The sequence below is a fragment of the Cupriavidus sp. WS genome (genome assembly GCF_000395345.1).
In the GTDB taxonomy this organism is placed as follows: domain Bacteria; phylum Pseudomonadota; class Gammaproteobacteria; order Burkholderiales; family Burkholderiaceae; genus Cupriavidus; species Cupriavidus basilensis_B.
The window spans coordinates 57,672-105,766 of the sequence record NZ_AQPL01000071.1 but is presented as its reverse complement, the minus strand read 5'-3'; the positions used below and the strand labels follow the sequence as shown (position 1 = coordinate 105,766).

46 protein-coding genes (1 of these 46 only partly in view) are annotated in these 48,095 nt (G+C 69.1%); 21 read left to right on the top strand and 25 right to left on the bottom strand.

The annotated features are described in order from the left end of the window. A partial coding sequence (locus tag K206_RS0107275; protein ID WP_029043331.1) for an aminotransferase class IV occupies nucleotides 1-423 on the top strand: 423 nt, incomplete at its 5' end. 16 nt (nucleotides 424-439) lie between these two features. On the opposite strand, the gene panB is transcribed toward K206_RS0107275, so the two are convergent. The 6 genes from panB to hda all read right to left on the bottom strand — a co-directional run bounded on the left by panB (nucleotide 440) and on the right by hda (nucleotide 5,767). Beyond that, the gene (gene panB / locus K206_RS0107270; RefSeq protein WP_020201753.1) at nucleotides 440-1,261 is read right to left on the bottom strand and encodes a 3-methyl-2-oxobutanoate hydroxymethyltransferase; all 822 of its coding nucleotides are present in this window, start codon (nucleotides 1,259-1,261) and stop codon (nucleotides 440-442) included. A 140-nt stretch (nucleotides 1,262-1,401) separates the two neighbouring features. Next, complete coding sequence (locus tag K206_RS0107265; protein ID WP_020201752.1) at nucleotides 1,402-2,043, bottom strand: deoxynucleoside kinase; 642 nt, start codon at nucleotides 2,041-2,043, stop codon at nucleotides 1,402-1,404. A gap of 78 nt (nucleotides 2,044-2,121) precedes the next feature. After that, nucleotides 2,122-2,643 (bottom strand): 2-amino-4-hydroxy-6-hydroxymethyldihydropteridine diphosphokinase, encoded by a 522-nt coding sequence (folK, locus tag K206_RS0107260; RefSeq protein ID WP_020201751.1) that lies wholly within the window; start codon nucleotides 2,641-2,643, stop codon nucleotides 2,122-2,124. Continuing rightward, nucleotides 2,643-4,268, bottom strand: a complete 1,626-nt coding sequence (gene pcnB, locus K206_RS0107255; protein WP_020201750.1) for a polynucleotide adenylyltransferase PcnB — start codon at nucleotides 4,266-4,268, stop codon at nucleotides 2,643-2,645. The genes folK and pcnB overlap by 1 nt, the downstream gene beginning before the upstream one ends. Nucleotide 4,269: 1 nt before the next feature. Beyond that, the gene (locus tag K206_RS0107250; protein WP_029043330.1) at nucleotides 4,270-4,944 is read right to left on the bottom strand and encodes an HAD family phosphatase; all 675 of its coding nucleotides are present in this window, start codon (nucleotides 4,942-4,944) and stop codon (nucleotides 4,270-4,272) included. Between the two features lie 115 nt (nucleotides 4,945-5,059). Continuing rightward, nucleotides 5,060-5,767 carry a DnaA regulatory inactivator Hda gene (gene hda / locus K206_RS0107245; RefSeq protein WP_020201748.1) on the bottom strand — a complete coding sequence of 236 codons (708 nt, stop codon included), beginning with the start codon at nucleotides 5,765-5,767 and terminating at the stop codon, nucleotides 5,060-5,062. A gap of 278 nt (nucleotides 5,768-6,045) precedes the next feature. Here hda and purM point away from each other — a divergent pair, with 278 nt between their 5' ends. Beyond that, complete coding sequence (purM, locus tag K206_RS0107240) at nucleotides 6,046-7,098, top strand: phosphoribosylformylglycinamidine cyclo-ligase (protein WP_020201747.1); 1,053 nt, start codon at nucleotides 6,046-6,048, stop codon at nucleotides 7,096-7,098. Nucleotides 7,099-7,451: 353 nt separating this feature from the next. Here the strand turns inward: purM and K206_RS0107235 are convergent, their stop codons facing one another. From K206_RS0107235 to mutL, 3 genes are all read right to left on the bottom strand, one after another. Beyond that, nucleotides 7,452-7,961: a GNAT family N-acetyltransferase gene (locus tag K206_RS0107235; protein WP_020201746.1), complete on the bottom strand. Its 510-nt coding sequence runs from the start codon at nucleotides 7,959-7,961 to the stop codon at nucleotides 7,452-7,454. A 115-nt stretch (nucleotides 7,962-8,076) separates the two neighbouring features. Beyond that, a complete protein-coding gene (gene miaA / locus K206_RS0107230) occupies nucleotides 8,077-9,045 on the bottom strand; it encodes a tRNA (adenosine(37)-N6)-dimethylallyltransferase MiaA (protein ID WP_020201745.1) in 969 nt (322 codons plus the stop codon). A gap of 16 nt (nucleotides 9,046-9,061) precedes the next feature. Beyond that, nucleotides 9,062-11,080 (bottom strand): DNA mismatch repair endonuclease MutL, encoded by a 2,019-nt coding sequence (gene mutL, locus K206_RS0107225; protein WP_020201744.1) that lies wholly within the window; start codon nucleotides 11,078-11,080, stop codon nucleotides 9,062-9,064. A gap of 133 nt (nucleotides 11,081-11,213) precedes the next feature. On the opposite strand from mutL, the gene K206_RS0107220 reads away from it, so the two are divergent. Next, complete coding sequence (locus K206_RS0107220; protein WP_369796869.1) at nucleotides 11,214-11,840, top strand: VTT domain-containing protein; 627 nt, start codon at nucleotides 11,214-11,216, stop codon at nucleotides 11,838-11,840. A gap of 24 nt (nucleotides 11,841-11,864) precedes the next feature. Here K206_RS0107220 and K206_RS0107215 read toward each other — a convergent pair whose 3' ends face one another. Further along, nucleotides 11,865-12,713, bottom strand: a complete 849-nt coding sequence (locus tag K206_RS0107215; RefSeq protein ID WP_020201742.1) for a SirB1 family protein — start codon at nucleotides 12,711-12,713, stop codon at nucleotides 11,865-11,867. Nucleotides 12,714-12,901: 188 nt separating this feature from the next. Further along, nucleotides 12,902-14,455, bottom strand: a complete 1,554-nt coding sequence (gene murJ, locus K206_RS0107210; protein ID WP_020423702.1) for a murein biosynthesis integral membrane protein MurJ — start codon at nucleotides 14,453-14,455, stop codon at nucleotides 12,902-12,904. Between the two features lie 381 nt (nucleotides 14,456-14,836). On the opposite strand from murJ, the gene rpsT reads away from it, so the two are divergent. Continuing rightward, entirely contained in the window at nucleotides 14,837-15,103 is a 267-nt protein-coding gene (rpsT, locus tag K206_RS0107205) for a 30S ribosomal protein S20 (RefSeq protein WP_020201740.1), read from the top strand. A gap of 276 nt (nucleotides 15,104-15,379) precedes the next feature. Here the strand turns inward: rpsT and K206_RS0107200 are convergent, their stop codons facing one another. Continuing rightward, nucleotides 15,380-15,679: a DUF3579 domain-containing protein gene (locus K206_RS0107200; RefSeq protein WP_020201739.1), complete on the bottom strand. Its 300-nt coding sequence runs from the start codon at nucleotides 15,677-15,679 to the stop codon at nucleotides 15,380-15,382. A 402-nt stretch (nucleotides 15,680-16,081) separates the two neighbouring features. On the opposite strand from K206_RS0107200, the gene argF reads away from it, so the two are divergent. From argF to K206_RS0107185, 3 genes are all read left to right on the top strand, one after another. Beyond that, nucleotides 16,082-17,005: an ornithine carbamoyltransferase gene (gene argF / locus K206_RS0107195; RefSeq protein ID WP_020201738.1), complete on the top strand. Its 924-nt coding sequence runs from the start codon at nucleotides 16,082-16,084 to the stop codon at nucleotides 17,003-17,005. 197 nt (nucleotides 17,006-17,202) lie between these two features. Then, nucleotides 17,203-18,432: an argininosuccinate synthase gene (locus K206_RS0107190; RefSeq protein ID WP_029043329.1), complete on the top strand. Its 1,230-nt coding sequence runs from the start codon at nucleotides 17,203-17,205 to the stop codon at nucleotides 18,430-18,432. Nucleotides 18,433-18,589: 157 nt separating this feature from the next. Continuing rightward, nucleotides 18,590-18,901: a pyrimidine/purine nucleoside phosphorylase gene (locus tag K206_RS0107185; protein WP_020201736.1), complete on the top strand. Its 312-nt coding sequence runs from the start codon at nucleotides 18,590-18,592 to the stop codon at nucleotides 18,899-18,901. An 82-nt stretch (nucleotides 18,902-18,983) separates the two neighbouring features. On the opposite strand, the gene murB is transcribed toward K206_RS0107185, so the two are convergent. Next, complete coding sequence (murB, locus tag K206_RS0107180; RefSeq protein WP_029043328.1) at nucleotides 18,984-20,027, bottom strand: UDP-N-acetylmuramate dehydrogenase; 1,044 nt, start codon at nucleotides 20,025-20,027, stop codon at nucleotides 18,984-18,986. A 153-nt stretch (nucleotides 20,028-20,180) separates the two neighbouring features. Between murB and K206_RS0107175 the strand changes: the two genes are divergently transcribed. Then, on the top strand, nucleotides 20,181-20,666 hold the full coding sequence (locus K206_RS0107175; protein ID WP_020201734.1) for a YajQ family cyclic di-GMP-binding protein: 486 nt from the start codon (nucleotides 20,181-20,183) through the stop codon (nucleotides 20,664-20,666). A 42-nt stretch (nucleotides 20,667-20,708) separates the two neighbouring features. Here the strand turns inward: K206_RS0107175 and K206_RS0107170 are convergent, their stop codons facing one another. The 3 genes from K206_RS0107170 to K206_RS0107160 form a co-directional block, all read right to left on the bottom strand. Beyond that, on the bottom strand, nucleotides 20,709-21,161 hold the full coding sequence (locus K206_RS0107170) for a DUF192 domain-containing protein (RefSeq protein WP_020201733.1): 453 nt from the start codon (nucleotides 21,159-21,161) through the stop codon (nucleotides 20,709-20,711). A gap of 196 nt (nucleotides 21,162-21,357) precedes the next feature. Further along, nucleotides 21,358-21,576: a hypothetical protein gene (locus K206_RS0107165; RefSeq protein ID WP_020201732.1), complete on the bottom strand. Its 219-nt coding sequence runs from the start codon at nucleotides 21,574-21,576 to the stop codon at nucleotides 21,358-21,360. 118 nt (nucleotides 21,577-21,694) lie between these two features. Continuing rightward, complete coding sequence (locus K206_RS0107160; protein WP_020201731.1) at nucleotides 21,695-22,354, bottom strand: pseudouridine synthase; 660 nt, start codon at nucleotides 22,352-22,354, stop codon at nucleotides 21,695-21,697. A gap of 325 nt (nucleotides 22,355-22,679) precedes the next feature. On the opposite strand from K206_RS0107160, the gene icd reads away from it, so the two are divergent. After that, a complete protein-coding gene (gene icd / locus K206_RS0107155) occupies nucleotides 22,680-23,930 on the top strand; it encodes an NADP-dependent isocitrate dehydrogenase (RefSeq protein ID WP_020201730.1) in 1,251 nt (416 codons plus the stop codon). Nucleotides 23,931-24,112: 182 nt separating this feature from the next. Here the strand turns inward: icd and K206_RS0107150 are convergent, their stop codons facing one another. Beyond that, nucleotides 24,113-24,835 carry a hypothetical protein gene (locus K206_RS0107150; protein ID WP_020201729.1) on the bottom strand — a complete coding sequence of 241 codons (723 nt, stop codon included), beginning with the start codon at nucleotides 24,833-24,835 and terminating at the stop codon, nucleotides 24,113-24,115. A 489-nt stretch (nucleotides 24,836-25,324) separates the two neighbouring features. On the opposite strand from K206_RS0107150, the gene K206_RS0107145 reads away from it, so the two are divergent. Beyond that, nucleotides 25,325-25,954 carry a hypothetical protein gene (locus tag K206_RS0107145; protein WP_155887987.1) on the top strand — a complete coding sequence of 210 codons (630 nt, stop codon included), beginning with the start codon at nucleotides 25,325-25,327 and terminating at the stop codon, nucleotides 25,952-25,954. Nucleotides 25,955-25,956: 2 nt separating this feature from the next. Further along, on the top strand, nucleotides 25,957-26,544 hold the full coding sequence (locus K206_RS0107140; protein ID WP_020201727.1) for a hypothetical protein: 588 nt from the start codon (nucleotides 25,957-25,959) through the stop codon (nucleotides 26,542-26,544). A 252-nt stretch (nucleotides 26,545-26,796) separates the two neighbouring features. On the opposite strand, the gene K206_RS0107135 is transcribed toward K206_RS0107140, so the two are convergent. Beyond that, a complete protein-coding gene (locus tag K206_RS0107135) occupies nucleotides 26,797-27,006 on the bottom strand; it encodes a cold-shock protein (protein ID WP_020201726.1) in 210 nt (69 codons plus the stop codon). A 496-nt stretch (nucleotides 27,007-27,502) separates the two neighbouring features. Here K206_RS0107135 and clpS point away from each other — a divergent pair, with 496 nt between their 5' ends. The 4 genes from clpS (at nucleotide 27,503) to K206_RS0107115 (ending at nucleotide 32,203) form a co-directional block, all read left to right on the top strand. Then, nucleotides 27,503-27,829 carry an ATP-dependent Clp protease adapter ClpS gene (clpS, locus tag K206_RS0107130; RefSeq protein ID WP_006157525.1) on the top strand — a complete coding sequence of 109 codons (327 nt, stop codon included), beginning with the start codon at nucleotides 27,503-27,505 and terminating at the stop codon, nucleotides 27,827-27,829. Continuing rightward, nucleotides 27,826-30,129: an ATP-dependent Clp protease ATP-binding subunit ClpA gene (clpA, locus tag K206_RS0107125; RefSeq protein WP_020201725.1), complete on the top strand. Its 2,304-nt coding sequence runs from the start codon at nucleotides 27,826-27,828 to the stop codon at nucleotides 30,127-30,129. The genes clpS and clpA overlap by 4 nt, the downstream gene beginning before the upstream one ends. 159 nt (nucleotides 30,130-30,288) lie before the next feature. Beyond that, entirely contained in the window at nucleotides 30,289-31,302 is a 1,014-nt protein-coding gene (locus K206_RS0107120; protein WP_020201724.1) for a tripartite tricarboxylate transporter substrate binding protein, read from the top strand. A 58-nt stretch (nucleotides 31,303-31,360) separates the two neighbouring features. Further along, nucleotides 31,361-32,203 (top strand): VOC family protein, encoded by an 843-nt coding sequence (locus K206_RS0107115; protein ID WP_029043325.1) that lies wholly within the window; start codon nucleotides 31,361-31,363, stop codon nucleotides 32,201-32,203. A 52-nt stretch (nucleotides 32,204-32,255) separates the two neighbouring features. On the opposite strand, the gene dut is transcribed toward K206_RS0107115, so the two are convergent. From dut to coaBC, 3 genes are all read right to left on the bottom strand, one after another. Continuing rightward, nucleotides 32,256-32,756 carry a dUTP diphosphatase gene (gene dut / locus K206_RS0107110; RefSeq protein WP_020201722.1) on the bottom strand — a complete coding sequence of 167 codons (501 nt, stop codon included), beginning with the start codon at nucleotides 32,754-32,756 and terminating at the stop codon, nucleotides 32,256-32,258. Between the two features lie 75 nt (nucleotides 32,757-32,831). After that, nucleotides 32,832-33,854, bottom strand: a complete 1,023-nt coding sequence (locus tag K206_RS0107105) for an LLM class flavin-dependent oxidoreductase (RefSeq protein ID WP_020201721.1) — start codon at nucleotides 33,852-33,854, stop codon at nucleotides 32,832-32,834. A gap of 54 nt (nucleotides 33,855-33,908) precedes the next feature. Continuing rightward, entirely contained in the window at nucleotides 33,909-35,102 is a 1,194-nt protein-coding gene (gene coaBC / locus K206_RS0107100) for a bifunctional phosphopantothenoylcysteine decarboxylase/phosphopantothenate--cysteine ligase CoaBC (protein ID WP_020201720.1), read from the bottom strand. Between the two features lie 194 nt (nucleotides 35,103-35,296). On the opposite strand from coaBC, the gene K206_RS0107095 reads away from it, so the two are divergent. Then, the gene (locus K206_RS0107095) at nucleotides 35,297-35,890 is read left to right on the top strand and encodes a YdcF family protein (RefSeq protein WP_081651342.1); all 594 of its coding nucleotides are present in this window, start codon (nucleotides 35,297-35,299) and stop codon (nucleotides 35,888-35,890) included. A 23-nt stretch (nucleotides 35,891-35,913) separates the two neighbouring features. On the opposite strand, the gene lspA is transcribed toward K206_RS0107095, so the two are convergent. The 3 genes from lspA to K206_RS0107080 all read right to left on the bottom strand — a co-directional run bounded on the left by lspA (nucleotide 35,914) and on the right by K206_RS0107080 (nucleotide 40,470). Next, nucleotides 35,914-36,441, bottom strand: a complete 528-nt coding sequence (gene lspA, locus K206_RS0107090) for a signal peptidase II (protein WP_020201718.1) — start codon at nucleotides 36,439-36,441, stop codon at nucleotides 35,914-35,916. Beyond that, nucleotides 36,441-39,320 carry an isoleucine--tRNA ligase gene (gene ileS, locus K206_RS0107085; RefSeq protein WP_020201717.1) on the bottom strand — a complete coding sequence of 960 codons (2,880 nt, stop codon included), beginning with the start codon at nucleotides 39,318-39,320 and terminating at the stop codon, nucleotides 36,441-36,443. Before ileS ends, lspA begins: the two co-directional genes overlap by 1 nt. A 142-nt stretch (nucleotides 39,321-39,462) precedes the next feature. Continuing rightward, the gene (locus K206_RS0107080) at nucleotides 39,463-40,470 is read right to left on the bottom strand and encodes a bifunctional riboflavin kinase/FAD synthetase (RefSeq protein WP_020201716.1); all 1,008 of its coding nucleotides are present in this window, start codon (nucleotides 40,468-40,470) and stop codon (nucleotides 39,463-39,465) included. 148 nt (nucleotides 40,471-40,618) lie between these two features. On the opposite strand from K206_RS0107080, the gene K206_RS0107075 reads away from it, so the two are divergent. Continuing rightward, entirely contained in the window at nucleotides 40,619-42,448 is a 1,830-nt protein-coding gene (locus K206_RS0107075; RefSeq protein ID WP_052165802.1) for a hybrid sensor histidine kinase/response regulator, read from the top strand. A gap of 28 nt (nucleotides 42,449-42,476) precedes the next feature. Here K206_RS0107075 and K206_RS0107070 read toward each other — a convergent pair whose 3' ends face one another. Further along, nucleotides 42,477-43,136, bottom strand: a complete 660-nt coding sequence (locus K206_RS0107070) for a response regulator transcription factor (protein WP_020423701.1) — start codon at nucleotides 43,134-43,136, stop codon at nucleotides 42,477-42,479. Between the two features lie 241 nt (nucleotides 43,137-43,377). On the opposite strand from K206_RS0107070, the gene purN reads away from it, so the two are divergent. The 4 genes from purN to K206_RS37695 all read left to right on the top strand — a co-directional run. Then, complete coding sequence (gene purN, locus K206_RS0107065) at nucleotides 43,378-44,034, top strand: phosphoribosylglycinamide formyltransferase (RefSeq protein ID WP_029043323.1); 657 nt, start codon at nucleotides 43,378-43,380, stop codon at nucleotides 44,032-44,034. After that, nucleotides 44,031-45,440 carry an RsmB/NOP family class I SAM-dependent RNA methyltransferase gene (locus K206_RS0107060; protein ID WP_020201712.1) on the top strand — a complete coding sequence of 470 codons (1,410 nt, stop codon included), beginning with the start codon at nucleotides 44,031-44,033 and terminating at the stop codon, nucleotides 45,438-45,440. The genes purN and K206_RS0107060 overlap by 4 nt, the downstream gene beginning before the upstream one ends. Nucleotides 45,441-45,984: 544 nt before the next feature. Then, the gene (locus K206_RS0107055; RefSeq protein WP_020201711.1) at nucleotides 45,985-47,628 is read left to right on the top strand and encodes an amino acid adenylation domain-containing protein; all 1,644 of its coding nucleotides are present in this window, start codon (nucleotides 45,985-45,987) and stop codon (nucleotides 47,626-47,628) included. Between the two features lie 63 nt (nucleotides 47,629-47,691). Beyond that, on the top strand, nucleotides 47,692-48,095 hold the beginning of the coding sequence (locus K206_RS37695; RefSeq protein WP_196812850.1) for a serine aminopeptidase domain-containing protein. Its footprint extends 1,366 nt past the window's final position; 404 of the gene's 1,770 nt are visible here — the first part of the coding sequence; its start codon is at nucleotides 47,692-47,694; the stop codon falls past the right edge of the window.

Sequence of the window (48,095 nt, the reverse complement as noted above, 5' to 3'; positions counted from 1 at the left end):
GGCGCGCTGGCGCCGCTGGCCGCCGCGCCGGTCGCGGCGCTGCTGGCGCCGCAGCCGCTGCCGGACGCGGACCCGCTGCGCCGCCACAAGACCAGCGCGCGCGCCGTGTTCGACGCCGGCTGGCAGGCCGCCGAGCGCGCCGGCGCGTTCGACAGCCTGTTCTTCAACACGCGCGGCGAACTGCTCGAAGGCGGGCGCAGCTCAGTGTTCGTCAAGGTGGATGGCGAGTGGCTGACGCCGCCGCTGGCGGCGCACGTCCTGCCCGGCGTGATGCGCGCGGCGGTGCTGGCCGACGGCGCGCGCTACCTGGGCGGGCCGGCGCGCGAGGCCGTGGTCACGCGCGCCATGCTGGCGCGCCGCGAGGCGCTGGCGCTGGCCAACGCGCTGCGCGGCGTGCTGCCGGCGGTGCTGGCCGCCGGCTGAGGCAGGGTCAGGCGGATCAGGCGGAGAAGGTGTGCTCCGCCGCCGGGAAGCTGCTGTCCTTCACGGCCGCCACGTAGGCGCGCACGGCGGCCTCGATCGACGCGGCGCCTTCCATGAAGTTGCGCACGAACTTGGCCTTGCGGCCCGGGTAGACGTTGATCATGTCCTGCAGCACCAGCACCTGGCCCGAGCAGTCCACGCCCGCGCCGATGCCGATGGTGGGAATCGTCAGCAGGCCCGTGACCACGCCCGCCAGCGCCGCCGGCACCGCTTCCATCACGATCAGCTGCGCGCCCGCGGCCTGCAGCGCGAGGGCGTCGCGCTTGAGCTGCGCGGCGCTCTCGTCGGTCTTGCCCTGCACCTTGAAGCCGCCCAGCGCATGCACCGACTGCGGCGTCAGGCCGATGTGCGCGCACACCGGGACGCTGCGCTCGACCAGGAACTGCACGGTCGGCGCGAGCCAGTCGCCGCCTTCGAGCTTGACCATCTGCGCGCCCGCGCGCATCAGCGTGGCGGCGCTGGCGAAGGCGGTCTCGGGCGTGGGGTAGGTGCCGAACGGCAGGTCCGCCACCAGCAGCGCGCTCTGATTGCCGCGCGCCACGCATTCGGTGTGGTAGGCCATCTGTTCCAGCGTCACGGGCAGCGTGGTCTGCTGGCCCTGCATGACGTTGCCGAGGGAGTCGCCGACCAGCAGCACTTCGACGCCGCAGTAGTCGAGCAGCGCGGCGAAGCTGGAGTCGTAGGCGGTCAGCATGGCGATCTTTTCGCCGGCGGCGCGCATCGCCTGCAGCTTGGGAATGGTGACGGTCTTGCGGGAGGGATCGAGGAGGTAGCTCATGACGTTGGGCCGGTAGAGAGACGGGAGGCGGGCGGGCCGCTTCAGGCCATGCGGCGGGCCGTTGTCCCCTGCAATCCGCTTTGCCGCGGTGCGCGGCAGCGGCTGCTGTCGTTATGGTCGGGCTGGCAGGCGGGAACCTGTCAGGGCGCAGCGAGATTGAGAAAGGCCTTGCGGCCGCGCATGTCTTCGATGCGCGACAGTAGTGTACGGAAATCGCCGTCGTTGTCCACCGGGTTGAAGTGGGCGGTATCGACGATCATCACCGGCGCCTCGTCGTAGCGGTGGAACAGCTCGCCGTAGGCGCCGCACAGGCGCTCCAGGTAGGTGTCGTCGATGCTGGACTCGCCGGGCGCGTTGCGCCGCGCGATGCGCTCGCGCAGCAGCGCGGGCGAGGCCTGCAGCACGATCACCAGGTCCGTGCGCTGGCTCTGCGCGGGCAGGCGCGCGGCGAGGGCGTCGTACAGCGCCAGCTCGTCCTCGGGCAGCGTCAGGCCCGCGTAGAGCCGGTCGCGGGCATGGAGGAAATTGCCCACCATGCGCTGGCCGGCCAGCAGCGCCGCCTGCCACGCCTGCAACTGCTGCGCGCGCTGGTTCAGCAGCGACAGCTGCAGCGGCAGCGCGTAGCGCGCCGGCTCGCGGTAATAGCGGTCGAGGAAGGGATTGCCGCGGGCGCCGTCGAGCAGCTCGCCGGCGCGCAGGGTTTGCGCCAGGCGCTGCGCCAGCGCCGTCTTGCCGGCGCCGATGGGGCCTTCCACCACGATCCTGCGCAGATGTTCGAGCATGGGCGGGTCCGGTCGGCTAGGGGAGGCGGGCCGGGGAGCGCGACGTTTCCTGACGGCGCGCCCCGGGATGCCGCGCCGTCAGGAAGCGTCGCGCGCTTCCGTTTTCTGCCGCGTGCACTGGCAGAACGAGAATTTCTCGATGCGCTGCGTATTGACCGCTGGCAGGAAGTCGGCGGCCGGGCCGCGGCCCGGGATCACCAGCGCGGGGTCCAGCTCCAGCAGCGGCACCAGCGTGAAGGCGCGCTCGGCCACGCGCGCATGCGGCACCGTGAGATGCTCGTCGCCGTGGATCTCGTCGCCGAACAGCAGCAGGTCGAGGTCGAGCGTGCGCGGCGCGTTGCGGAACGGGCGCTCGCGGCCGAACTGGTCCTCGATGTGGTGGCAGATGCGCAATAGCTGGGCCGCGGTGAACGGGGTTTCCACCTTCACCACCGCGTTGAAGTAGTCGTCGCCGCCCGCGTCGACCGGGGCCGTGCGGTAAAGCGACGATCTCGCCAGCACCGTGATGCCGACCTGCTGGGCCAGGCACACGATGGCATCCTTGAGGGCCTGCCGGGCATCGCCCAGGTTGGCCCCGATGCCGATAAAGGCAACTGTCATTACGATTCCTCCGGCTGGACGCGCACCTTGCCGGCGTTCCGGTCTTCAGCCGAGCCGGCATCCTGGCTCGCGTCCATATCACTCCGGGAGGAAACTTTATCCGATTTCCGCGGACTGCGCCGGCGGCGCTTCTTGCGCGCCGGGCCGCCGCTCTCGCTGCCGTCGCCGCCATCGCCGCCGTCCCAGTCGCCGGACGGTTCGCCGCCGTCGGGGCTGCCGCCACCGCTGCCGCCGCCACCGCCCTGCTTGCCGCCGCGCGGCGGGCGCACGGCGTCGATCAGGGCCTCGCGGCGCTCGCCGTCGGCGTTCTGGAAGTCCTGCCACCAGCGCGCCAGCTCGGCCGGCTGCTCGCCGGAGTCGCAGCGCAGCTGCAGGAAGTCGAAGCCGGCGCGAAAGCGCGGCGACTCGATCAGGCGGTGCGGCATGCGGCCCACGCGCTTCTCGAAGCGCGGCTGCATGCCCCAGATGTCGCGCATGTCGGTGACGAAGCGGCGCTGGATGGCGAGCTGGCCGGTCTGGCGCTCGAGCACGTCGTCCATCGCCGTGTTGAGCGCGGCGATGGCGTGCTCGCCCTGCTCGCGCAGCGCGGTCCAGCGCTGCAGCACGTGGTGCCACAGCAGCGCGGCGAACAGGAAGCCCGGCGAGACCGGCTTGCCGACCTGCACGCGCTGGTCGGTGTTGTCGAGCGCCAGCTGCACGAAGCGCTGGCCCATCGGCTGCTCGATCGCCACGTCCAGCAGCGGCAGCAGGCCCTTGTGCAGGCCGGCCTTGCGCAGCTCCTGCAGCGAGGCCCAGGCGTGGCCGGACATCAGCAGCTTGAGCATCTCGTCGAACAGGCGCGCGCTGGGCACGTTGTGGATCAGCGAGGCCAGGTCGGCGATCGGCTGGCGCGTGTCCTCGTCGATGCCGAAGCCGGTCTTGGCGGCGAAGCGCACCACGCGCAGCATGCGGATCGGGTCCTCGCGGTAGCGCGTGACCGGGTCGCCGATCATGCGCAGCGTGCGCGCGCGGATGTCTTCCATGCCGTGATGGTAGTCATACACCGTCTGCTCGGCCGGGTCGTAGTACATCGCGTTGATGGTGAAGTCGCGGCGTTCCGCGTCCTCCGCCTGCGAGCCCCACACGTTGTCGCGCAGCACGCGGCCCGAGGCGTCGATCGCGTGGGTCTTGCTGTCGAGCTCGGCGCGCTTGAGGCGGCGCCCCTCGGGCAGGGTCTCGCTGGCCACCGCGTCGACCAGCGCGCGGAAGGTGGAGACCTCGATGATCTCCTGCTCGCGCCCGCCGTAGAAGGTCACGTGCACGATCTGGAAGCGCCGGCCGATGATGCGCGAGCGGCGGAACAGCGCCTGCACCTGGTCGGGCGTGGCGTTGGTGGCGACGTCGAAGTCCTTGGGCTTGATGCCCAGCAGCAGGTCGCGCACCGCGCCGCCCACGATGAAGGCCTGGTAGCCGGCCTGCTGCAGCGTGGAGGTGACCTTGATGGCGTTGCGCGAGATCAGCGACTGGTCGATCTGGTGCTCGTCGTGCGGCACGATGTGCGGCGTGCCGGCGCGGCCACGGCGTTTGACGGGGCGCTGCTGGGGGCCCGGCTTGCCGAGCAGCCGGTTGATTAGCTTCTTGATCACGTCAGAACAGATCCATGATGCGCCAGCCGGCCGCGGCGGCGTGGTGACGCAGGCGATCGTCCGGGTTGGCGGCGATCGGTTCGCTGACCTTTTCCAGTAGCGGCAGGTCGTTGGCCGAATCGCTGTAGAAGGTGGTGGTTTCGAAGGCATCCCACTGGGTGCCCATGCTCTTGAGCCAGGCTTCGACGCGGGCGATCTTGCCCTCGCGGAAGCTCGGCAGGCCCGCCACCTCGCCGGTGAAGGCGCCGTCCGGCTGCCCGTTGGCGGTGGCCGGCTCGGTGGCGATCAGGTGCTTGATGCCGAAGGCGGCGGTGATCGGCGCGGTGACGAAGCTGTTGGTGGCGGTGACCACCGCGCACAGGTCGCCGGCGTCGAGGTGCTTGTAGACCAGCGCGCGCGCCTGCGGCGTGATGACCGGATCGATCACTTCGCGCATGAACTGCTTGCGCCAGGTTTCGAGGCGGTCGCGCGGATTGGCCGCCAGCGGCGCCAGCGCGAAGCGCAGGAAGGCTTGTATATCCAGGGTGCCTGCCTTGTACTGCCCGTAGAACTCCTCGTTCTTGCGGCGGTAGGTTTCCTCGTCGACGACGCCCAGGCGCACGAGGAAGCGCCCCCATTCGTGGTCGCTGTCGGTCGGGAGCAGGGTATGGTCGAGGTCGAACAATGCCAGATTCATGGGCGGCGATTTTACATTAACGTGATTGTTGCCGGTTTCTTGGCGTCGCTGCGCCCCAACGCAGGCAAGCACGCGGCATGCCAGGGGCTGCGGGGGCGGTGCCGGCTGCGTGCGCTCACTCGCGCAGCTCCGCGAACATTTCCCGCAGCAGCGGCAGCGTGACGGCGCGCTTGCGCTCGAGCGAATAGGTGTCGAGCGCGTCCAGCAGCGCCATCAGGCTGGGCATGTCGCGGTAGTGGCGCGTGACCAGCCAGTGCGGGATCTCGGGCGAAAGCTGCAGGCCGCGCTCGCGCGCGGCCTGCACCAGCGCGGTCATCTTGTCTTCGTCCGACAGCGGCGCGAGCTGGTAGACCAGGCCCCAGCCCAGCCGCGTGCGCAGGTCCTCGCGCACCGGCATGGCCAGCGGCGCCACGCTGCCGGCCACCACCAGTGCGGTGCGCACGTGGGCGCGCACTTCGTTGTAGAGCGAGAACACGGCGATCTGGCGCGCTTCGTCGAGCAGTTCCACGTCGTCGACCGTGTAGAGCTGGCAGCTCGGATCGAAGATGAAGTCCGACAGCGCGTGGTGCGGGCTCAGGTAGCGGCAGCGGATGCCGGCCTGGTAGCCGCTCTCGCACACCGCGTGCAGCAGGTGGGTGCGGCCCGAGCCGGTCTCGCCCCACAGGTAGATCAGGCGGTCGGGCGCGCGCTCCTGCGCCACCGCCGGGGCCAGGTCGCGCAGGCGCTGCACCGGCTCGCGGTTGGCGGCCACGAAGAAATTCTCGAAGGTCGACGGCGGCGGGCTGCCAAGTTCAAGCGAAAGCTGCTTGGGGCGCGGATACATGGCTTTTCGGTTACCTGGGGTGAAGGCCTGCTGCCCGGTAAACGCGCCGCCCCGCGCCCGCGCCGACCGCGGCCGGCACGTGGGGGCGCCGGCCGCGGTCGGCAGCGGTGGCGTGCATCGGCAGTGAATGGGGGCAAGACTTCATGACGCGAAGAACCGGAAACTGGAAGGCGGCAGCCTGTATCCGTTAAAATTGCGATTCTACTGGACTCGCGGCCGCAAATCGCCGTCGTGAGCGCCGCATTCCTCACTTCATACCCCCAGGACGAGCAGGTTCTATGAGCGCATCCCCCACTTCCGGCCAGGCAGGCCTTTCCTACCGCGATGCCGGCGTCGATATCGATGCGGGCGACGCGCTTGTCGACCGCATCAAGCCGTTCGCCAAGCGCACCATGCGCGAGGGCGTGATGGCCGGCATCGGGGGCTTCGGCGCGCTGTTCGAATTGTCGAAGAAATACCAGGAGCCGGTGCTGGTGTCCGGCACCGACGGCGTGGGCACCAAGCTCAAGCTGGCCTTCCAGCTCAACCGCCACGACACCGTGGGCCAGGACCTGGTGGCCATGAGCGTCAACGACATCCTGGTGCAGGGCGCCGAGCCGCTGTTCTTCCTCGACTACTTCGCCTGCGGCAAGCTCGACGTGGAGACCGCCGCCACCGTGATCCAGGGCATCGCCCACGGCTGCGAGCTGGCCGGCTGCGCGCTGATCGGCGGCGAGACCGCCGAGATGCCGAGCATGTACCCGGACGGCGAATACGACCTGGCCGGCTTCGCCGTCGGCGCGGTCGAGAAAAGCCGCATCATCGACGGCAGCGCCATCGTGCCGGGCGACGTGGTGCTGGGCCTGGCCTCGTCGGGCGCGCACTCCAACGGCTACTCGCTGGTGCGCAAGATCATCGAGGTGGCCCGGCCCGACCTGAACGCCGATTTCCACGGCCAGCGCCTGCAGGACGCCATCATGGCGCCCACGCGCATCTACGTGAAGCCGCTGCTGTCGCTGATCGAGACCCTGCCGGTCAAGGGCATGGCCCACATCACCGGCGGCGGCCTGACCGAGAACGTGCCGCGCGTGCTGGCGCAGAACGTGGCCGCCGTGCTCCAGCGCGACGCCTGGACCCTGCCGCCGCTGTTCCAGTGGCTGCAGGCCCAGGGCAACGTGGCCGACGACGAGATGCACCGCGTGTTCAACTGCGGCATCGGCATGGTGGTGATCGTGGCGAAGGAAGACGCCGCGCGCGCCATCACCCATCTGCAGGCCGCCGGCGAAGCCGTGTGGCAGATCGGCGAGATCCGCGAGCGCGCCGAAGGCCAGGCGCAGACCGTGGTGGTCTGAGCGTTCCGGCTGTTCCCGTACGCTTGCCGAAGCCGCCAGATACGCCCACGCCGTCAGCGCTAGCCCAAGCAAGGTGTTCTCCCTCTCCCCTCACGGGGAGAGGGGCGGTTTGACCAGGAGCCACATCAAGCGGGGCCAGCGGTGTGGTCCAGCGTAGCGGCCAGGAACGAAGCCAATGGTGTTGTCCAGCACGGCAGCATTCGCCGGCGCCGGCCCTCTCCCCCGGCCCCTCTCCCGCAAGCGGGAGAGGGGAGCAAACCGAGGGCAATGAACGACGCCGCCAGATGCGCCCACACCGCGCGAGCTAGCCCAAACAACGCGCAAACCGGCGGTGGCTCTGCAACTGCGCCAGTTCAGCCAGCCGCCCCCATCTTCGCCAGCGCGTCGCCGGTCACGCGGCAGATGCGCCAGTCCGGCAGCACGTCGGCGCCCATCGCGCGGTAGAAGTCGATCGACGGCGTGTTCCAGTCCAGCACGGTCCATTCGAAACGGCCGCAGCCGCGCTCGACCGCCAGCGCCGCGAGGTGCCGGAGCAGCGCCTTGCCCATGCCGTGGCCGCGCCAGGCCGGGTCCACGTAGAGGTCTTCCAGGTAGAGCCCGCGCCTTGACAGGAAGGTCGAGAAATTGTGGAAGAACAGGGCGAAGCCGACCGCCTGCGGGCCTTGCGCGCCGGGCACTTCCACCAGCACCGCCTCGGCCAGCGGGCGCGCGCCGAACAGCGCTTCCTCCAGCTTGCGCGGCGTGGCTTCGACCAGATGGGTCAGCTTTTCGTATTCGGCCAGCGCGGAGATCAGCGTGAACAGGGTTTCGCAGTCGGCGGCGGTGGCGGGGCGCAGGGTGAAGGCGGGAGCGGAGGCGGGCATGGCGGGTCGCGGGATCGTCAGTCGATAAGCGGCGATTATCGCGTATCCATCACTTCGGCTCCGATTCGGTCCCGATTGCGATGCCGCTGCGGCATTCAGGCGGCGCGCCGCCTCGTCATGCCTGCCCGATGCTTGCCAGCCGCGCCACCTGCGCCGCGTAGTCGGGCGCGAGGCAGTCCACCACCTCGCGCTCGGGCGTGCTGCGCAGCCAGGTCAGCTGGCGCTTGCAGAGCTGCCGCGTGGCGGCGATGCCGCGCTCGCGCATGGTGGCGTAGTCGGTTTCGCCGTCGAGGTATTCCCACACCTGGCGGTAGCCCACGCAGCGGATCGAGGGCAGCGTCGGCTGCAGGTCGCCGCGCGCGCGCAGGCGCTCCACTTCCTCGATGAAGCCGCCGGCCAGCATGGCGTCGTAGCGCGCCGCGATGCGCGCGTGCAGCGCGGCGCGGTCGGACGGCTCGAGCGCGATCACGCGGTAGCGCCGGTCGGCGGCGCCGGCGAAGGTGCGCTCGTCGGCCTGGCGCGCCAGCAGCGCCGACATGGGCTGGCCGGTGAGGCGGTGGATCTCCAGCGCGCGCTGGATGCGCTGGGCGTCGTTGGGCGCCAGCCGCGCGGCGGTGACGGGATCGACCTGGGCCAGCATCGCATGCAGCGCCGGCCAGCCGCGCGCGGCGGCGAGCGCGTCGAGTTCGGCGCGCACCGCGGCGTCGGCCTGCGGCAGGTCGTTCAGGCCCTGCGTGAGCGCCTTGTAGTAGAGCATGGTGCCGCCCACGATCAGCGGCGCGCGGCCGCGCGCGCGGATCTCGCCGGTCAGGCGCTCGGCGTCGGCCACGAACTGCGCGGCCGAATAGCTCTCGGCCGGGTCGATGATGTCGATCAGGTGGTGCGGCACCGCGGCCAGTTCGGCGGCGGACGGCTTGGCGGTGCCGATGTCCATCCCGCGGTAGACCAGCGCCGAGTCGAGGCTGATGATCTCGACCGGCGCGCGCGCGGCCAGCGCCAGCGCGGCGGCGGTCTTGCCCGACGCGGTGGGGCCGAGCAGGCAGACGACGGGCGCGGCGTGGCCGGCGGAGGCGGGGGCTGTCACGGCGGGCGCGGCGGGCTTACTGGCCGCGCAGGAACAGCCGGTCCAGCTCGGCCACCGACAACTGCACCCAGGTGGGCCGGCCGTGGTTGCACTGGTCGGCACGCTCGGTCTGCTCCATCTGGCGCAGCAGCGCGTTCATCTCTTCCACGGTGAGCTTGCGGTTGGCGCGCACGGCGCTGTGGCAGGCCAGCGTGGCGAGCAGCTCGTTCTGCCGCTCGGCCAGCACGCGCGAGCCGCCGAACGACTGCAGGTCGCGCAGCACGTCGCGCGCCAGCGCCTCGGTGTCGGCCTGCTTGAGCAGCGCCGGGATGGCGCGCACCGCGAGCGTGGTGGGCGACACCGGCGCGATGTCGAAGCCCAGCAGCGCGAGCGTGTCCTGGTGTTCCTCGGCGGCGCCGATCTCCACCGGGCTGGCGGTCAGCGTGACCGGGATCAGCAGCGGCTGCACGGCGAGCTCGCGCGCGTCGAGCGCGGTCTTGATCTGCTCGTAGAGGATGCGTTCGTGGGCGGCGTGCATGTCGACCAGCACCAGCCCGCGCGCGTTCTGCGCGAGCACGTAGATGCCGTGCAGCTGGGCGATGGCGAAGCCGAGCGGGTGGGCGTCGTCGGCCGCGGATTCTTCCCGCGGCGGCGCCGTTTCGAGCAGGCCGGGCGGGTCGTTCTCGCGGGCGGCACGGGCATCGGCCAGCCAGGCCGGCGGCGTGCCGGCGCCATCCGCATGGCCGCCGGGCGCCGGCGCGGCCGGGCGCGCGAAGCCGCCGCCGGGCTGGATCGCGTCGCGCACCATGCCGAGGTAGGCCTGGCGCGGCTGCATGACGCCGAGCTCGGTCTGGCGCGCGGCGGCGGTGTAGTCGACCCAGGGCCGCACGCCGGCACCGCTGCCGGCACTCATGCCGCCGCCGCCGGGCGCGCCGCCCCTTGCCGGCAGCGCGCCGCCGAGGCCGCCGCCGAGGCCGCCACCGCGCGGCGGCGGGGGCGCCTCGGCATCGCCGGTCGTGCTGTGCAGGCTGTCGCCCTGCGCGCCGGCCTGGCGGGCCAGGCAGCGCTGCACGGCGTGGTAGACGAACTGGTGCACCGCGCGCGATTCGCGGAAGCGCACCTCGATCTTGGACGGGTGCACGTTCACGTCCACCATTTCCGGCGGCAGGTCCATGCACAGCACATAGGACGGGAAGCGGTCGCCGTGCAGCACGTCCTGGTAGGCGCTGCGCACCGCGTGGGTGAGCAGCTTGTCGCGCACGTAGCGGCCGTTGACGAAGAAGAACTGCTGGTCTGGGCGGCCGCGCGAGGCGGTCGGCAGGCCGGCGAAACCGTACAGGTGCAGGGTGTCGGCTTCCTCGTCGAGCGGCAGGCGGGCGCGCGCGAAATCGGCGCCGAGCACCTGCGCCGTGCGCGTGGCCACGTCGCCGGCGTTCCAGTGCTCCATCGGGCGGCCGTTGTGATGGACCGTGATGGCGACGTCCGGGCGCGCCAGCGCCACGCGCCGCACCATCTCCAGGCAATGCCCGAACTCGGTCTGCTCGGACTTCAGGAACTTTCTGCGCGCCGGCGTGTTGAAGTACAGGTGCTGCACGTCGACGGTGGTGCCGACGCCGCCGGAGGCCGGCTGCACCTTGCCGCTGTCGGCGGCGACCAGCGTGGCATGCGCGTCGTCGGCGGTGCGGCTGGTCAGCGTCAGCTCGGAGACCGAGGCGATCGAGGCCAGCGCCTCGCCGCGAAAGCCCAGCGTCAGCACGGATTCGAGCTCGTCGAGCGAGGCGATCTTGCTGGTGGCGTGGCGCATCAGCGCGACCGGCAGCTCGGCCGCGGGGATGCCGCAGCCGTTGTCGGCGATCACGATGCGGCGCACGCCGCCTTCCTCCAGGCGGATGTTGAGCTGGGTGGCGCCGGCGTCCAGCGCGTTCTCCAGCAGCTCCTTGACCACGGAGGCGGGGCGCTCGACCACCTCGCCGGCCGCGATCTGGCTGATCAACTGGTCGGGCAGCGGGCGGATGGGACGCAGGGGCTGGGCAGGGCGGATGGCTTCGGCGGGCATGGCGGAATTATACGTGCGCGTGCCCCTCGCCCGCAGGGCGCCGCAGGTGGCTTTGGCGCCGGTGCGGTCTTGTATGATGTCGGCTAGATCTAGAACGGGGATTCAATTGGACATCGCTTTGCAGTTCATCGACATGCTGCTGCACGTCGACAAATACCTTGGCACGGTCATCCAGAACTATGGCGGATGGGTCTATGCGATCCTCTTCGCCATCGTCTTTGCCGAGACCGGCCTGGTGGTGCTGCCGTTCCTGCCGGGCGATTCCCTGCTTTTCATCGCCGGCGCCTTCTGCGCCACGGGCGCCATGAACGAATGGGCGCTGGTCGGGCTGCTGCTGGTGGCGGCCGTGGGCGGCAATACCGTCAACTACCTGGTGGGCAGCTGGGTGGGCCCCAAGGTGTTCGACGGGCACTGGCGCTTCCTCGACCAGACGGCACTGCGCAAGACGCACAATTTCTACGAGCGCCACGGCGGCAAGACGCTGGTGATGGCCCGCTTCCTGCCGATCGTGCGCACCTTCGCGCCGTTCGTCGCGGGCGTGTCGCAGATGACCTTCGCCAAGTTCCAGTTGTTCAACGTGCTGGGCGCGGCCGCCTGGGTGCTGGGCCTGGTGTTCGCCGGCTACTTCTTCGGCAACCTGCCGTTCATCAAGCAGTACCTGAACCTGATCGTGCTGGCCGGCATCGGCGCGGCCATCGTGCCGCTGGTGCTGGGTGGGCTGTGGAAGCTGGTGCGCGGCGGCAAGCGCCGCACGTCCTGAGGCGCCGCGGCGCTCAACCGGAGCTCAGCTGACGCTGCGGCTCATCAGGCGCAGCGCCGGCATGCGGTCGCGGATCTGGGTGGTGTCGGCCGCGTCGGGCCGCGCCATCACGTAGGCTTCGAGGTCTTCGAGCGCCGGGCGGAAGCACTCCAGGTTGGCGTAGGCCAGGCCGCGGTCGCGCACTTCCTCGATCGAGCCCGGCAGCAGGATCACCAGCCGGTTCTGCACCGCCAGCAGGCGCTGCCAGCGCGATTCCTGCAGGTAGATCGACTTGAGGTTGCGCAGCACGCGCGCCACGATCTCGCGGTGGCTGGCCACCTGCAGGAACAGTCCCAGCGGCACCTCGTTGGGATCGGCGATGCCTTCGCGCTCCAGGTGCGGGTCCAGCATGTCCTGCAGCTGTTCCTTGGACAGCGTCTCGCCCGTGAGCGGGTCCACCACCACCTCGCCGGCCGGGATCGACATCCGCACCAGGAAATGGTTGGGAAAGGACACGCCCTTGAGCGGCAGGCCGATCTGCTGCCCCAGCTCCATGTAGAGCACCGCCAGCGAGATGGGAATGCCGCGGCGCTGCTTGAGCACCACGTTCAGGTAGGAATTGTCCGGGTCGTAGTAGTCGTTCGCGTTGGCGCCGAAGCCCAGGTCGCGGTAGAAGAAATGATTGAGCAGGCGCAGGCGCTGGATGGCCGGCGTGCCCTCGGCGACGCGGCGCTTGAGCCGGACCGCGAGCATGTCGAGCGCGGCCAGTTCCGACTGCAGGTCAAGGTCAGGATAGGCATCCTGGGCGATCGAGAGCACCGTCTCGGTCAGCGGGATGCCGTGCTCGTCTGCCACGAGGCTGGCGAAGTAGTCCAGGACTTTCGTGGTTGTCATCGCGGCATTCCCGAAGACGGCAGGGCGGCGGTCGCGCGGCCGCCCGCCCTGGCGCGGCCGCCTTGTCTCATTCTGGCACTCATTGTGGCACCACCTCGCTTGCCTTGACCCTGCACCGCACATGGCCATCCGGCTCTGCGCCGCGCACTCCTGGGCGCGGCATCCGGCGGATTGGCTGGCGGGGCTTCCTAGCCGGCTCTGCGCTTGAACGCGGAGTATCTCAGCCCCATGAGCCACAGTGTACCGAAGTAGACGACCGCCGCAAGTACCAGGCACGAGCCGAGCAGGGCGATGCGCAGCAGCGGCGTGGCGCCCAGGCCCACCCAGTCGAAGGTGCGGGCGAACCACAGCAGCATGCCGGCCAGCAGCAGCACGGCGGTCAGCAACTGGGCCAGGAACAGCAGCCAGCCCCGGGCCGGCGTGTAGAAACCGCGCCGGCGCAGGCCCAGGAACAGCAGCAGCGCATTGACCGTGGCGCCGAAGCTGATCGACAGCGCCAGCCCGGCATGGCCCATGCGCGGCACGAACACGTAGTTGGACAGCTGCGTGATCACCAGCACCAGCAGCGCGATCTTGACCGGCGTGCGGATGTCCTGGCGCGCGTAGAAGCCCGGCGCCAGGATCTTGATGAGGATCAGGCCGAGCAGGCCGGTGCCGTACGACACCAGCGCCTGGCGCGTCATTTCCACCGCGTGGGCGTCGAACTTGCCGTAGTTGAACAGCACCGCGGTCAGCGGCGTGCCGAACACGAACAGCCCCACCGCGCACGGCACCGCCAGCAGGAAGGTCAGGCGCAGGCCCCAGTCGAGCAGGCCGGAGTATTCGTCGCGGTTGCCCTCGGCGCTGGCCTTCGACAGGCTCGGCAGCAGGATGGTCCCGAGCGCCACGCCCAGCAGCGCGGTGGGGAACTCCATCAGGCGGTCGGCATAGGTCAGGTAGGACACGCTGCCGGCGGCCAGCCGCGAGGCGATGTTGGTATTGATGATGAGGCTGATCTGCGCCACCGAGACCGCCAGCAGGGCCGGCGCCATCTGCCGCATGACGCGGCGCACGCCCGGGTCCGACCAGGCCGCGCGCAGGTTGAAGCTCAGCCGCGGCATCACGCCGAGCCGCCGCAGCGCGGGGATCTGCACCGCCAGCTGCAGCACGCCGCCGACCAGCACGCCCCACGCCTGCGCGTAGATCGGCTGCGCCATGCGCGGCCCGACGAACAGCGCGGCCGCGATCAGGCACAGGTTGAGCAGCACCGGCGTGAAGGCCGGCATGGCGAAGCGGCGCCAGGTGTTGAGGATGCCCGAGGCCAGCGCCACCAGCGAGATCAGGCCGATGTAGGGGAACATCACGCGCGTCATGAAGACCGCGGCGTCGTAGGTCTCGCCGCCCTGCTGGTGAAAGCCGGTGGCCACCACCAGCATCACCAGCGGCGCGCCGACCACGCCCAGCAGCGACACGCCCATCAGCACCCAGGTCATGACCGTGGCCACGGCGTCGATCAGCGCGCGCGTCTCGTCCTCGCCGCGCTTGCTGTGGTATTCGCCGAGGATCGGCACGAAGGCCTGCGAGAACGCGCCCTCGCCGAAGATGCGGCGCAGCAGGTTGGGGATGCGGAAGGCCACGTTGAAGGCGTCGGTCATGTCCGAGGCCCCGAAGGCGCGGGCGATCAGGATCTCGCGCATGAGGCCGGTGATGCGCGACAGCATCGTCAGGCTGCTGATGGTGGCGAGCGCTTTGAGCAGGTTCAAGGTGGTCGGCGGCAAGGGGGAGAGGCTGCGGCGGCATGCTGCCAGCCGTCGGGCGGACCGGCTTGAGACGCCGGGCGCGCGCCGAAGTTGCATCGGGGCCACGCCGGGCGCGCCGGTGTGGCGCGTATTATACGGTCCGGCCCGGTGGCTTCCCGCGCGCGGCCCCATGCGTCACCCGCACGTCACCCACCTGTCCGCCGATGCGGGCGAGCTTGCCAGTGGCTTTTTCTTGTGTGTATAATTGCCGATTCACAAGGATAGTTGCGTTCCGGATTCGTGTGCCAGTGCATCCCGGGTCGCTTGATGTGCACTTAATTGTGCCTGCGGTTACGTCCCAGTACGTCCGTGGAGCACGCATCTGAATTCAGGAAATCTACTTAAATGGCAAATTCCGCACAAGCCCGCAAGCGCGCTCGCCAGGCCGTCGCCCAAAACGCTCACAACTCCAGCCTGCGCTCGCGTCTGCGCACCGCCGTGAAGGCCGTCCGCAAGGCCATCGAAGCCGGCGACAAGGCTGCCGCCGCCGAGATCTTCAAGAACTCGCAAGCGATCATCGACTCCATCGCCGACAAGAAGATCGTGCACAAGAACAAGGCTGCACGCCACAAGTCGCGCCTGTCGTCGGCCATCAAGTCGATGGCTGCCTGATAGCGGCCGCGGCGCCGGGCTGACGCCGGGCGCCTCCGGCCTCGTGCCGACCAGCATGGGTCGCGCCGGATAACCGGCGCGGAGCATGGCGGCACGGTGGATGGCCGGAACGCGGGATCGCCACGGCGCGGTTTCGCACAATGCAAGAAGCTCGTCATTCGACGAGCTTTTTTGTTTTCCGCTTTCCTTGCGCGCTGTCTTTTTCCTGGCCCCGGCGCCGGCCGCCCGGCAATCCCGCCGGCACCGCCGCGGCGATGCCGGTCCCGCGCGCTCCGCTCAGTCGAGCGAGCAGGCTTCGACCAGTTGCAGGTTGTTGTCGCGCGCGAAGTTGAGCACGAAGTCGAGCGCCTTGGGTTCGATGTCGCGCAGCCGCACGTCGACCACCACGGTCTTGACGTTGCCCGTCATCACGGGCCGCACGTAAGGCGAGTAGGTGATGCGGGGGTCCCCGGTGTCTCCCTCGGGGCGGAATTGCGCCATCACGCCGCACAGCCGCTCTGCCCAGTCGCTCGGACGGAAGGTCTTGCCTTCCCTGGTGATGCCTTGGATGAAATATTCGCGAACGATGGGCTTCATTGGACTGCGGGGATAAGACGGGTGACTCGACGGTAAACCCGCCAGACTTCGTCCAGACGCAAAGCCCGTTTGACGCGGCCGGGAAACGTTTGGTTCGTTTCTTTTCCAGGCCTGGACAGCGGGGCGTCGGTGTCGGCGGGGGCACTTTTGATGCCGGCGGCGGGCAGCGGCATCGGTATGCCTGGCCCCGCGTGAATCAGCCAGTATTATATCTTATATAAGACCTGAGCATAAGCTCCGGGGCCACCTTCGCGCGCCCCGCAGGCTCGCCAAAGCAGGAATAATCCCTTATGATTCTTGCAGTTAAATTGCGCAAGCGACGCGAAAGGCGGCTCCGCGGCATGCTCAGGCCATGAAACCCTTCATGGCGGCGTGCCCCCACCGAGCCGCCTTCTTTGTTTTATGAGCCCAACTTCGATCAAGCATTACCTCCAGTTCAGCGACCTGACTCCCGACGAGTACGAGTACCTGCTGGACCGCGCGCGGATTCTGAAGGCCAAGTTCAAGAATTACGAGACATGGCACCCGCTGCACGACCGCACGCTGTCCATGATCTTCGAGAAGAATTCGACCCGCACGCGCCTGTCGTTCGAGGCCGGCATCCACCAGCTCGGCGGCCACGCGGTGTTCCTCAACACGCGCGATTCCCAGCTCGGGCGCGGCGAGCCGATCGAGGATGCGGCGCAGGTGATCTCGCGCATGGTCGACATCATCATGATCCGCACCTTCGGCCAGGAGATCATCGAGCGCTTCGCCGCGCATTCGCGCGTGCCGGTGATCAACGGGCTGACCAACGAATACCATCCCTGCCAGGTGCTGGCGGACGTGTTCACCTACATCGAGCAGCGCGGCAGCATCCGCGGCAAGACCGTGGCGTGGATCGGCGACGCCAACAACATGGCCTACACCTGGATCCAGGCGGCCGAGCGGCTCGGCTTCAACTTCCATTTCTCGGCGCCGCCGGGCTACCAGCTCGACCCGGCGATGGTGCCGGCCTCGGCCGCGCACCTGGTCAACGTGTTCGCCGATCCGCTGGCCGCGTGCCAGGGCGCGGACCTCGTCACCACCGACGTGTGGACCAGCATGGGCTTCGAGGCCGAGAACGACGCGCGCAAGCGCGCGTTCCAGGACTGGATGGTGACCACGGTCATGATGGACCGTGCCAATCCCGACGCGCTGTTCATGCACTGCCTGCCCGCCCACCGCGGCGAGGAAGTCGAGGCGGCGGTGATCGACGGTCCCAAGAGCGTGGTGTGGGAAGAGGCCGAGAACCGCCTGCACGTGCAGAAGGCCCTGATGGAATACCTGCTCTGCGGCCGCTACTGAGCGGGGCGCCGGCCGGAAACGCCGCGCGCAGCGCATGGCGCACATCCGGCGCGCCGGCGCCGCGGGCCCGCGCGGCCTGAGGGCCGGAAGTGCCGCCCAAGCCCGGGCGGACGTGTCAAAATAGCGGTTTTCCGCATCAATTTCTCGCGTGTCCGGCAACCATGCCGGCCGCGCTTACTTTGCGCATCGAGTCGAACATGAGCGATATCAAGAAAGTCGTGCTTGCCTACTCCGGCGGGCTGGACACTTCGGTGATCCTGAAGTGGCTGCAGGACACCTATCAATGCGAGGTGGTCACCTTTACCGCCGACATCGGCCAGGGCGAGGAACTCGAGCCGGCCCGCCAGAAGGCGCTCAAGTTCGGCATCAAGCCCGAGAACATCTTCATCGACGACCTGCGCGAGGAATTCGTGCGCGACTTCGTCTTCCCGATGTTCCGCGCCAACGCGGTCTACGAAGGCGAATACCTGCTCGGCACCTCGATCGCGCGCCCGCTGATCGCCAAGCGCCAGATCGAGATCCTGCGCAGCACCGGCGCGGATGCCGTGTCGCACGGCGCCACCGGCAAGGGCAACGACCAGGTCCGCTTCGAGCTGGGCTACTACGGCCTCGAGCCGGGCGTGAAGGTCATCGCGCCGTGGCGCGAGTGGGACCTGCTGTCGCGCGAGAAGCTGCTGGCCTACGCCGAGAAGGCCGGCATCGACATCGACATGAAGCACAAGAAGGGCGGCGCGCCGTACTCGATGGACGCCAACCTGCTGCACATCTCGTTCGAAGGCCGCCACCTCGAAGACCCCAAGGCCGAGGCCGAGGAAGACATGTGGCGCTGGACCGTGTCGCCCGAGAATGCGCCTGACGCGGCCGAGTACCTTGACATCGAATTCGACGGCGGCGACATCGTCGGCCTGAACGGCAAGCGCCTGTCGCCGGCCGAAGTGCTGACCGAGCTGAACCGCCTCGGCGGCAAGCACGGCATCGGCCGCCTGGACCTGGTGGAAAACCGCTACGTCGGCATGAAGAGCCGCGGCTGCTACGAAACCCCCGGCGGCACCATCATCCTCAAGGCCCACCGCGCCATCGAGTCGATCACGCTCGACCGCGAAGTCGCGCACCTGAAGGACGACCTGATGCCGCGCTACGCCAGCCTGATCTACAACGGCTACTGGTGGAGCCCGGAACGCCGCGCGCTGCAGGTCCTGATCGACCACACCCAGGCCAAGGTCAACGGCTGGGTCCGCGTCAAGCTGTACAAGGGCAACGTCATCGTGGTCGCGCGCGACTCGAAGGACACGCTGTTCGACAAGACCATCGCGACCTTCGACGACGACGGCGGCGCCTACAACCAGGCCGACGCCGGCGGCTTCATCAAGCTCAACGCGCTGCGCATGCGCATCGCCGAGAACGCGCGCCGCCAGCGCGGCGAGTAACGCCCGCAGACGGCTACCGGCCTGGCACGGGCCGGCAGCAGATGGCAGCAGGGAAGAGGGGCCGCCACGGCCCCTTTTTTTTGCGCCGCGCCGCTGCCGCCGCTATCGCCGGCACCGCCCCCAGAGACACCCAGAACCGCATCAAAGGAGAAAAAGCATGAGCCAGTTCGACAACGTTTCCGTCGTCAAGAAAGCCAACCTCTACTTCGACGGCAAGTGCGTCAGCCACACCGTGCTGTTCCCGGACGGCACCCGCAAGACGCTGGGCGTGATCTTCCCCGCCGCGCTGACCTTCAACACGGGCGCGCCGGAAATCATGGAGATCAACGCGGGCAGCTGCCGCGTGCGCCTGGCCGGCGAGGCGCAGTGGAACACCTACGGCGCGGGCCAACGGTTCGACGTGCCGGGCAACAGCAGCTTCGACATCGAAGTGCTGGAAACCCTGGACTACGTCTGCCACTTTGCCTGAAGCACGCGCCTGAAAAGCGCACCCGAAGGACGCACCCGAAGGCCGCACCCGAAGCACGGCGCCGCGCCCGCCCGGGCGCGGCCTAGAGGATGACCGGCTCGGGCTCGATGCGCACGCCGAAGCGCGCCGCCACCGTCTCGGCGATGCGCTGCGCCAGCGCCAGCAGTTCCTGCCCGTTGCCGCCGCCGTGGTGCACCAGCACCAGGGCCTGCTTGCCGTACACGCCGACCGCGCCGTCGCGCAGGCCCTTGAGACCGCACTGGTCGATCAGCCAGCCGGCCGCCAGCTTGTAGCTGCCGTCGGGCTGGGCATGGCTGACCAGCCCGGGATGCCGGGCCAGCAGCGCGTCGCGCTGCGCCGCGCTCACCACCGGATTCTTGAAGAAGCTGCCCGCGTTGCCGATCTCGGCCGGGTCGGGCAGCTTGCGCGAGCGGATCGCGATGATGGCGTCGCGGATGCGCGCGGCGCTGACCGGCGCGTTTGACGCATCCGAGGTATCTGGCGCATCCGGCCCCTGGGCGATTTCCCGCGCCAGTTCCGCGTAGCCCAGCACCGGCTGCCACGGCCGCGGCAGCCGCAGCGTGACCGCGGTGATGATGTAGCGGTCGCGGCCCTCGGCCTTGAACAGGCTGTCGCGGTAGGCGAAGCGGCACTGCTCGCGCGTGAGCGTGACGAATGCGCCGGCCTGGCGGTCCCAGGCGCGCAGGCTGTCGAAGCGCTCGCGCAGCTCCACGCCATAGGCGCCGATGTTCTGGATCGGCGCGGCGCCGGCGGTGCCGGGGATCAGCGCCAGGTTTTCCAGGCCCGGCATGCCGTCGGCGATGGCGCGGCAGACCAGCGCGTGCCAGTTCTCGCCGGCGCCGGCCGTCACCAGGAAAGCGTCGTCGGCCGCGCGGGCCGCGTAGCCCGGAATCTCCATCAGCAGCACCAGCGCGTCGAGGTCGCGCGTGAGCACCACGTTGCTGCCGCCGCCCAGCACCACCAGCGGCAGCCCCTGCGCGCGCGGGTCGGCCAGCGCCTGCCGCAAGTCGGCCTCGCTGCGCACATGCGCGGCGAAGCGCGCGCGCACGTCGAATCCCAATGTATTGTGGCGGCGCAGGGGATAAAATTCGTGGAAATCTGCCATGCAAGGGAAAGGTGAAGCGGCGGCCGCGCGGCGGCGCCGGACTGCAGGGTAGGTTGGATTATACGTAAGCGCCGCCGCCGGCCCGCCGCGGGCGGGCGGCGCTACACCGCAACATCAGCAACATCAGCAACAGGCAAGACAAGGAGAGTGCAAATGCCGTCGTTTGACGTAGTGTGCGAAGCGAACATGGTCGAGGTGAAGAACTCGGTCGAGCAGGCCAACAAGGAAATCACCACCCGTTTCGACTTCAAGGGATCGGACGCGCGGGTCGAGCACAAGGAAAACGAGCTGACCGCGTTCGCCGACGACGATTTCAAGCTCGGCCAGGTCAAGGACGTGCTGATCAACAAGATGGCCAAGCGCAACGTGGACGTGCGCTTCCTCGACTACGGCAAGACCGAGAAGATCAGCGGCGACAAGGTCAAGCAGGTCATCACCATCAAGAAGGGCGTCACCGGCGACCTGGCCAAGAAGATCGTGCGCCTGATCAAGGACAGCAAGATCAAGGTGCAGGCCAGCATCCAGGGCGACGCGGTGCGCGTGTCCGGCACCAAGCGCGACGACCTGCAGAACGTGATCGCGCTGCTGCGCAAGGACGTCCCCGAGGCGCCGCTGGACTTCAACAACTTCCGCGACTGATCCGGTCGCCGCGCGCGTCGGGCATGCCGCCGCGCCGTCCCGCTAGCGCGGCTGCGGCAGGCCGCCGATCTTCGCGCCGGCCTTCAGGCCCTTCTGCGCGAACCATCCCTTGTTCATCTCCAGCGCGTAGCGCACGGCCGCGCGCGGGCAATGGTTGTCTTCCGTCTGCGGCGCCATGTCCTCGATGTTGACGATGGCGCCGTCGTCGGCGAGGAAGGCGATCGACAGCGGCAGGTCGGTGTTCTTCATCCAGAAGCAGTGCCCGGCCTTGTCCTCGAAGACGAACAGCATGCCTTCGTTGGCGGGCATGTTCTTGCGGTACATCAGGCCCAGCTCGCGGGATTCCGGCGTGGCGGCGATTGCCGCCTTGATCGCGTACATGCCCGCGGTAAGCTGCCTGACCGGCAGGCCGCTGGCCGGCGCCTGGGCCAGCGCGGAAGTCAGGAAGGCAACGGCGCAGCCGCCGGCGAGAAGGAACGGGAGGACAGGACGCATGGAAGGGAAGCGGCGGATGACGGGTTCAGGACAGCCGCCAGCATAACGCAGCTATCGCGCGCGCGGCGCGCGCGATGGTTTCGCCGCGTTGCCCGGCCGGGCCGGCCGCGCGGCGGCCAACAAAAAAGGCAGGCGGCCCCGCGGGCAGCCTGCCTTTCGCATGCCGGACGCAAGGTCCGGCGCGCCAGCAGTGAACTTACTGGGCGGCCGGCGCGTCAGCCTTGGCAGCCGCAGCAGCCTTGGCCTTGCGAGCGTGCTTGGCGTGGCTCTTCTTGGCGCTCTTGGCCGGCTTGGCAGCCGGAGCTTCCGCTGCGGGCGCCGCGGCGGCCGGAGCGGCCGGTGCGGGAGCGGCGGCTTGAGCGAAAGCGCCGGTGGCGAACAGGCCGGCGACCAGAGCAGCGATCAGTTTGTTCATGCTATCTACCTCGGAAGGTTGAATCGATTCGAAAGAGTGACTCGTGTGCGACGTGTCACTGTCAAAAACGAAGCGCGGCGGCGGGCCGTTGACCCGCGATCTGTTAATTTTTGTAACTTTATCGCCGCGGGCGCCCCGGACTCCGGGTTTGCCGCCCGGCCGGCGCGCGTGCCGTGTCCGCGCGCGGGGAGGGATGCGGGCGCGGCGCGGCGGCGGCGGGCAGGCCCAGATCCGCGGCCGAGACCTCGCACCACTGCCCGGGCGCCAGCCCGAGCGCGCGCAGGTCGAGCGCGCCGATCTTCACGCGCACCAGGCGCAGGGTGGGAAAGCCGACCGCCGCCGTCATGCGCCGCACCTGCCGGTTCTTGCCCTCGCGGATCTCCATTTCCAGCCATTGCGTCGGGATGGCGGCGCGGAACCGCACCGGCGGCTGGCGCGGCCACAGGAAGCCGGGCTCCTCGATCAGGCGCGCCTGCGCGGGCCGGGTGCGGAAGTCGCCGAGGTCCACGCCCGCGCGCAGGCGCGCGAGCGCGTCCGCGCCGGGCACGTTTTCCACCTGCACCAGGTAGGTCTTCGCCAGCTTGTGGTGCGGATCGGCGATGCGCGCCTGCAGGGCGCCGTCGTCGGTCAGCAGCAGCAGGCCCTCGCTGTCGGCATCGAGCCGGCCGGCCGGGTACACGCCGGGCAGCGCCACGCAGTCGGCCAGCGTCGGGCGCGACGGGTGCGCGGAAAACTGGCTCATGGTGCCGAAGGGTTTGTTCAGGGCGATCAGGGTCATGCGGAGGCTGGAAGACGATGCCGGCAACGCGCCGACGGGCGCCAGTATGCCGCAGCCGCGCGCCCGGCCGGCGGCCCGGCGCTGCGGCAGGGCGCCGTGGCGATGGCGGATCGCGGGATTTTGTTGCATAATGAAAGACAGTCTTATGTCTTATATAAGACTGGACTGGAACGCATTTGGCGTGCCACCGGCCGGCGGCTGTGTGCAACGCACCATCGCAGCTTCGGCGATCCCGCTAAAATGCCCCCGCGCTTCCCCATATCCCGCCGCCCGGCCCGCGCGCCTGGCGGCCTGTCCCATCCCCCCGTTCCGTACTGGAGACGTCATGTACCAACACATCAAGGTTCCGGCCGGTGACAAGATCACGGTCAACCAGGATTTCTCGCTGAATGTTCCGGACAATCCGATCATCCCCTTCATCGAGGGCGACGGAACGGGCCTGGACATCACCCCGGTGATGATCAAGGTGGTCGACGCCGCGGTGGCCAAGGCCTACGCCGGCAAGCGCAAGATCTCGTGGATGGAGATCTACGCCGGCGAGAAGTCGACCAAGGTCTACGGCCCCGACGTGTGGCTGCCCGAGGAGACGCTGCAGGCCCTCAAGGAATACGTGGTGTCGATCAAGGGCCCGCTGACCACGCCGGTCGGCGGCGGCATCCGCTCGCTGAACGTGGCGCTGCGCCAGCAACTCGACCTCTACGTCTGCCTGCGCCCGGTGGCCTACTTCAAGGGCGTGCCTTCGCCGGTGCGCGAGCCGCAGAAGATCGACATGGTGATCTTCCGCGAGAACTCGGAAGACATCTACGCCGGCATCGAGTGGGAAGCGGAAAGCGAGCAGGCCAAGAAGCTGATCGCCTTCCTGCAGAACGAGATGGGCGTCAAGAAGATCCGCTTCCCGGAAACCTCGGGCATCGGCGTCAAGCCGGTTTCCCGCCAGGGCACCCAGCGCCTGGTGCGCAAGGCCATCCAGTACGCGATCGACAACGACAAGCCCTCCGTGACCATCGTGCACAAGGGCAACATCATGAAGTTCACCGAAGGCGGCTTCCGCGACTGGGCCTACGAGCTGGCGCAGAAGGAATTCGGTGCCGAGCCGATCGACGGCGGCCCGTGGTGCAAGTTCAAGAACCCCAAGACCGGCCGCGAGATCGTCATCAAGGACGCCATCGCCGACGCCTTCCTGCAGCAGATCCTGCTGCGCCCGGCCGAATACTCGGTGATCGCCACGCTGAACCTGAATGGCGACTACATCTCCGACGCGCTGGCGGCCCAGGTCGGCGGCATCGGCATCGCCCCCGGCGCCAACCTGTCCGACTCGGTGGCCATGTTCGAAGCCACCCACGGCACCGCGCCGAAGTACGCCGGCAAGGACTACGTGAACCCGGGCTCCGAGATCCTGTCCGCCGAAATGATGCTGCGCCACATGGGCTGGACCGAGGCCGCCGACCTGATCATCTCGTCGATGGAGAAATCGATCCTGTCGAAGAAGGTCACCTACGACTTCGCCCGCCTGCTCGAAGGCGCCACGCAGGTGTCGTGCTCGGGCTTTGGCCAGGTGATGATCGACAATATGTAAGCGCTAGCTGCCAGCCGCCCCTTCTGGCTTGGAGGCGCGAGCCGGCCGGCCCCCGGGCTTCCGCGAGGAGGTGCCGGGGGTTTTTCATTGGTGCGCGCAGTCAGGATGAAACCGGATGGGATCGTGGCAGGCGGGGCTGCCCAGCCTGTCACCACCTCGGCATTCCGCAGCAATCCGGCGGATCACCAGCCCCGCCGAATCGGCACGTAGGTCCGAACGAACAGCCGGCTCTGTGCGCGGGCTGTCGACGCAATCTCGTCGGCGCCGACCTTCTCCAGGTTCTTCAGGTACTTGCGCGGCCGCGGCGGCGGCAGGAAGTCGTCGGGAATCGCGGTGATGCCGTCGAACAGCGAGGGCTGCATTTCCACTGACCTCTCGGCGCGCCGCAGTCGTCGACGAAGCGTGCAGACCGCTATCGCAAAGTGGTCCGCAATCGCCGGCCGGTCGTTTCCCATGTTGGCGAAGACTCGCAGGTAGGCCACGGCCTCGGCGAACCGCCCCATGAGCTGCCGTTCCTGCGTGCGCTCATCCTCGCGTGTCGCCAGTGCCAGGGAAGGGTCGGAGTCTTCCGGCGCGGCCAGGGCTGCCGCAACTGAGTTCTCCCGCGTCCCGCCGTCGTCGTTCTCGCGCTGTTCGTCCAGTCGCACAGCGAAGCGCAAGCGCTTGTCTGCGAAGTTCACAAAGCGATTGTAGAGACGGCCCAGGATCTGTTGATGGAAGCTCTTGTCGCCGGCGTCCGGCGGCGGGTCATGGTCCTGGCTCAATTCCTCGGCCAAGATCCATGCTTCCGCCTGCAGGTCTTCCACGGTGGCTTCGCCGCGTGAGCGGCTGGCGATGCGTCGCAGGTCTGAAAGAATGGCAGGGATGAGCTTGGCGAAGAACGCGCCGGCGGAACGGAGCGACACGATGTGGCCTGAACGGGAGAATTGCTGGCACCCTACGGCACGGATGTCGGGGTGCGCAATCAGACACTTACGATTTTGTGCCGCAACATGGAGGGGGCGGCGGGCTATCGCAGGATAGTGAAGGAGCTGAGGAGAATTCGACTCATATCCGACTGTGGTCCAGAGCCGGTGCCGATTTGCGGTCGACTTGCGCGGAATGATCGAGTTGCCGGCCGTTGCGGCGATAGATCGGACCACGGGAGTTCATGGCCTGCCGGGTTTCCTTTCTCAAGGCCATGATCTTGTTTGCCTTTCCCGCTGCGAAATATCGCCGGACTTTCATATTGGTCCGTAGCTGCGAACCGGCCTGACCCGTTTGCCGGCATGCCGGTTGGTGATTCCGGAGCAAAGCGGACAATTCCACGCGTCGATTGAGGCGTTTCCGCCTCCGGCCACTTTCTCGCTTCTCTAACGTGGGCCTCTTCCCGATCATTACGGAGGGTGCCCGCGATGTCTTTGGCGATCCCGTTGTACACAGGGTATGAACGTTCCTATGCCTGGAACGGAGGAAATCCGTTGCCTGCCCATCTGTTCGAAATTCGGCCGCCCACGTTGCCCTGGGCCGCGCGGCCGATCCACGACGAAGTGCTGGGCTGCGTTATCGGCTATCAGGAGATCGTCAGCGGTTTTTCCAGAACCTTTGACCTGGAAGGGAAATACGTCTCGCTGAGCGAGCCGGGGCTGGAGGCTCCGCTTCTTGATCCCTTCGATGCCATATTGGTGGTCGGCGGGATCTGGAAGGCAGGGGTTCGCGGGCTTGTCGGTGCGGGCACCCGCAGCGCCGGCGCTGCTATCAGCGGCGTGACGTTGATGGGATTGCGGACGCGATTCCATGCGCTGAGCCGCCAGCCCCTGCGCTTTGCGGAGAAACCGTTGCAGCACATGGGAAATCCGGATCGCTTTGTCCCGGTTCACATACTGCGTCTTGCCATAAGGCATGGGAGACGGACTCCGGATCCCAGAGGGTATCGTGGCCTCTTCATGTACACAGTACCCATGATCCGGCACGGCCGGCAGCGAACCCTGGAAGTGCTGGTGAGGGAAGGCGACTACACCGTCCTGCATTTCCTGTACAAATAGCCATGCACTCCATTCAGGTCGAGGTTTCTCCCGCCACCGCGCCCGCGCAGGCCATCGTCGATTGGGACGGAGCCGGTTATGTGACGTGCAAGGTGTCGTATCCCGCCGTTGTCGGGCCGGCCTATGCGTTGCGCGCGGAAATCGATTCGGCTTTCCGCATCGGGCCGCAGCGCTATCTCATCACGATCGGGTCGCTTGTGCTGACGCTGGATGACGAGCGCAGATTGTCGGAGGTCGAATGGTTTGCCAATCCCGGACAGTGGCAGTTGCGCGCGCTGGCGCGTCCGGTGGGACGTGCGGGGCAGCCATGCTTCGCGGGGCCGTTCGATGATGACGGGCGTCTGAGCGTCGATTTCGACGGCGAGCCGGAAGCGGTCTACGATCGCGAGCGCCGCACGCTGTGCCTCGGTTGGGGACGGCCGCTGGCGTGGTGCGAGGTGGCGCCCGAACTTGCCCTCGGAGTGGACGGCAACGGCACCCTGGTTTGCATCTGCCTGGGCAATCTGGACGTGCCTGAGCGGGATCTGCTTGAACCGAAGCCGCCGGCGGGCTGGATGTCCGGGTTGCGCCGGCGGCTGCGTGGAGCCTGAGCATGCCATCCCGATAGCGCGTCCCCGCTGGCGCCCGGCCAAACAAAAAGCCCGGCATTGACCTGACCGGGCTTTTTGACGGATGCGTCGCGTACTGCTGTTCAGCCTGTCTTTCCGGACACGGCACGCCGGCAGCCAGGGCCGGGCGGTATCCGGGGGGCTACAGGCCGATCCCGTTCCGGGGAGGACTCCCCCGCATCCTTTCGTGGCCGCCGCGCGCTCTGCCGGCGGGTGCGGCCATGCACAGCGTCTTCAGGCAGCAGCGTCCTGGATATTGGTGGCTTGCTTGCCCTTGGGACCCTGGATGATTTCGAAGGATACGCGCTGACCCTCTTTCAGGGTCTTGAAGCCACTCATCTGGATGGCCGAAAAGTGCGCAAACAGTTCTTCTTCGCCGTCGTCCGGCTTGATGAACCCAAAGCCCTTGGCGTCATTGAACCATTTGACGATACCGCTTGCCATAAACTCCCCCAACAAAAAAAGCAGGATACGAGCGGGGGAAAGCGCCGCGGCCAGCCGGCGCCCGGCATGTGGCTTCGCGCCGGGCCGGTCAGACCGGGCCGGGCGCTGTGGCACGACTTGCGGGGCACCGCGTGGCGGCCAGTTTCTCGATGCTGACTCGCCGCCGCCGGATTCGTGGGCCTCCCTGCTCACGGATCACCCAGGTCCGGCATATTGCTTGGCTCGCGTAACCAGACTGAATGTGTGAACGATTCTTCTGGCAAACATGGTCACTGTCAAGCTGGCAGATTCCCCACTCGCCGTAGGGTGTGGCGGGAAAGGAACGGCGGTCGGTGGTATTTTGGAGGGGTTTGGGTCCCGGCGGCGCGCCCGCGCTTCCGGGTGTCCCCGGATGCATTCGGCATCTCCGGAATTTCGATGGCCGCTGCATCGGCCTCTTGAATCCCGTGTCTTTTCCCCAAATTGCAGAGTTGTGCGTAAGGGTTAGAATAAAGCCATGGCTACACGGCTGGCAAATGTCCCACAACGCGAAGCAGGCACCGTACTGGAGCGGAAAGAGCAGGCGCTCAAACCGCCCGCCATGTACAAGGTCCTGCTGCTGAATGACGACTTCACCCCGATGGAGTTCGTCGTGATGATCCTGCAGCAGTATTTCAGCAGGGACCGGGAGACGGCGACGCAGATCATGCTCACCGTCCACCGGGAAGGCAAGGGGGTCTGCGGTATCTATACCAGGGATATCGCGGCGACGAAGGTCGAGCTGGTGTCAACGCACGCACGGCAGGCGGGTCATCCGTTGCAGTGCGTGATGGAGGAAGCATGATTGCGCAAGAATTGGAAGTCAGCCTGCACATGGCGTTTGTTGAAGCGCGGCAGGCACGCCACGAGTTCATCACCGTGGAGCACCTGCTACTGGCGTTGCTTGACAACCCCACGGCAGCGGAAGTCTTGCGCGCCTGCGCAGCCAATATCGAGGACCTGCGCACCAGCCTGAAGAATTTCATCGCGGACAATACCCCGGTGGTGCCCGGCACCGACGAGGTGGATACCCAGCCCACGCTGGGCTTCCAGCGCGTGATCCAGCGCGCCATCATGCACGTGCAGTCCACTTCCAACGGCAAGAAGGAAGTGACGGGCGCCAACGTGCTGGTGGCGATCTTCGGCGAAAAGGACTCGCACGCGGTGTACTACCTCCAGCAGCAGGGCGTGACCCGGCTGGACGTGGTCAATTTCATCAGCCACGGCATCCGCAAGGACCAGGCCGAGCCCGCCAAGCATGGCGAGGGCGCGGCCGAGGGCGAAGGCGGCGATGGCAAGGAAAGCCCGCTCGAGCAGTTCACCCAGAACCTGAACGTGCTGGCCAAGGCCGGCAAGATAGATCCGCTGATCGGCCGCGAGAGCGAAGTCGAGCGCGTGGTCCAGGTGCTGTGCCGCCGGCGCAAGAACAACCCGCTGCTGGTGGGCGAGGCCGGCGTCGGCAAGACCGCCATCGCGGAGGGCCTGGCCTGGCGCATCACCAAGAACGAAGTGCCCGACATCCTCGAAAAGGCGGTCGTGTACTCGCTCGACATGGGCGCGCTGCTGGCCGGCACCAAGTACCGCGGCGATTTCGAGCAGCGCCTCAAGGGCGTGCTCAAGTCGCTCAAGGACAATCCGAACGCGATCCTGTTCATCGACGAGATCCACACGCTGATCGGCGCGGGCGCCGCCTCGGGCGGCACGCTGGACGCCAGCAACCTGCTCAAGCCGGCGCTGTCGTCGGGCCAGCTCAAGTGCATCGGCGCGACCACCTTCACCGAGTATCGCGGCATCTTCGAGAAGGACGCGGCGCTGTCGCGCCGGTTCCAGAAGATCGACGTGGTGGAGCCGTCGGTCGACCAGACCGTGCAGATCCTGCGCGGCCTGAAGTCGCGCTTCGAGGAGCACCACGGCGTCAAGTACGCGGCGGCGGCGCTGACCGCGGCGGCCGAGCTGTCGGCGCGCTTCATCACCGACCGCCACCTGCCGGACAAGGCCATCGATGTGATCGACGAGGCAGGCGCCGCGCAGCGCATCCTGCCGAAGTCCAAGCAGAAGAAGACCATCGGCAAGGGCGAGATCGAGGACATCGTCTCGCGCATCGCCCGCATCCCGCCGCAGAGCGTCAACCAGGACGACCGCAGCAAGCTGCAGACGCTGGACCGCGACCTGAAGTCGGTGGTGTTCGGCCAGGACCCGGCCATCGAGGCGCTGGCCTCGGCCATCAAGATGTCGCGCGCGGGCCTGGGCAAGACCGAAAAGCCGATCGGCTCGTTCCTGTTCTCCGGCCCGACCGGCGTGGGCAAGACCGAGGTCGCCAAGCAGCTCGCCTTCATTATGGGCATCGAGCTGCTGCGCTTCGACATGTCCGAATACATGGAGCGCCACGCGGTGAGCCGGCTGATCGGCGCGCCTCCGGGCTACGTGGGCTTCGACCAGGGCGGCCTGCTGACCGAGGCCGTCACCAAGAAGCCGCACTGCGTGCTGCTGCTCGACGAAATCGAGAAGGCGCACCCGGACATCTTCAACATCCTGCTGCAGGTGATGGACCACGGCGCGCTGACCGACAACAACGGCCGCCGCGCCGACTTCCGCAACGTGATCATCATCATGACCACCAACGCGGGGGCGGAGACCATGAACCGCGCCACCATCGGCTTCACCTCGGCGCGCGAGCAGGGCGACGAGATGGCCGACATCAAGCGCATGTTCACGCCGGAGTTCCGCAACCGGCTGGACGCCATCATCAGCTTCCGCTCGCTGGACGAGGAAATCATCCTGCGCGTGGTGGACAAGTTCCTCATGCAGCTCGAGGAGCAGCTCCACGAGAAGAAGGTGGAAGCCAGCTTCAGCGAGAAACTGCGCAAGTTCCTCGCCAAGAAGGGCTTCGATCCGCTGATGGGCGCGCGGCCGATGCAGCGCCTGATCCAGGACCTGATCCGCAAGGCGCTGGCCGACGAACTGCTGTTCGGCAAGCTGGTCTCGGGCGGCAAGGTCGTGGTCGACCTCGACGAGCAGGACCAGATCAAGCTGGACTTCACCGAAGCCGCCGCGGAGCCGCCGGAACCCCCGGAGGCGCCCGAGAACGAGAAGGCGGAGGTGTAGGCGCCCGCCGGGCGGGAAGGCTGGCGGCAGTCCTGCCGCCAGCAATTCGTGCTATCCTCGGGCAAAATACAGGGCGGCAGCAATGCCGCCCTTTTTTGTTGTGGCCGGGTGCGGCTGCCACGGTAGCTGCGTCGAGCCCGCCATTTGCCTGAGTACCCGATGTCCCTGACCGAACGCTCGCGGCTGCGCCGCCTGCTGCTCAAATCGCTGCCGCTGGGCGCGATGCCCCTGATTCCCGCGCCCGGCCATGCCGCCCAGGGCGGCGATGCCCCCGTCGGCGGCGCCGGCCGGCCCATTTCGATGGTGCTGCCGTTCCCGCCCGGCGGCAGCGTCGACATCGTCGCGCGCCAGTTGCAGCCCGGCCTCAAGAGCGGCCTCGGCCAGACCGTGGTGATCGACAACAAGCCGGGCGCCGGCGGGCTGATCGCCTCCAGCATGGTGGCGCGCGCCAAGCCCGACGGCACCACCCTGCTGATGGCGTTCGACACCCACGCCATCAACCCGTTTGCCTACAAGCACCTGCCTTACGACACCTTCCGCGATTTCACGCCGATCTCGCAGCTGGTACGCTTCCCGCTGGTGATCGCCGCCAATCCCTCGCTGCCGGCTTCCAACGTGAAGGAACTGGTGGCAATGGCGCGCGAGAAGCCGGAGAGCATCCACTACGCCTCGTCGGGCGTGGGCAGCCTCAACCAGCTGGCGGCCGAGGCGCTGGCGACCGAGGCCGGGGTGCGCTTTCTCCATGTTCCATACAAAGGCGGCGGCCCGGCGGTGCAGGCCGTGCTGTCCAACGAAGTCGACGTCTTTTTCTCGAGCTACGCGGCCGTGCAGGCGCACGTGGCGGCCAAGACGGTCAAGCTGCTGGGCGTGACCGGCAGCGCGCGGCTGCCCCAGTTCCCGCAACTGCCGACCGTGAGCGAGCAGGGCTATCGCGGCTTCGAGGCGTATTCCTGGATCGGCGTGTTCGGCCCGGCCGGCCTGCCCGAGCCGCTGGTGGGCCGCCTGCACGACGCGCTGGTGCGCGCGCTGCGGCAGCCGCGCGTGATGGACGCGCTGGCCATGCAGGGTTTCGAGGTCGTCGGCGGCAGCCCGGCCGAACTCGCCAGCCTGGTCCGCCATGAGCACGACAAGTGGCAGGCGGTGGCGCGCAAGGCCAACATCCAGTTCGACTGACCGGCCGATTGCGGCCGGTCGACCGATTCGATTGATTGCAGGACTTGCAGAGGTAGCGATGACGACGGAACCGCTAGACCATGCCGTGATGGTGTGCCCCGATCTCGACGCCGCCGCGCAGGCGTGGCGCGGGTTCGGCTTCACCCTGACGCCGCGCGGCTACCACACGCTCGGCTCGCAGAACCATTGCGTGATGCTGGAGCGCGACTACCTGGAGCTGCTGCACGTCACCGCGCCGAGCCCCGCGCGCCAGTATTACTGGGACGCCCAGCAAGCCGGCGGCGGCTGCGCGGCGCTGTCCTGCAAGAGCGCCGACAGCGCCGCGGCCGCGACGCAGCTGCGCGCGGACGGATGGCATGCCTCGGAGGCGGTCAGGTTCTCGCGCCCGGTGCGGCTGGACGACGGCAGCGAGCATCCCGCCACGTTCTGCGTCACCGCCATCGACGATGCGCCCGGCGCGCGCTTCTTCCTCTGCGAGCACGTCACGCCGGAGCTGCTGTGGCGCCCCGAGTGGACCGCGCACGCCAACGGCGCCACCGGCATCGCCACCATGTTCCTGGTGGTGGCGCCGGCGCTGGTCGACGCCGCCGGCCGGGCCTATGCCGAGCTCACCGGCGGCGAGATGACGCAAATCAACGAGCACATCTGCAGCCTGGCGCTGGACGGCGCGGCGCTGGTCGTGACCACGCCGCAGGCGCTGGCCGTGGCCACCGGCACCGAGCAGGTGCGGCGCGCGGTGCCTGGGTATGCCGCCATCCGGCTGCGCACCGCGGACCTCGCCGCGGCCCGCGCGCACTGGCGCGCCGCCGGCGTGGACGCGTTCGACCTGGGCCCGGCGCAGAGCCTGATCCCGGCCGCGCTGGCCGGCGGCGTGGCGCTGCTGTTCGAGCAGGCGCACTAACAGGCTCGCCAGCGGGCGCGCCGCGCGCGCCTGCTTTCCCGGCCCGCGGCGCTCAGGCGCCCTTGCCGGCGTGGTGCACGCCGGTCGAGCCGAACCCGCCCGCGCCGCGCGCGCTGTCCGCGGAAAAATCCTCCACCGTCCTGAACACGGGCCGCAGCACCGGCACGAACATCATCTGCGCGATGCGCTCGCCCGGCTCGATCACGATCGGCGCGGTGCCGGGCGCGTTGCGGTTCCACACGCTGACCATGATCGGGCCCTGGTAGTCGGCATCGATCACGCCGATCGAATTGCCCAGCACCAGCCCCTTCTTGTGGCCCAGGCCCGAGCGCGGCGCGATGGTGGCCGCCATGTACGGATTGGCCATGTGCACGGCGATGCCGGCCGGCACCAGCTGCGCCGGCGTGCCGGGCGCGATCGTGAGCGGCGCGTCCAGGCAGGCGTGCAGGTCGATCGCCGCCGCCATGTCGCTCTGGTAGGCGGGCAGGCCCCATTCGTGCAGGCGTGCGTCGAGCACCTTGATTTCGACGGTCGGATTGGCTTCGATGGTCATGGCTGTCGGTCCCGGAAAACGAAAAACGTTGGCAACCCGGGATGATAGCCGAACGGGCCGCCGCGCCGGCCCGCCTCAGTCCGCCGAGAGATCGAAGGCCTGCGCCAGCAGTTCGTAGGTGCGCAGCCGCGCCGCGTAGCTGGCGGCCACGCTCAGCACCACCAGTTCGTCGGCCTGGAAGCGCTCGCGCAGGTCCAGCATGCGCTGCGCCACCTGCTCCGGCGTGCCGCAGATGGTGCGCGGGCGCTCGCGCTCGACGATCAGGCGGTCGCGCTCGGTGGGCTCGTGCTGCGCGGCCTGCTCCAGCGACGGGATCGGCGCGTTGACGCCATAGGCCATCTGCAGCCGGCGCAGGTCCACGGCGCGCTCCAGCGCCGCCGCCTCGGCCTCGGTATCGGCGCAGATCACGAAGATCGCCGCGGCGCTGTACGGGCGCGCGTCATACGCGGGCGCGAAGTCCTCGCGGTAGTGGCGCGCCACGGCGTGGCCCATGTGCGGATTGATGAAGTGGGCGAAGGCGAAGCGCAGGCCGAGCCGGGCCGCCAGCGCGCCGCCGTAGTCGCTCGAGCCCAGCACCCACAGCTCGGGCCGGGTGTCGATCTCCGGCTGCAGCACCACGCCCTCGGCGATGTGCCCGGGCGGCACCTCGCCGCGCAGCAGCCAGGACAGGTCCTGCACCTGCTCGGCGAAATGGTCGCCGCGGTTGTAGTCGCCCATCGCCACGGCCTGCGCGGTGCGCAGGTCGCCGCCCGGCGCGCGGCCCACGCCGAGGTCGATGCGGCCCGGGAACAGGCCTTCGAGCATGCGGAACTGCTCGGCCACCTTGAACGGGCTGTAGTAGGGCAGCATCACGCCGCCCGAGCCCAGCCGGATGCGCCGCGTGACGCTGCCCAGGCGCGCCAGCATGACTTCCGGCGCGGGGTTGCACACGCCGCGCAGGCCGTGGTGCTCGGCGCACCAGTAGCGCGTGTAGCCGAGCGCGTCGGCGGCCTGCGCCAGCTCCACCGTGGCGGCCAGCGCGTCGCGCGCGCTGTGGCCGGCGATGACCGGGCTCTGGTCCAGCACCGAGAGGCGCAGCTTGGGTTTGCTTTCAGGCATGTGGGGTTCGTGCCGAGGGGAGGGGGTCGTGTGAAAGGGACGCGGGCGCGGGCTTCAGCGCGCCGGCAGGCGCTGGCCGATGGCGGCCACCAGGTGGCGCGCCAGCGTGAGCTTGTCCGCGCGCGGCAGGCGCGTCACGCCCCTGGCGTCGAACAGCACGATCTCGTTGTCGTCGAGGCCGAAGGTCTGGTGGCCGATATTGCCGACCAGCAGCGGCACGTTCTTGCGCTGGCGCTTCTGCTCGCCGTATTGCTCGAGCTTCTCGCTCTCGGCGGCGAAGCCCACGCAGTAGGGCGCGTTCGCGCGCGCCGCCACGGCGGCGAGGATGTCCGGGTTCTGCACGAACCGCAGCGTCGGCGTGTCGGTGTCGTTGGCCTTCTTGAGCTTCTGCGTGGCCACCTCGGCCGGGCGCCAGTCGGCCACCGCCGCCACGGCGATGAACACGTCGGCGCCGGTCAGGTTCGCCAGCACCGCATCGAACATCTGCTGCGCGCTTTCCACGTCGGCGCGCGCCACGCCGCGCGGCGTCGGCTGCGCGGTCGGTCCCGCCACCAGGATCACGTCGGCGCCGGCCTCGCGCGCCGCGCGCGCGATGGCGAAGCCCATCTTGCCCGAGGAGCGGTTGGTGATGCCGCGCACCGGGTCGATCGCCTCGAAGGTCGGCCCGGCCGTGATCACCACGCGGCGGCCCGCCAGCGGCTTGGGCTGGAAGAAGGCGACGAGGTCCTCGACGATCTCCTCCGGCTCCAGCATGCGGCCGTCGCCGATCTCGCCGCAGGCCTGGTCGCCGCTGCCGGGGCCGAGGATCGCCACGCCGTCGGCGCGCAGTTGCGCGGCATTGCGCTGCGTGGCCGGCGCGCCCCACATCTGGCGGTTCATGGCGGGCACCACCAGCAGCGGGCAGTCGCGCGCGATGCACAGCGTGGAGAGCAGGTCGTCGCACAGGCCGTTGGCCAGCCGCGCGAGGAAATCGGTGGAGGCGGGCGCGATGACGATGGCGTCGGCCTCGCGCGACAGGTCGATGTGGGCCATGTTGTTGCCCACGCGCGCATCCCACTGGGACGTGAATACCGGCCGGCCCGACAGCGCCTGCATCGTGACCGGGGTGATGAAGTGGGTCGCGGCCTCGGTCATGACCACCTGCACGGTCGCGCCGGCCTTGGCCAGCAGGCGGACCAGCTCGGCCGACTTGTAGCAGGCGATGCCGCCGGTCAGGCCAAGGACGAGATGCTTGCCTCGCAGATCCATGATGCTCTTTGCTCGAAGGTGTGGTCCGGGTGCCGGGGCTCGGTTGCCTTGCGATTGTCCCGCAATGGCATGCCGCTGCGCCGGAGAAACGTCAATAATACCGGCTTGCCCGCGCGCGCGTTTGCCGCGCCGCCGCTCGCGGCCTCCCCGGCCTCCGCGGCCCGCTCATCCTCTCACCTTTGCCCGCCACCCTCATGTCGCCACGTCCCTTGTTTCGCCAGCACCGCACGCCGCGCCCGCTGCGCCCGCAGAACCTGATCCTGCTGTTGCTGGCGGGCGTGTTCGCGCTGGCCCTGCTGCTGCTGGCCTTCGCCAAGGTCTGGCTGCCGCGCGAGGATGTGCCGGCGCGGGCGGACTGGATCGTGGTGCTGGGCGGGGAATCGGGCGAGCGCGTGATCGGCGCGGCGGAGCTGTATCACGCCGGCGTGGCGCCGTTCGTGTTCGTCACCGGCGCCGGCGACTGCCTGCTCAACGTGCGGCGCCTGGTCATGGCCGGCGTGCCGCGCGGGCGCATCGGCTACGAATGCACTTCGCGCAGCACCTGGGAAAACGCCCGCATGACGCGGGCGCAGCTGGAGCGGTTCGCGCCGCGCCGGGCGGTGCTGGTGACCAGCTGGTACCACACCGGCCGGGCCCTGCAATCGTTCCGCCAGGCCTGGGGCGAGGTCGAGTGGGGCGCCCACGGCGTCCATCCCGGCGTGAGCCTGGACAGGTCGCTGGTGGTCTACGAAGCGGGCGCGGTGCTCGCCGAATACCTCAAGCACGCCTGGTACGCCGTGCGCCACTGAGCGCGCGGCGCGCCCGGCGCCGTTCAGTGCCGGCGCACGCGCCGCAGCTCGTCCACGATCAGCAGCACCGCGCCGACCGTGATGGCGCAGTCCGCCACGTTGAACGCGGGCCAGTGGTAGTTGCGCGCGTGGAAGTCGAGGAAGTCGATCACGTGGCCGTAGATCACGCGGTCCACCACGTTGCCGATGGCGCCGCCCAGGATCAGCGAGATGGCGAAGCAGAACAGGCGCTGGCCGGTGTGGCGGTACAGCATCCACACGATGAACAGGCCCACCACCACGCCCAGCGCGGTGAAGAACCAGCGCTGCCAGCCGCCGGCGTCGGCCAGGAAGCTGAAGGCGGCGCCCTTGTTGTAGACCAGCACCAGGTTGAAGAAGCCGGTCACGGGGCGCGATTCGCCGTAGGCGAAGGTCCTGACGATGACGATCTTGAAGAACTGGTCGAGCACGATCACCAGCAGGGCGAACGCCAGCCACAGCAGCGGCGTGGTGTGGCTGGCCTTGCTGGCGCGCTTGCCGGCGCGCGCGCCGCGTGTGGTGGTGGCGGCCATCAGGCGTGGCTCCTGTGTTCGCCGGCGCCGAACAGGTTGCTGTCGCAGCGCCCGCAGAGGGTGGGATGGGCCGGGTCGCGGCCGACGTCGGCGCGGTAGTGCCAGCAGCGCTCGCACTTGGCGTGGGCCGACGGCGTCACCGTGACCATCAGGTCGCCGCCTTCCGGCGCCGGCGCCACCTTGGCTGCCGAGGTCAGCAGCACGAAGCGCAGGTCGTCGGCCAGGCTTTGCAGCGCGGCCAGCACCGGGCCGCCGGCCTGGATGGTGACTTCGGCCTGCAGCGACGAGCCGATCTCGCCGTCCACGCGCACCGCTTCGAGCTGCTTGGTGACTTCCGCGCGCACGTCGCGGATGGTCTGCCACTTCTGCAGCAGGTCGTCGGCGTCGTCGACCGCCGGCACCTCGTAGTAGGTGCTGGTGAAGATGGTGTCGCGGTGCTCGGTGCCGTGGCTGAAGATCTGCCACGCTTCCTCGGCGGTAAACGAGAGGAACGGCGCCATCCAGTGCAGCATGGCCTGGGTGACGTGGTAGACCGCGTTCTGCGCGGCGCGGCGCGCCTGCGAGCCGGGCGCCGTGGTGTAGAGGCGGTCCTTGAGCACGTCGAGGTAGAAGCCGCCGAGGTCTTCCGAGCAGAAGGTCTGCAGCTTGGCTACCACCGGGTGGAATTCGTAGGCCTCGTAGTGCGACAGGATCTCGCGCTGCAGGCGGCCGGTCAGCGCCACCGCGTAGCGGTCGATCTCCAGCCATTCCGACACCGGCAGCGCGTGCTGCGCGTGGTCGTAGTCGGCCAGGTTGGCCAGCAGGAAGCGCAGCGTGTTGCGGATGCGGCGGTAGCCTTCCACCACGCGCTTGAGGATCTCGTCGGAGATCGACAGCTCGCCCGAGTAGTCGGTCGAGGCCACCCACAGGCGGATGATCTCGGCGCCCATCTTGTTCGACACGTCCTGCGGCGAGACCGTGTTGCCGACCGACTTCGACATCTTGCGGCCTTCGCCGTCGACGGTGAAGCCGTGCGTGAGCAGCGCCTTGTAGGGCGGCTTGCCGTACAGCATCGAGGCGGTCAGCAGTGACGAGTGGAACCAGCCGCGGTGCTGGTCCGAGCCTTCCAGGTACAGGTCCGCCAGGCGGCCCTCGGGCAGGTCGGCCGACGGGTCGTACAGGTCCGCGCGGTGCGAGCCGCGGATCACGGTCCAGTGCGTGGTGCCGGAGTCGAACCAGACGTCGAGCGTGTCGCGGTTCTTCTCGTAGAACGCGGCTTCGTCGCCGAGCAGTTCCTGCGGGTCCAGCGTCTGCCAGGCCTCGATGCCGTGCTGCTCCACGCGCCTGGCCACTTCCTCGAGCAGCGCCGGCGTGCGCGGATGCAGCGCGCCGGTTTCCTTGTGCACGAAGAAGGCCATCGGCACGCCCCACTGGCGCTGGCGCGACAGGGTCCAGTCGGGCCGGTTGGCGATCATGTTGTGCAGGCGCTGCTTGCCCCAGGCGGGGTAGAACTCGGTGGCCTCGATGCCGGCCAGCGCGGTCTCGCGCAGGGTCGGGCCGTCGTCGACCGGGTCCACGTCCATGCCCGCGAACCACTGCGAGGTGGCGCGGTAGATGATCGGCGTCTTGTGGCGCCAGCAGTGCATGTAGCTGTGGGTGTACCTGTGCGAGTTGAACAGGTTGCCCGAGGCTTCCAGCACCGCGACGATCTTCGGGTTGGCGTCCCAGATCTTCTCGCCGCCGAACAGCGGCAGCGTGCTGGCGTAGACGCCGTCGCCCATCACCGGGCTGATGATGTCGGCGTCGCTCATGCCGTGCGCCTTGCACGACTGGAAGTCCTCCACGCCGTAGGCCGGCGCCGAGTGCACGATGCCGGTGCCGGTATCGGTGGTGACGTACTCGCCCAGGTAGACCGGCGAGAGGCGGTCGTAGCCCGCGTCGGTCTTCGCCAGCGGATGGTGGAAGCGGATCTCCGACAGCGCCGCGCCCGTGGCGGTGGCCAGCACGCTGCCTTCGAGTCCGTAGACCTTGAGCTGCTCCTCGACGCGCTCGGTGGCCAGGATCAGGTGGCCGCGCGGCGTGTCGACCAGCGCGTATTCCACTTCCGGGTGCACGTTGAGCGCCTGGTTGGACGGGATGGTCCACGGCGTGGTGGTCCAGATCACGACCCAGCCCGGCCTGGCCGCCAGTTGCGCGGCCGGCAGCTTGAACGCATGGGCCAGCTTGTCGGTCTCGGCGAACGGGAAGCCCACGTCGATGGAGAGGTCGGTCTTGTCCTTGTACTCGACCTCGGCCTCGGCCAGCGCCGAGCCGCAGTCGAAGCACCAGTTCACCGGCTTGAGGCCGCGGAACACGTAGCCCTTTTCCATGATCTTGCCCAGCGCGCGCAGCTCGTCGGCTTCGTTGCTGTGGTTCATGGTCAGGTAGGGATGGTCCCAGTCGCCGAGCACGCCCAGGCGCTCGAAGTCCAGCTTCTGGCGGGCGATCTGCTCGGTGGCGTAGGCGCGCGCCTTCGACTGGACTTCCTGCACCGGCAGGCCCTTGCCGAACTGCTTCTCGATCTGGATCTCGATCGGCATGCCGTGGCAGTCCCAGCCCGGCACGTAGACGGCGTCCAGGCCCGACAGGCCGCGCGCCTTGATGATCATGTCCTTGAGGATCTTGTTCACCGCGTGGCCGATGTGGATGTCGCCGTTGGCGTACGGCGGGCCGTCATGCAGGATGAACTTCTTCGCGCCCTTGCGGGCGGCCCGGATCTTCTTGTAGATCTGCTTGTCCTGCCACTGCTTGACCCACAGCGGCTCGCGCTTGGGCAGGTCGCCGCGCATCGGGAACGGGGTGTCGAGCAGGTTGACCGGGTACTTGCTTTTTTCGGGCTTGGCGCGTTTGTCGTTGGACATGTCGATTCTCGGGGCAATTCGGTTGGCGCGCGGGGCGCCAGCTCGGCTGGCTGCGGGCGCGCGGTACGGCGTGGGCTGGCTGCGGGGAAGCCTCGGGTTTGAAGGGGTAGCGACCCGGGTCCCGCTGCGCGGGAACGGGGCGCTAGCTAATTCGGTCGGTGGCGGAGGTGGCGAAGTCGCGGCTGCCCGCGGCCGGGGGCGTGCCCGCGGGCACGCCCGGCACGGTCAGGCCGAAGAACGCGCGCGCATCCGCGCAGTCCTTGGCGATGGCCGCGGTCAGCGCTTCCAGGCCGTCGAAGCGGGCCTCGTCGCGCAGCTTCTTCATGAACTCGACGCGCACCAGCTTGCCGTAGATGCTCTGGTTGAAGTCGAACAGATGCACCTCCAGCAATACCCGGCCGGCGTCCTCGATGGTCGGGCGCACGCCGATGCTGGCCACGCCGGGCACCGGATGCTCGCCCAGGCCGTGCACCTGCACCACGAAGATGCCGCTGACCGCCGGCCGCTTGTGCGAGATGCGCAGGTTGATGGTGGGGAAGCCGAGGTCGCGCCCCAGCTTGCGCCCGTGCACCACGTGCCCGCTGATGGCGTAGCCGTGGCCGAGCAGGCGGCGCGCATGCTCGAGGTCGCCGCTGACCAGCGCCTGGCGCACCGCGGAGCTGGAGATGCGCACGCCGCCCTCGGAGACCGAGCCCATCTGCTCGACGTCGAAGCCGAACTGGGCGCCGGCCTGCTGCAGGTAGGCGAAGTCGCCGGCGCGGCGCGCGCCGAAGCGGAAATCGTCGCCGACCAGCAGCCAGCGCGTGTGCAGACCGTGCCATAACACGTTCTCGACGAAGGCCTGCGGCGACTGGGCGGCGAAATGGGCGTTGAAATGCTCGACCACCACGCGGTCGACCCCGTTGCGGCGCAGGCTCTCGAGCTTGTCGCGCAGCAGCGCGATGCGCGCGGGCGCCTTGTCCGGGGTGAAGAACTCGCGCGGGTGCGGCTCGAAGGTCATCACGCACAGCGGCAGGCCGCGCGCGTCGGCCGCCGCGCGCGCGCGCGCGAGCAGCGACTGGTGGCCGCGGTGGACACCGTCGAAATTGCCGATGGTCAGGGCGCAGGGCGCCCGGCTCTCGGCATTGGGCAGGCCACGGAAGACTTTCACGAGGACGGCGTCGAGCGTTTGGGTAAAGCGGGCATTATAAGGCGAATGGGGGACGAGTTTCGCCCGGCGGTACCGGGCCCGGCGCGCGGGCTGGCGTTTTTGTGCACGGATCGGCCCATCGGCGTGGCGCCACTCCCCAAAAGGCGGCATGATACGGCGGATCGCATCCGACGTCCCAGCCCTTCCTTTGAACGCGCTGCTCAACCGAATCCTGCCGCCGCCAGGGCCTCCGCTCGATACCGAAACGCGGGCCAAGCTGCTGGCGACCATCCATCGCGTCTCTCCCACCGCCACCGTGGCCTCGCTGGTGCTGCCGGCGCTGACCGCGGTCGCCTTCTGGTCCGCCGCCGACCATGCCGCGCTGCTGGGCTGGTGCGGCGTGATGCTGGTGCTGGCCACCGCGTCGACGTGGTTCTACTATGGCTACCTGCGCGACGGCGCCACCATGAGCCGCTCGGCCCATACGCGCAAGTGGTGGGCCAACATGCGCGCGCTCGCCTTCCTGACCGGCCTGACCTGGGGCAGCTCCGCGCTGCTGCACCTGTTCACCGGCTCCACCGTGTTCTCCAGCGTGCTGTACCTGCTCGCGGTGGGCGTGCTGGCCGGCGGCGTCACCGCGCAGTCGCCGGTGCCGTCGAACCTGGTCTACGCCGGCATTCCGATCCTGGTGCCCAACATTTTGTTGGCCGACTACGCCTTTCCGGGCCACGGCACCTACGTGCAGTTGCTGCTGGTGGTCTACGCCATCATGCTCACGCGCCACGCGCTGAACCTGCAGCGCACGCTGGTGCGGGCCATCCAGCTCGAGAGCGACAGCCGCCGCCTGGCCAAGCAGTTCCAGGAGGAAAAGGAGCGCGCGCTGCATGCCAGCGAGGAGAAGTCGCGCTTTCTCGCCGCCGCCAGCCACGACCTGCGCCAGCCCGTGCATGCGCTGGTGATGCTGGTCGAGGCGCTGCGCGCGCGCAACAAGTCGTCCTCGCTCCATCCGCTGGTCGAGCAGGTGGCCGCCGGCACCCAGACCATCGACCTGCTGTTCCGCTCGCTGCTGGACCTGTCCAAGCTGGAAGGCCGCAAGGTGCTGCCGACGCTGGAGCCGTGCGAGCTCGGCCACCTGATCAACGAGGTGATGAGCCAGTTCGCCGCCGACGCGCGCGAAAGCGGCCTGACCCTGACCCCGCGCGTGCCCGAGGAACTGTTCGCGATGGCCGAGCCGGTGCTGCTGCGCCGGGCGCTGTTCAACCTCGTGCAGAACGCGCTGCGCTACACCCGCCGCGGCGGCGTGCTGGTGACGGCGCGCGAGCGCCGCAAGCATATCCGCGTGGAGGTGTGGGACACCGGCGCCGGCATCACGCCGGAGCACCTGCCCGACATCTTTTCGCCGTACTACCAGGTGCACAACCCCCAGCGCGACCCGTCCCAGGGCCTGGGGCTGGGGCTGGCCATCTTCAAGGAATGCGTGCGCCTGATGCGCGGCACCTACGGCGTGCGCTCGGTGCCGGGGCGCGGCTCGGTGTTCTGGTTCTCGCTGGCGCCGGTGGAGGCCGAGACCGTGGCCACCATCCGCGCGGTGCGCGCCTCGGCGGCGGCCGAGGACACCAAGCCGGACCATCTGCGCGGCACGGTGCTGGTGGTGGACGACGACACGCAGATCCGCAAGGCCTGGATCGCGCTGATGGAAGCCTGGGGCATCCAGGTCGCGTGCGCCGCGCACGGCGCCGATGCCGACCGCCTGTTCATGCAGGGCCTCAGGCCGGACATCATCTTCTGCGACCTGCGCCTGCCCGGCAGCGAGAACGGGCTGGACCTGCTCGAGCGCTGGCAGAATACCCAGCCGCAGGCGCGCAGCGCGCTGCTGTCGGGCGATCTCAAGTCCGACGCGCTGGCGGCGGCCGAGGAAGCGGGCTATTTCGTGCTGCCCAAGCCGGTCGATCCGGCGGCGCTGCGGCTGCTGCTGCGGCGCTGGCTGCGTCCCGCCTGAAGGCAGGCGGGCGGGGCCCGGCCGCGCCTTACTGGCGCAGGCGGAAACGCTCCATGCGCGACATCACCTGCATGCGCGTGCGCACGCCGAGCCGCTGCAGGATCGCCGAGACGTGTTCCTTGACGGTGTTCTCGGTCAGGCCCAGGCGCCGCGCGATGACCTTGTTCGGCAGCCCTTCGAGCACCAGCGCCAGCACCGAGCCCTGGCGCGGCGTCAGCCCCAGCTCCGCCGGCGTGACCGGGATGCCGTGGGCCGGCCCGAACGACTGCGCGCGGCCGTTGAGGGCCTCGTCGGAAGGAAACGAGGTGTCGCCCGCCAGCACCTTGCGCACGGCCGCGGTGAACGCGTTGGCGTCGAGGTGCTTGCCGACGAAGCCGTAGGCGGCGAGCGCGCGCGCGCGGCCCACGATCTCCGGCGTGGCCTCGGCGGACATGAAGATGAAGCGCGCCGCGGGCACCAGCGTCTTGAGCGCCTGCATGGCGTCGAAGCCGGTGCCGTCGGTGAGCCAGATGTCCAGCAGCACGATATCGGGCCTCAGCCCCTGCTGCAAGGTGTTGAGCGCCTCTTTGGCGCTGCCGGCGGCATGGACCGCAACGTCGGGCATCACTTCCGCCAGGAAGGCGGTGGTGCCGGACAGGGCCATGGGATGATCATCGACCACCAGCAAGGTCGGTGCAGCGTTCGACATGCGATTTCCCGTCTAATTTTCCACTTCGTCCTTGTTGTCACTTGAAGCCGCGTAAACGGTCTGCGCGTGGACGATAGCAGCCACTCTAGCAGAGCGGGCGAGGCGTCACAATCCGTGAACAAGCTAAGCACGTTGCGCGCAGGCCATGCCATTCGGCCTGCCGGCGGGGGTTTCGCGTGTTTTAAGTGCCTAATGCGCTCGCTTTGGCCGTGTACTGGCCCTGCCTTGGTAGAATTGCGCGATGAAAAATATCGTTATCCTGATTTCAGGGCGTGGCTCCAACATGGAAGCCATCGTCCGCGCGTGTGCCGCCGAGGGCTGGCCGGCGCGCGTGGCGGCCGTCCTGTCCAACCGGCCCGATGCCGAGGGCCTGCAGTTCGCCGCCGACCACGGCGTGCCCACGGGCGTGGTGGACCACACCCGGTATGCCGACCGCGCCACCTTTGACGCGGCCCTGGCCGCTGCCATCGACGCCCACGCCCCCGACGTGGTCGTGCTGGCCGGCTTCATGCGCATCCTGACGCCGGCCTTCGTCGACAAATACGCCGGGCGCATGCTCAATATCCATCCGTCGCTGCTGCCGTGTTTCCCTGGCATGTACACCCATCGCCAGGCCATCGAGGCCGGCGTCAAGGTGCATGGCGCGAGCGTCCATTTCGTCACACCCGAACTCGATCACGGCCCGGTCATCGTCCAGGCCGCGCTCGACGTGCTGCCGGGCGACACGCCCGAAAGCCTGGCCGAGCGCCTGTTGCCGGCCGAACACGCGATCTACCCGCGCGCTGTGCGCTGGTTCGTCGAGGACCGCCTGCGCGTGCATGCCGGCGTGGTCCGCGTCGAACCCCACGAATCCCAGTTGTTTACGGCCTTTGCCGCCGCTACGGAGGTGCAGTCATGAGCCGGAATACCGCAGGGGCGCGCCAGCCCGTCCGCAACAAGCGCAAGGCCACGCCGATCCGCCAGTCCGCGCGCAGCGGCGATCACCGCGACAGCCGCGACGGCCAGGCGCCGCAGCAGGGCCGCGCCGCGCACGGCGGGCTGCATGCCGTGCATATCCAGCACATCGACCGCCTGCTGGGCAAGGTGCTGATGTTCACGCGTCCGTCCGACGTGGTGGTGAGCTACTACTTCCGCGAGAACCCCAAGCTGGGCCACCGCGAGCGCGGCATCATCGCCGAGGCGGTGTTCGCGGTGTTGCGCCGGCGCGTCGAATTCTCGCAGTTCGCCGCCAGCGGCACGGGCACTTCGCAGCGCCGCCTGGCCCTGCTGGGCCTGGCCGCCACGCTCGGCCGCGATGTCCTCACGCCGTTCCTGCTGCCCGAGGAAGGCGAATGGCTGGACCGCCTGACCACCATCGAGCGCTCGAGCCTGGCGCCGCGCGTGCGCGCCAACCTGCCCGAATGGCTGTTCGACGAGCTCGCCGCCCGCCACGACCAGGCCTTCGTCGAAGCGCTCGGCGACGCCTGGCTGCGCCCGGCCCCGCTGGACCTGCGCGCCAACCTGGCCAAGACCTCGCGCGAGGCCGCGCTGGCCGAGCTGGAAGCCGCCGGGCTCAAGGCCGAGCCCACGCCGATGGCGCCCGCCGGCATCCGCCTGGCCGGCAAGCCCGCGCTCAACCAGTTGCCGCTGTTCGTCAACGGCCTGGTCGAGGTGCAGGACGAAGGCAGCCAGCTGCTGTGCAACCTGGTCGCGCCCAAGCGCGGCGAGATGGTGGTCGACTTCTGCGCGGGCGCCGGCGGCAAGACGCTGGCGCTGGGCGCGCTGATGCGCTCCACCGGCCGCCTCTATGCGTTCGACGTGTCCGAGAAGCGCCTGGCCAACCTCAAGCCGCGCCTGGCGCGCAGCGGGCTGTCCAACGTGCATCCGGTGCAGATCGATTCCGAGCACGACGCCAAGATCAAGCGCCTCGCCGGCAAGATCGACCGCGTGCTGGTGGACGCGCCGTGCAGCGGCCTCGGCACGCTGCGGCGCAACCCGGACCTGAAGTGGCGCCAGACGCCGCAGTCGGTGCTGGAGCTGACCGCCAAGCAGGCCTCGATCCTCGAGTCCGCCGCGCGCCTGGTCAAGGTCGGCGGGCGCGTGGTCTATGCCACCTGCAGCGTGCTGGAAGCCGAGAACGAAGGCATCGTGCGCGGGTTCCTGTCCACGCATGCGGGCTTCCGCCTGGTGCCGGCCGCGCAGGTGCTGGCCGAGCAGAAGATCGTGGTGCCGGGCTTGCCGGAAGACGCCGAGATGCTGGCGCTCTATCCGCACCTGCATCAGACCGACGGCTTCTTCGCCGCGGTGCTGGAGCGCGTCAGCTAAGACCGCTGCGGTAAAGCAAGGGGCGCTGCCGGTCAGCGCCCTTTTTTTTGCGCCCGCTTTCTCGCGGTCGGCGCCGCCGCGCCGCGCGACATCCTGCCCGGACTTCTGCGTCGCCGGCGCAGATCGCGGAAGGCGGCCGGATCCTCCGGCCCGATCCGGCTGCGCGCTTCGATGCGCTGCGCAGCCGACACGGCAATTGTCTGCGCGCGCGCGCCATCCCGGTGGACTAGGCCTTCTGGCCGACGGGCGGGGATGCGCGGCGCGCCTGCCTTGTGCCGGCGCGGGCTCGCCGCCGCCAGCGTGCGCCGGCACACATCGCCGTCCGCCATTCGCACGGGCTGGCGGACGGCCGGAGTTCAATACATTGAGGCCGCCCCAACTTGTCTTGACATGCGAAGCAACCTACCTTGACAGGACAACGCAGCGCCGGCGAAGGCATCGGCGCGCGGCGGGCGCGGCCCATTCATTCTGGCCGGCGCGATTTCGATGGGAAGCCGCCGTTCCGGCTCGCGCCGCTGCGGCGCGCGGTGATGGGAGGGGGAGGATGCTGCATTCATTTTTCTTCGCGTCCGCGGACAGGCGGCCCGGCGACCACGCTTTGTGGGCCGACGGCCGCTACTACACCTACGAGGAAGTCCGCGCGCGCGCACGCGGCATCAGCATGGCGCTGGCGCCGTTCGCCGGCGGTCCCAATCGCAACTGCATCCTGTTCGCGCACCGCAGCGCGTGCGCCTACGCCGGCCTGCTCGGCGTGCTGGCCGCCGGCATGGCCTACGTGCCGATCCATGCGCGCTTCCCGCCGGCGCGCAACGCCGCCATCATCGCGCGCTCGGGCGCGCGCGTGATGCTGGTCGACCATGTCTGCGCGCCGCAGCTCGCGGCGCTGCTGCCGCTGCTGCCGCCGGACCTGCGCATCGTCATGCTCGACGCGCGGGCGTGGGACGCCGCCGGCGGCAACGCGCGGCCGCCGCCGTCCGCGCCCTTCGTGCACGATGCGCCGGCGGCGTGGCCCGCCGCCGTCGGACCGGACGACCTCGCCTACCTGATCTTCACCTCGGGCACCAGCGGGCCGCCCAAGGGCGTGATGATCCCGCACGGCAGCGCGGTGGCCTATGTCAATGCGCAGATGCGGCGCTATCCCTGCGAGCCCGGCGCGCGCTTCAGCCAGTTCGCCGACCTCACCTTCGATTTCTCGGTGCACGACGTGCACGTCTGCTGGGCCAACGGCGCGTGCCTCTACGTGCCGACGCTGCAGGACCCGCTCTACCTGGCCGGCTTCATCCGCGAGCACCACATCACCCACTGGGCCAGCGTGCCGTCCGTGCTGGCGCTGCTGCAGCAGTTCCGCAAGCTGGCGCCCGGCGCCTTTCCCAGTGTGAAGATGACCCTGATGGGCGGCGAGGCGCTGCCCAAGGGCCTGGCCGAGGCCTGGTCGCGGGCCGCGCCGAACACGCGCATCGTCAACGGCTACGGCCCCACGGAAACCACGGTGATCGTGCTGACCTTCGAGCTCACGCCCGCCTTTCTTGCCGATGCGTCGCGCCCGGTGGTGCCGCTGGGCCGGCCCTACCCGGGCACCGAGGTGGTGGTGGTGGACGAGCATCTCGCGCCGGTGGCGGCCGGCGCGCAGGGCGAACTGCTGATCGGCGGCGCGCAGCTTGCGCGCGGTTATCTGTCGGCGAACCCGCTCGACGGCGAGCGCTTCTTCGCGCGCGCCTATCCGGGGCGCGCCTGCCGCCGCTGGTACCGCACCGGCGACGCGGTGAGCGAATCGCCCGACGGCCTGCTGTACCACGGGCGCATCGACACGCAGGTCAAGATCCGCGGCAACCGCATCGAGCTGCAGGAGATCGAGCAGGTGGTGCAGGCCGCCAGCGGCAGCGCCCAGTGCGCGGTGCTGGCGTGGCCGCTGGACGAGGCCGGCAAGCCGATCGGCCTGGTGGCGTTCGTGCTGGCGCCGGCCGACGAGTCGCTGGGCGAGATGGGTGCGCGCGCCGCGCGCATCCGCCATGCCTGCAAGCAGAGCCTGCCGGTCTACGCGCGGCCCGACCGCATCGTCTGCCTCGACGGCTTTCCCATCAACGTGAACGGCAAGATCGACCGCAATCAGCTGCTGGCGCGCTGCGCGCATCTCGAGGCCGATGCCGACGGCGCGGCGCGCTGCCGCAGCGGCACGGCCGCGGCTTGAGCGCGGTGCGCGATGCGCCCAGGCCGCGCGGCATGGGGCCGCGGGCATGCACGGAGTTCGCCCATGAGGCCTTTGCACTTCGACGGATGTTTCGGCTGGTACCACGCGGCCACGGGCGCGCGCGCGGTCGTGCTGTGCAACGCGGTCGGCCATGAAGCCCTGTGGACCCACGCCGGCCTGGCGCGGCTGGCGGAGCGGCTCGCGGCGCAAGGCGTGCCGGTGCTGCGGTTCGACTATCCCGGCACGGGGGATTCGGCGGATGCGGTGGCCGCGGCGGACCGCGTGGAGGACGGCGCCGGGGCGCCGGCCAACTGCGTCGATGCCTGCGTGGCATCGATCGGCCAGGCCGGCAACCTGCTGCGGCGCTTGTCCGGCGCGCGCGAGATCGTGCTGCTGGGCGTGCGCGGCGGCGCCGCGCTGGCCGCGCTGGCCGCCGCGCGCCGCGCCGGCGGGCTCGACGTCGCCGG

Bases quoted from the DNA above. Each gene is read 5' to 3' on its own strand.
- K206_RS0107200 (WP_020201739.1), bottom strand. From the start codon at position 15,679: ATGAAGCCCATCGTTCGCGAATATTTCATCCAAGGCATCACCAGGGAA.
- K206_RS0107160 (WP_020201731.1), bottom strand. From the start codon at position 22,354: ATGACCCTGATCGCCCTGAACAAACCCTTCGGCACCATGAGCCAGTTT.
- K206_RS0107175 (WP_020201734.1), top strand. From the start codon at position 20,181: ATGCCGTCGTTTGACGTAGTGTGCGAAGCGAACATGGTCGAGGTGAAG.
- panB (WP_020201753.1), bottom strand. From the start codon at position 1,261: ATGAGCTACCTCCTCGATCCCTCCCGCAAGACCGTCACCATTCCCAAG.
- K206_RS0107220 (WP_369796869.1), top strand. From the start codon at position 11,214: ATGCTGCTGCACGTCGACAAATACCTTGGCACGGTCATCCAGAACTAT.
- murB (WP_029043328.1), bottom strand. From the start codon at position 20,027: ATGGCAGATTTCCACGAATTTTATCCCCTGCGCCGCCACAATACATTG.
- K206_RS0107170 (WP_020201733.1), bottom strand. From the start codon at position 21,161: ATGCGTCCTGTCCTCCCGTTCCTTCTCGCCGGCGGCTGCGCCGTTGCC.
- K206_RS0107165 (WP_020201732.1), bottom strand. From the start codon at position 21,576: ATGAACAAACTGATCGCTGCTCTGGTCGCCGGCCTGTTCGCCACCGGC.
- K206_RS0107115 (WP_029043325.1), top strand. From the start codon at position 31,361: ATGACGACGGAACCGCTAGACCATGCCGTGATGGTGTGCCCCGATCTC.
- coaBC (WP_020201720.1), bottom strand. From the start codon at position 35,102: ATGGATCTGCGAGGCAAGCATCTCGTCCTTGGCCTGACCGGCGGCATC.
- folK (WP_020201751.1), bottom strand. From the start codon at position 2,643: ATGACAGTTGCCTTTATCGGCATCGGGGCCAACCTGGGCGATGCCCGG.
- K206_RS0107145 (WP_155887987.1), top strand. From the start codon at position 25,325: ATGTCTTTGGCGATCCCGTTGTACACAGGGTATGAACGTTCCTATGCC.
- K206_RS0107070 (WP_020423701.1), bottom strand. From the start codon at position 43,136: ATGTCGAACGCTGCACCGACCTTGCTGGTGGTCGATGATCATCCCATG.
- K206_RS0107140 (WP_020201727.1), top strand. From the start codon at position 25,957: ATGCACTCCATTCAGGTCGAGGTTTCTCCCGCCACCGCGCCCGCGCAG.
- K206_RS0107190 (WP_029043329.1), top strand. From the start codon at position 17,203: ATGAGCGATATCAAGAAAGTCGTGCTTGCCTACTCCGGCGGGCTGGAC.
- K206_RS0107215 (WP_020201742.1), bottom strand. From the start codon at position 12,713: ATGACAACCACGAAAGTCCTGGACTACTTCGCCAGCCTCGTGGCAGAC.
- ileS (WP_020201717.1), bottom strand. From the start codon at position 39,320: ATGTCCAACGACAAACGCGCCAAGCCCGAAAAAAGCAAGTACCCGGTC.
- rpsT (WP_020201740.1), top strand. From the start codon at position 14,837: ATGGCAAATTCCGCACAAGCCCGCAAGCGCGCTCGCCAGGCCGTCGCC.
- clpA (WP_020201725.1), top strand. From the start codon at position 27,826: ATGATTGCGCAAGAATTGGAAGTCAGCCTGCACATGGCGTTTGTTGAA.
- K206_RS0107055 (WP_020201711.1), top strand. From the start codon at position 45,985: ATGCTGCATTCATTTTTCTTCGCGTCCGCGGACAGGCGGCCCGGCGAC.
- purM (WP_020201747.1), top strand. From the start codon at position 6,046: ATGAGCGCATCCCCCACTTCCGGCCAGGCAGGCCTTTCCTACCGCGAT.
- K206_RS0107095 (WP_081651342.1), top strand. From the start codon at position 35,297: ATGTCGCCACGTCCCTTGTTTCGCCAGCACCGCACGCCGCGCCCGCTG.
- argF (WP_020201738.1), top strand. From the start codon at position 16,082: ATGAGCCCAACTTCGATCAAGCATTACCTCCAGTTCAGCGACCTGACT.
- K206_RS0107185 (WP_020201736.1), top strand. From the start codon at position 18,590: ATGAGCCAGTTCGACAACGTTTCCGTCGTCAAGAAAGCCAACCTCTAC.
- clpS (WP_006157525.1), top strand. From the start codon at position 27,503: ATGGCTACACGGCTGGCAAATGTCCCACAACGCGAAGCAGGCACCGTA.
- K206_RS0107235 (WP_020201746.1), bottom strand. From the start codon at position 7,961: ATGCCCGCCTCCGCTCCCGCCTTCACCCTGCGCCCCGCCACCGCCGCC.
- K206_RS0107265 (WP_020201752.1), bottom strand. From the start codon at position 2,043: ATGCTCGAACATCTGCGCAGGATCGTGGTGGAAGGCCCCATCGGCGCC.
- hda (WP_020201748.1), bottom strand. From the start codon at position 5,767: ATGTATCCGCGCCCCAAGCAGCTTTCGCTTGAACTTGGCAGCCCGCCG.
- lspA (WP_020201718.1), bottom strand. From the start codon at position 36,441: ATGGCCGCCACCACCACACGCGGCGCGCGCGCCGGCAAGCGCGCCAGC.
- mutL (WP_020201744.1), bottom strand. From the start codon at position 11,080: ATGCCCGCCGAAGCCATCCGCCCTGCCCAGCCCCTGCGTCCCATCCGC.
- K206_RS0107060 (WP_020201712.1), top strand. From the start codon at position 44,031: ATGAGCCGGAATACCGCAGGGGCGCGCCAGCCCGTCCGCAACAAGCGC.
- K206_RS0107250 (WP_029043330.1), bottom strand. From the start codon at position 4,944: ATGAATCTGGCATTGTTCGACCTCGACCATACCCTGCTCCCGACCGAC.
- dut (WP_020201722.1), bottom strand. From the start codon at position 32,756: ATGACCATCGAAGCCAATCCGACCGTCGAAATCAAGGTGCTCGACGCA.
- purN (WP_029043323.1), top strand. From the start codon at position 43,378: ATGAAAAATATCGTTATCCTGATTTCAGGGCGTGGCTCCAACATGGAA.
- K206_RS0107075 (WP_052165802.1), top strand. From the start codon at position 40,619: ATGATACGGCGGATCGCATCCGACGTCCCAGCCCTTCCTTTGAACGCG.
- icd (WP_020201730.1), top strand. From the start codon at position 22,680: ATGTACCAACACATCAAGGTTCCGGCCGGTGACAAGATCACGGTCAAC.
- K206_RS0107135 (WP_020201726.1), bottom strand. From the start codon at position 27,006: ATGGCAAGCGGTATCGTCAAATGGTTCAATGACGCCAAGGGCTTTGGG.
- K206_RS0107120 (WP_020201724.1), top strand. From the start codon at position 30,289: ATGTCCCTGACCGAACGCTCGCGGCTGCGCCGCCTGCTGCTCAAATCG.
- K206_RS0107105 (WP_020201721.1), bottom strand. From the start codon at position 33,854: ATGCCTGAAAGCAAACCCAAGCTGCGCCTCTCGGTGCTGGACCAGAGC.